The sequence below is a fragment of the Halomonas sp. DP8Y7-1 genome (genome assembly GCF_019801685.1).
In the GTDB taxonomy this organism is placed as follows: Bacteria; Pseudomonadota; Gammaproteobacteria; order Pseudomonadales; family Halomonadaceae; genus Halomonas; species Halomonas litopenaei_A.
Window position 1 is genome coordinate 115,343 of the sequence record NZ_JAHVIN010000003.1, and the last position, 57,671, is coordinate 173,013.

The window sequence follows — 57,671 nt, forward strand, 5'->3', positions numbered from 1 at the left end:
CGCTGCTGCTGGCCCTGCTGCTGTTTATCGGAGTGCGCCGGTGGCGTCACTGGCAGGCCAATGCCTATCGCCGAGACGCACTGCGGGAGCTGGATCTTCGCCTCTCCCAGGAAGGCACCCCCGCCTTGGCGGAGGTGCTCAAGCGAACCGCCTTGAGCGCCTATCCCCGGCAGCGGGTCGCCGGGCTCAGCGGGGCCCGCTGGTGGCAGTTCCTTGACCAGACGCTGCCGACGACGCCCTCGCCCGCCTCTCGGCGTTTTGATGGTCCGCTGGGGCAGGAGCTGTCGGCAGGAACCTATCGCGACAGCGCTGCTTCGCCGTCCGCGGCACTGACTCAGCTTGCCCGTCAATGGATACGCAAGCACCGCACGGATGCCCCGACGCCGCATGACGACCAGGGAGCCGACCAATGATGGAGCTGGCCAATCCCTGGGCCTTCGCACTGCTGCCCCTGCTATGGCTGGTCCGCTGGTTACCCGCCTATCGCCGCCCCTTGGCCGCCCTGCGTCTGCCCTTCTTTGATCAGCTGGTGGAGGCGGCAGGCAGCACGAAGGCGGGAGAACAGCGTCGCTCTCCCTTGAGCCGTCTTCTGCAGCTCACGATCTGGGTGCTGATCGTGGTGGCGCTGGCGCGCCCGGAAAAACTCAGCGAGCCCATTGTCTGGCAGAGTGCCGCCCGCGACCTGATTCTGGCGGTGGATATCTCCGGCAGCATGGACGAACGTGACCTGGTCGACAGTGAAGACCAGCCGCGCCAGCGCCTGGCGGCGGTCAAGGACGTCATCCGCGACTTTGTTGCTGACCGCGAGGGCGAGCGTCTGGCGCTGATCGTGTTCGGCACCCGCGCCTACGTTCAGGCCCCGCTGACCGAGGATCTTGACACCCTCACGGCGCTGCTCGACCAGACCGAGGTGGGCATGGCCGGCCCCCACACCGCATTGGGCGATGCCATGGGTCTGGCGATTCGGCAATTCGAGGCCAGTGAGGTGGAACAGCGACTGTTGGTATTGCTCTCCGATGGTGCCGACACCGGCAGCAGGATGAGCCCGATCAATGCCGCCAATATCGCCGCCCAGCGTGACGTTCGGGTGGTCACCATTGCGATCGGTGACCCTGACGGCAGCGGCGAGAATCGGGTCGATACCGACACCCTCAAGGCCATCGCCGACACCACCGATGGTGCCTTCTTCACCGCCGCGGACCAGCAGGCCCTGGCCGCGGTGTACCAGCGCATCGATGAACTGGCGCCGCGCAAGGTGGCGACCCATAGCTACCGCGAACACCGCTCGCTCAGCCACTGGCCGCTGGCGCTTGCCGGCCTGCTGGCGCTGCTGATGCTGACCCTGGATCGTCGTTCGCACGCGCCTGCTACGACCGCGCAACCCGCGTCGGCAAGACCAGAGGAGGACGCCGCATGAGCGATTGGATGGCGGGTCTCGCTGACTTCCACCTGCTGCGCCCGCTGTGGTGTCTGCTGTTGCCGGTGGTCGCCGCGCTGTGGTGGTGGCGCCGTCGCATACCGGCCGACCAGCTGGGTGGCGGCCATGTTGCACCACACCTGGCCGACGCGCTGCGCACCGACGGTAATCGCCGCAAGCGCCTGTCACCGGTAGATACCCTGGCACTGCTGGCCTGCCTGCTGATCCTGGCGGCCGCGGGTCCTTCCTGGACCCGCCTGCCAAATCCGCTGGTGGCCCATAGCGCTCCCCTGGTGGTGGTGCTGAAGGTGACGTCGAGCATGGAGGCCACCGATGTGCCACCCAGCCGTCTGGAGCGCGCCAAGCACAAGATTCAGGACCTGCTGAAGCGCAGGGATGGTGCCCGCACTGCCCTGGTGGCCTACGCAGGCAGCGTCCATCAGGTCGTGCCCTTGACCGACGACCCCACCTTGATGGCGCCCTACCTGGAAGGGTTATCGACAGATGTCATGCCGAGCGGTGGCGGCGATGCGGGCGCTGATGCATTGGCCCTTGCCAGTGATATCCTCGCCAAGGCACAGCAGGGCGACGGCAGCGTGGCGGGTTCGGTGTTGCTGGTGACCGATGCGCTGCCTGACGCGCCCAGCGCGGACAGGTCCACGCCTTCGCCAGACTCGCTGAACCAGCTGATCACCCTGGCCGTTCAGCCTAGCGGTGCGCCGTCCCTTGGCGACATGGCGCCGGGCCCGCTGTTCGCCGATGTGCAAAGCGTCAACCTGAGCACCGACGACAGCGACCTGGACCAGATCGTGGCCAGCCTGGATGCGACCTACCAGCAGGCGCTCAACAATGACGAGCGACTGTCCTGGGAAGATCGCGGCGTGTGGCTGGCCTGGCCGGCGGCACTGCTGGCCTTGCTCGGGTTCCGGCGTGGCTGGCACCTGACGCTGGCCGGCCTGGTGCTACTGCCGAGCCTGTGGCTGGGTCCCGTCCCGCAGGTCTTCGCCCAGGAGGCCTCCCGCGCGGTGGACCAGCATGTGGCGACGCCGCTGGAGCGCGCGGCGCAATCTGTCGCCAATGCGTTTCTGACGCCGGACCAGCAGGGCCGCTGGTGGGCAGATCGTGGCGACTATGGGCGCGCCGCCGAACACTTCCGGGATCCCGCATGGAAGGGCTATGCGCTCTATCGCGACGGCCAGTACGACGCTGCTGCCGAGTGGCTGGGACGCCAGGACAGCGCCGACGCCGCCTTTACCCAGGGTCTTGCGCTGATCAAGAATCGTCAGTATCGCCCCGCCATCACCGCCTTCGAGACCGTGCTCGAACGAGATCCCGACTACCCAGAGGGTGAGCGCAACCTGGCCCTCGCCCGGGAAATTCTCGAGTACGTCGAAAAGACCCGGGAACAGTCCGACACCGGCGAGGATCAGGGAATCGGCGCTGACGACGTGGTCTTCGACAACAAGGAAGCCCGCGGTGAAGAAACCCAGACGCCCGTCGATGAGCCCAGTGGCCAGATCAGTGCCGAGCAGTGGATCGAGACCCTCGACAGCGACACCAGCGACTACCTGCGCCAGCGCTTCGCTATTGAGGCGTTGCAGGATGGCCAGGCGATGATGTCGAGCGATACTCCCTTTCTGGACCTGGCAAGGACGACGCCATGACTGCCACGCAACGCTCAAGCGTGTCCTCCGCCCTGCTGCTGACGCTACTGCTCACCGCCGGCAGCCTGGCCACGACCGCCCTGGCGGCGCCTGAGCCTTCTGCAGACCCAGCGGCGGCATCAGCAAGCCCTGACGCCGCAGCGGACAGCGCGGACGCCGACCAGACTGCCGCTACGCAGCCCCGCGTTGAGGCGAGCCTGTCCGAGGACAGCCTCGCCCCCGGGGAAAGCAGCGAGCTGCGCATTACCGTGCTGGTGCCCACCTGGATGCCAACACCGGTCGAATTCCCCACCCTCGACCAGCCTGGCCTGCGGGTGACCCTGGGCGAGCGCTCGACCACGCCCGTCAGCCAACAGGTCAACGGCAAGACCTGGTCTGGCGTATCGCGCCGCTATCAGCTGACGCCGCTGAGTGCGGGACGCTTTGAGCTCGGCGGTGGCACGCTGGATGTCAGCGTTGCCACCCCAGGCAGCCAGCAGGCCAAGGTTCAGCAGATGGTCCTGCCGCCTATCAGCCTCACCGCGAGCCTGCCCGAGGCCGCCCGTGGGCTGGAGCCCTACCTGGCGGCGACGCGCATCGACCTGAAGCAATCCCTCGAGATCACCCGTGCCGATGGCGATAGTGAGACGCTGGATGAGATTGACTCGGACACCCCCCTCGAGCTTGCCCCCGGGGACAGCATCCGCCGCACGGTAAGCGCCACCCTGGAAGGGGGCAGCGCCCTGTTGTTGCCCTCTCTGCTGGAGGCACCAGACAGCAATGATTCAGCCAGCTTCGCTAACCTGGGCGTCTATCCCCAGGCGCCGCGCCTGGAAGAAAGCCGAGGCGGCGGTCGCCGCACCGACACCCTGACCTATGTCGCCGAAGCCGGGGGAAAGACAGAGCTGCCGGGCGTCACGCTTCGCTGGTATAACCCGATAGAGCAAGAGCTCGATAGCACCAGCCTGGCATCGGTCCCGGTGAGCGTTTCAGGTTCCGCCGCGATCGGCAGCCAGCTCAAAAACCGTGCCCCCCTCCTGATCGGCCTGAGCCTGCTGGCAGCGGTGCTGCTTGGACTTGCCGTCTGGCTCTATCGCCGTCTGGGACCCCGCGGACGCCTGTTGCTGGAGCAGCGCCGTCGCCGTCAGCAGGCACACAGGGAAGCCAACGGTCATGCCGACCATGAACGACTCAAGCAGGCCATCGCTGGCCGCGACCTGGTCGCCTGCCGGCGCCACTGGCAAGCCCTTGGCAGCAAGTTGCCGGTCGACAGTCGCGCCCACCAGCAGGTGAATGATGCGCTGGATCGCCTGTGCAGACGAAAGCTGGGCCCGGATACCACGGCGTCGTCAGACCCTGACCCAGGCGTGGCTGAGGACTGGCAACGTCTTGAGCAGGCGCTCCCTCCCGTGCGCGAGCTGGCACGGCACACGCAGGGAGCCTCCCCCTTTTCCCCTGCTTCCATGAAGCCCTTGAACCCGATGGCAGAAGTGACTCGACGTAATGCATAGACCCCGTGGCTATTTCTCGACGCGCCAGCCCCTCATTGTCGCTCTGCTCGGCTGGAAACAGCGCTCTATCGGCCTGCTGGTGGGGCTGACGGTACTGGTGGCAATGTCAGGACTGGGATTTCCCCCCACGGCTGCGGCCAGTCAACCCCAGGGGACCTTGCCCACCCTCGCCAGTGCCACCCAGGGCTATGCCCCGGAAGGCAGCTGCGCTTCCTGTCACGAGGCAGAGACCCAGGCGTGGCAGGACTCGGACCACGGTTGGGCCATGCGCGAGGCCACTCCGGCCAATGTGCTTGGCGACTTTGATGATGCGGTATTCGAGGATGGCGAGGTAAAAGCGCGCTTTACACGTGACGGCGAGACCTTTCTGGCGACCCTGGAAGGTCCCGGTGATCCCGCCGAGACCTTCGAGATTCTCTACACCTTTGGCTTCTCCCCACTGCAACAGTACCTGGTGGCTCAACCAGGTGGACGCTTGCAGGGGCTGACCATCGCCTGGGACTCTCGTCCCGAGAGCGAAGGCGGGCAGCGCTGGTTCTCCCTCTACCCTGGCCAGGCCTTCACCCCGGACGACCCATTGCACTGGCGCGGGCGCTATCAGAACTGGAATGCTATGTGCGCCGACTGCCATTCCACCAACCTGGAAAAGCACTACGATCTGGAGAGCGACAGCTTCGCCACGACCTGGCACGAGCAGAGTGTGGGCTGCCAGAGCTGCCATGGGCCCGCCCAGTCACACCTGGATTGGGCCGAGCAGTGGAGCGCGGAGGGCAACGCACTGAATGCACCTCAAGCATCGGCGAATGACGGCGACAAGGGCCTGCCGCGATCACTGAGTGAGATGCCTGGGCCTGAGCTGGTCGAGCAATGCGCACGCTGCCACAGCCGTCGCCAGATGCTCGGCGCCGGGCCGGTTCACGGGGCTCCGCTGACCGATGCCGCTCTGCCCAGCCTGCTGAGCGACGGCATGTACCACGCCGATGGCCAGATCGAGGGAGAGGTCTATGTCTACGGCTCCTTCACCCAAAGCCGTATGTATCAGGAAGGGGTCAGCTGCGTCGACTGCCATGACCCACACACCAACAAGGTCAGGGTCGAGGGCAACGGTCTGTGCATGCAGTGCCACAACCCGTCACCCCCGCCGCGCTTTCCGACGATGAAGGCCGCTCACTACGATACGCCGGAGCATCACCATCACGAACCCGGCAGCCCCGGCGCTCAGTGCGTCAGCTGCCACATGCCGGAAACCACCTACATGGTGGTGGACCCCAGGCGCGATCACAGCTTCCGCGTACCGCGCCCGGACCTGGCCGCCGCCACGGACAGTCCCGATGCCTGTACCCGCTGCCATGAGGACCTTTCGCCGGAACAGGCAGCCGACCAGATTCGCGACTGGTTCGGTGACCAGCGTCGGGCCGCCAGCGACTCCCACTATGGCGTGGCGCTGCAATCGGCCCGCCAGGGGCGACCCGAAGCCCCGGACTACCTCAAGGCACTGATAGATGACAGCGATACCCCTGACATTGTCAGGGCCACCGCCGTCGACGAACTGGCGCCATTTGCCAGCGAAGCGCTGCCCACCCTTGAACAAGCACTCAGCGATGACAGTGCTCAGGTCCGGGCTGCCGCCATCCCGGTCTTCGCCCAGGCGCCAGAACATGCTCGGGTCGAACTGCTGCTACCGCTGGTCGACGACCCCCGCCTGGCGGTTCGCGATGAAGCCGTCAAGGCCCTGGCGGGGACCTCGTTGATGGTCATGCCCGAAGACCGGCGCGACGCCTTCCTCGAGGCGCGACGGGACTATGAGCGACGCCTGCGCGAGAACGCAGACCTGCCCGGCAATCGCCTCAACCTGGCGGTGCTGCTGGCACGTACCGCCCGTGAAGACGAGGCCGAAGCGCAGTATCGGGCGGCGCTGGAGATGGACCCCTACTTCCTGCCGGCCCGTGCCAATCTGGTGACTCAGCTCAGCGCTGAGGGCCGGCGAGAGGACGCCCAGGCGGTGCTGCGCGATGGCATCGATAGGGACGCCATGCCCGCGCCGGACCGCGGTCATCTGGCCTACCTGCTGGCCCTGTCGTTGTCGGAGAGCGGCAATATGGAAGAGGCGGTGGAGTGGCTGGAGAAAGCCGCCGAATGGCGCCCGGGACACGCCAGAACCCACTACAACCGCGGCCTTATGCTGGACCGTCTGGGCAGGAAGGACGAGGCCCGGGCTGCGCTTATGCAAGGGCTTCGCCAGGCTCCTGGCGATGCCGACCTGCTGTACGCGCTGGTCTACGTCAACGCTACCAGCGGCCGAATCCCCGAGGCCTTGGCCGCACTGGCGGAGTTGCGTCGGCTGCGCCCGGACGATCCCCGGCTTGGCCAGCTGGAGCGCCAGCTAAGGGCCAACTGACGGTCAGGCGTCGACAGACCTCATGAGCGAACAAAGCGAGCGAACAGGGTGAGCGAAAAAGGCGAGCGGAGACGACATACTCCGCCGCCTTGGCACGCGCCTCAGGCGCTGCTGGCATCGACCACCAGTCGGTTGCGGCCTTCCCGCTTGGCGGTATAGCTGGCCGCATCGGCTCGCTCGACCAGCGCCGTGACGTCGACATCACCGGGGCGAAACTCGGTGATACCGAGACTGGACGTCACCCGATACTCGTGGCCTTCATGCACCACACAGGTCCCGTGAATGGCAGAGAGGATAGCCTCGCCGATGCGTCTGGCCTGAGCCAGGGAACAGCTTGGCAGAAGCACCGCGAACTCGTCTCCCCCCTGACGGGCGACATGATCACTGCTGCGCACACAGCCCGACACTTCCCTGGCGATACGCTTGAGCATCTCGTCGCCCAGGGGGTGGCCGCCTTCATCGTTGATCGGCTTGAAGCGATCCAGGTCGAACAGGATCAGCGCAGAGGGCGTCGACGTCTTGCGCCAGTCCACCATGGCCTCCTCCAGACGCCGCTCGAAGCCACGCCGATTGAGTAGCCCGGTCAGCGGGTCATGCTCGGCCTCCCATTGACTCATGGCCTCCTGCTGGCGGCGAGCCGTGATGTCCTTGACGGTACCCACGAAACCGAAGATATCGTCGTCAATCGCCACCTGGCTGGCATGCACCTCAAGCCACAGCAGTTCTCCGTCTTCACGCCAGTAGCGATACTGACGCAGGAAGGTCTGACCAGACATCAGGCTGTAGCGCCACAGCTCGATGGCGGACTCGCGATCTTCTGCATGGATGGCCTGAACCCAGGCCGAACGGTCCATGTCATCCGGCGAACGCCCGGTCAGCTGCACCAGGGCATCGTTCACATAGGTGATACGGCCCTGGGTATCCGTCACGAACATGCCGATGGGGGAAGACGCCAATACCCCGTCCAGAAAGGCTTCACGACCGCGCAGGTCGGCCAGCGCCTTTTCGCGTTCCACCTCGACGGCATTGAAGGCCGAGGCCAGCTGGACCAGTTCCTTCATCTGGGTATCCAGCACCACGCGACCGCGGGTGCCCTTGCCCACCTGGGCGATCTGCGACTGCAACTGGTACAGCGGTCGCAGCAGCAGCCAGACCATCCATCCCAGCAACGGCAGCAGTAGCAAGGCAATCCCGATGCCCACCGCTCCCAAGCGCTCGAGTAATCCTCTTAGCGGCGCGAGTACCTGGTTTTCCGGCAGGAAGACTCCCACCACCCAGTTGGCAGGCCACACCTGACGATAGGACTGGAAGGTCATCTCACCACTGAAAGCGGGACCGTAGCGCTCTCCCTGCCAACCATACAAAGCAAGGTCGAGGGCCGGATTATGATTGAGATCACCCTCGCGCCCCAATTCCCCCATTACCTGGCGTTGGTCCGGGTGGTAGAGCACCTGACCGGCGGCGGAGAATACCGCAGCGTAGCCGTCATTGCCGATTCTGACTCGACTCAGGCGGCGAAAGATGCCTCCAGCGTTGACTTCCACCACCCCCGCCAGAGCGCCCTCGAAACGCCCATCGTCGGACACCAGCGGTACCATGAGCAGAACCAGCGGCAGCCCGATGACGCGTCCATAGATGGGCTCACTGACGTAGGGGCGGCGCACCTCGCGCATAAAGCTGAAGTACTCCCGGTCACTGATATCAAGGCCCTGGCGCCCCGGCGTAGGCGGCCAGTCGGCGGCTACCTTGCCGGTTGCGTCCATCACGACCAGAGCATCGAACAGCTCGAGCAGGGCCCCACTATCGCGAAGGGCCTCACTGGAGGCGTCCAGCAGAGCCCGGTTATCACGCAGCGCTGCCAGTCGACCGAGCATATCGAGCCGGGTATCGATTTCCTCGGTCACCTCATCGGCGATCAGTCGGGTTTCGTAACGCAGGTGGGAAAAGTTGACCTCGCGAACCAGATCCTTCCCGGTGTACCAGCCCCAGACCAGCAGAATCGTGATCACTACCAGCCAGGTGGCTGCTAGACCGATCAACATTCTCACTTGTAGTGACAGCGTTGCCACGACACTGAACAGGTTGGCCACGAAGGTTGGTCCTCAGGATATGTCAGCGAGTTATCACATCCGTCGTGAATAACATAAATACTACTCCTAAACACTCATTTCCTATAACCGAAATAGAAAGGAATCATTGTTCCCATGAGACATCAGTCTCTATCTTTAAGACGTAGACCGTGATCAGTGAACAATGGAGACGCCTCATGACCCGCAAGACCATGACCACCAGCGCCGGAGCCCCCATCGGCGACAACCAGAACAGCCTGACGGCCGGTCCGCGCGGGCCCTTGCTGCTTGAGGACTACCAACTGCTGGAGAAGCTCGCCCACCAGAACCGCGAGCGCATCCCCGAGCGTACCGTCCACGCCAAGGGCTGGGGCGCCCACGGCACCCTGACCGTTACCGGTGACATCACTCGCTATTCCAAGGCCAAGGTCTTCACTCCGGGCAGCCAGACGCCGATGCTGGCGCGTTTCTCGACCGTTGCCGGTGAGCAAGGCGCAGCCGATGCCGAACGCGACGTTCGCGGCTTTGCGCTCAAGTTCTACACCGAGGAAGGCAACTGGGACCTGGTCGGCAACAATACGCCGGTCTTCTTTATCCGCGACCCGTACAAGTTCCCGGACTTCATCCACACCCAAAAGCGCCATCCCCGCACCAACATGCGCTCCGCCACGGCAGCCTGGGACTTCTGGTCACTGTCGCCTGAGTCACTTCATCAAGTCACCATGCTGATGTCGGACCGCGGTCTGCCCACCGATGTGCGTCATATCAATGGTTACGGCTCGCACACCTATTCATTGATTAATGCTGACGGCGAGCGCGTGTGGTGCAAGTTCCATTTCCGCACCGCCCAGGGACACCAGCACTTTACCGATGCCGAGGCGGAGGAAGTGGTCGGCAAGAGCCGTGAAACGACTCAGGAAGATCTCTACAACGCACTCGAGAACGGTGATTACCCGCGCTGGAACGTCTTCATTCAGGTGATGACAGAAGACGAGGCCAAGCGCTGCCCCTTCAACCCGTTCGACCTGACCAAGGTATGGCCCCACGGCGACTATCCGCTGATCGAGGTGGGTCACTTCGAGCTCAACCGCAACGCCGATAACTACTTCGCCGAAATCGAGCAGGCCGCCTTCTCACCGTCCAACAAGGTGCCGGGCATCGGCTTCTCACCGGACAAGATGCTGCAGGCCAGGGTCTTCTCCTATGCAGACGCCCACCGCTATCGTCTCGGCACCCACTACGAGGCGCTGCCGGTGAACCAGCCGAAATGCCCGGTCCACCACTACCACAAGGATGGCCCGATGCGCTTCTTCGCCAATGGCGAGGAAAACCCGGACGCCTACTACGAGCCCAACTCTTTCGGAGGCCCGCAGGAAGACCCCAGCGTGGTCGAGCCGCCGCTGCCGCTGGAGGGTGACGCCTGGCGCCACAACCATCGTGACGGCAACGACGACTACAGCCAGCCGCGGGCCCTGTTCGAGCTGATGAGCGACGACCAGAAGCAGCGTCTGTTTGGCAACATCGCCCGTCATATGCAGGGGGTTCCAAGCGAGATCAAGGAGCGCCAGCTGGGCCACTTCGAGAAGTGTCACCCGGAGTACGCTGCTGGCGTACGAGAGGCCATCGCCCGAGTCGGGGATTGATCACCAGTCCTGACGACGCCTTCACCACTAAAAAAACGGGCCCCGCGGGGCCCGTCCTTTTATTACTCTTTGCCACAACCGGCCCATCGGGGCTTAGTTGTCGAGCACAACCTTCAGCTCGTAGTTATTGGGGCCGTCCATCGAACTGCCGAACTTCTGTCCAGTGACGCGGATGTGGTAGGTGCCCGGATCCAGCTGGGTGGACAGGTCCACGTTACCGTTAAAGCCTTCACCAGCGCCTTCGGCAACAATGCGACCGGAGCCATCCGCCACTTCCATGGTCAGACGATAGGTATCTTCGTCCCCCGGCGGGAAGGTGGAGGTCGTGATGCGCACCTGGCTTGGCTCGGCCACGTTGAAGGACAGCACCTCACCACGAGCACGAATCTTGACGTCGGTCTTGACGCTCTGTACCTGGCGCTCGCCCGGGTCATCACTGCGTGCTTCACTGCCACTGACGCTATCGGAGGCCCCGGCAACCGCCGCCGTACCGGCCACCGCGGCACCGCCGGCCGCTGCACTGGTGGCTCCAGCACTGGAGGCAGCCGCACTGGAAGCCGTCGCGCTTGACGATGCAGCCGCCGCACCGCTAGCCGTCGCGGAGGCAGAAGTCGCAGCGGCAGATTCGCCACCCAAGGTCACCACGGCGTCACGGCTGGTGACAAAGGCGCTCTGATTGCCTTCTCGATCAGCCCCGGTGAACTGCAGCCCCATGCCATCATCGACCTCGATCCGGTTGCCCTGGCTATCCAGGCCCACCACGGCAATGCTGTAGCCATCACCGGCGCGGCCGCGACGGCCAAAGCGGGTGCCCTTGACCTGCAGCTCATACTTGCCTGGGGTCAGGCGGCTTTCGAGCTGCAGCCCACCATCCTGGCCGTATCCCTTACCACGAGCGATCACATTCCCGGCATCGTCCATCAGCACCGCGTCAATCTGGTAGGTATCCTCGTAGCCGGCGCTGACGCTGCTTTCGAAACGGTAGACCCCCTCTTCCTCTACCTCAAAGTCGTGTGCCTGCGGGGACCCGAACAGAAAGGTCTGACTGCGCGCGTCGCTTTCCGGCTTGAAGAAGCCGGTCAGGTCGAGCTGGCGATTTTCCTCGCGGAAGCGCTCGGTCACGGCGCTATCGTAGGCCTGGACAGTGGAGCTGGCCAGAGCAACGCCAAGCGCCAACAGCGCCGCGGGTAGGGTGACGTCTTTCATGGATCCTCACATGCTTGCGGTCGAGTGCAGAAAAAAAGCCGATCCCTGAGGATCGGCTTTCGTTTATAGCGTCACAACGCTAAGGGGTCAAACCTGTTGGATTAGAACAGGTAGGTCAGACCCACGGCGTAGCCATCACCTTCGTTGGCTTCGCGATCGTACCAAGCACCTTCAATGTAGGTGTACATGGCGTCGGAGATGTTGTAGGTCACGCCGGCAACGAATTCGTTGTAGCTATCGTCGTTCTCGTCGTCGTCATCAGCAGCGTCGACGTCGAAGCCATCGCCACCCACGTCGATGTACTGGTAGGAACCGTAGACATCACCCATGCCGTCCAGGTAGCCATAGCGGGCACCGATGGCGTAGTAGTCGGCATCTTCGAGGAAGCTGTTGTCAGACTCGAAACGCTCGTACTTGAGGGCAACGCGCAGGCTGTCCCACTGGTACTGCATGGTGACACCGTACTGGTCGCCCAGATCTTCATCGTCAGCGATGTCAAACTTGATGTCGTCGCCCGTGGCGCCTCGCGGATAGGTGCCACGCTCGAGGTCATAGATGCCCAGGTCATCATAGACACCGGCGACAGAGAAGCCGCCGTAGGTGTACTTCAGACCACCAAAGATGGAAGCCTCACCGCCATCTTGCAGCAACTCGGACTCAGCATCACCCTTGTACTGGGTACCCACGGCGAACTGGAAGCCGCCCCAGACCGGAGAGGTGTAGGTGATCTTGTCGCCTTCGGGATCGCCGGCAACAACGTCCTCGTCATTCGCTTCCTGGCCCGGTGCACCCTTGAAGGTGTTGGAGTCAGAGACGTCGAAGTATTCGTTGTTGGAGATCGGATCCTGGATCCAGTCGTCCAGCAGGGAGTCGTAGGAACCGATGCGCGCGTCACCGAAGTTGCCTTTCATACCGATGTAGGCGGTGTCGCCTGCATCACGGCCAGCAACCTTCATCTCGTCGGCCTTGAAGTCGTCGATTTCGATCTTGGCGTAACCGATCAGACCGTTGTAGATGACGTGCTCAGCGGCGAAACCGAAGGTAGAGCCGTTGTCGGCGATTTCGTCGCGACGCTCACCTTCATCGTCCTTCTGACTGACGTAAACCAGCTGAACGTTACCGTAGATGTCGAGCTTGGTGCCGTCTTGGTTGTAGACGGTAGCAGCCTGGGCGCCAACGGCGGTGAAGGCAGCAGCACCAGCGATGGCAGTCGCTAACAGTGTCTTTTTCATTGCTGAGTTCCTTTTGACTAGCTTGCTGTTTCGATCGTTGCTGCGCTTGGCAGCCTTGGCTTGCCGGTCATTGCCGGCTCGTATTTCTGTCCTGACGGGTTCCTGGCAGGGAACCTGAACAGCGAGCCTGACAGCGGCGAAGCCTTGTTATAGTCCAATGCTCGCAAGGGCAACCATATACCGGGTTTCTCAGGAGCGCAACAAGAAAAAAACACTGTTTTCGTTCCAGCTGCCCATCGCTTCGACACCGATCCCTGCGAAAATGCTACCCGAGCAGAAACTGCAAAAGGCAGTTAACGAACAATGTTCGCCAACTGTTTACCGATTCTGCATAGAAAGCTGCATCGGGCGTAGCGCTAACATCATGCCCCGCTGATGTGACGCTTTCAAGTCAATGAGAGAGCAAACGGGTTGAACAGCCGCTCCTGCTATCAACGGCATTGGGCTACCATCGCAGCGACGCCAGCACCGGCGCGTCACTGCGTTGTGCTGTGTTAGTGCTTCACGGATAGGCTGGTGCTGGGCGGCAGGGGTCAGGCATTGCTCGACGGCTGCCGTCAGCGCTTCTTTAGCGGCTGCTGTTGTGACGCGCCAGCAGTTCATCCAGCTTTCGCTGAAGGCGCGTTTCCTCGCCATCACCCTGAGGGTCCGAGGTGACGGCGGAGGTCACGCTTTCCGTGGGGCGAGCGGGCTTCGCGCTCACACTGCCAGTGTCCCGGTGGCCAGCGTGAGTCAAAGCCTTGGCGGATGCGGAGGTGTCGCTGTTGCCGGTGCCTGAAGGCTTGCCGGAATCGGAACGCTTATCGGAGTCTGAGTGGTTGTCGGAGCCTGAGGGTTTGTCATTGCCGTGCCCCTTGTTGCGCCGACGGCGCGACATTGTGCCGCGCCCACGCTGCTCCGCCTGCAGTCGGTCCAGCTTGCGTTTGGCATGCTCCGCCGCCTGGGCATCGACCTGGCCGACCAGTTCGCCATCCAGGCCAATCCGCTCCGCCCCTTCACGCACGGACTTGAGGTAGCGAGGCAGGTTCACATAGCAGGCCAAGGCGCGGCGGACGAGCTTTTCCGGCCAGGGTTCCCGGGCAGCAAGCTCCTCGTGGATGCCCACCTTAAGCGGCCGGGTGTGGCCCTTGAAGAAGGTCTGGTCATAACGACGATACCAATCCCCCAGCAGCGCCTGGGGAGACGGCGCCTTGTCAAAAGCGAGGTCGCCCTGCACTCCCACCTCTGTATCAGGCTTTTCTGCGACCTGGTCATCGCTGTGACTGGACAGCGCAGCCGTGTCGGCCGTCGCCGTTGGGGGGTTCTCGGTAGCAGTCACCTCGGCAGCAGTCGACTCCTGTGCCCTTTCATCTTTCACCGGCTCGCTGCCATGGCCCAAAGAGGCCGGGCTCTCCTGGCCGGGCTGGGACGCGATCGTCGGCGCGCTGGACGAAGCGCCCTGCTCTCGTTCATCGCGTGCAGGGCTATCGATAACAGGGCTATCGCTGACAGGACGTGGACGATGCTGCATCAGGGCAGCCAACCCCTGGGCTCGGCGCTGGGGGGGACGGAAGGCAGTGATGTCAGGTTCGTGATCCGGGTGCTCGACGCGGTCACGCAGTCGGGCATTGTGCGCCTCAAGCTCGCGATTCTGCTCATCGAGTTCGCGGTTTTCTTCCTTGAGCTCGCTATTTTCCTCGAACAGCGCGGTGCGCTCTTGGATCAACGACGTGCGTTCCTCAATCAGCGACGCGCGTTCCTCGATCAACGACGTGCGCTCCTCAAGCAGCGACTCACGCTGGGACGCCAGGGGACGATGCTCGGTTTCCAGGGTCTGCTGCGCTTGCCGTAGGGCGTCGAGCTGTGCTTCCAGATCACCCAGGCGCTCCCGTGCAGCGTTCAATTCGCTGGCCAGGCGCTGCTTGTCATCCAGCAGCTGGCGCTGGTCGCTGGACAGCTGCCGCTCGCGCAGGCGACCTTCACGCAGTCCGTCCAACAGCGACGCCGTTCGTTGCTCAAGCGCCTCCAACGGGTGTTCTGCGCGTGTCTCGCTCACGTCGACTCCTCCAGGCTCACCAGGTTACTGCGATGACGGGGCCGCTGATGTCAGCGCCCGCTATTGTCGGGATTATCGACACAGTCTGTGCCAGGCCCGGCGATGTGGCAATTGTCGCCTGTCTGCGACGATCGGCACCCACTCTATTTACCGGGCGTTCAGGCTGACATGCCGTCTTGCGAGCGGGACCGCTCGTAGCGCACAAAACGATAGTGGGGCTGGCCTTCGGCGGGCGTACCGGCGTCGCTTGCCTGTTCGGTCCAATCGTCATCGAGGGCCGGGAAGAAGGCATCTCCCTCGATCTCGATATCGACCTCCGTCAGATACAGTCGTGACGCCAGCGGCATGGCCTGGGCATAAATCTGAGCGCCCCCCATCACCATGATTTCCTCGGCGGCTTCGATGGTGGCCTGCTGGTCTGCCAAGGCAATGGCGCTGACCAGATCGTGACATACCCTGACGCCGTCATGGGCGAAGGTCTTGTCCCGCGTCACCACGATGTTGAGGCGATTGGGCAGCGGACGGCCAATGGACTCGAAGGTCTTGCGCCCCATCACCAGGGGCTTGGCCTGAGTCATGCGCTTGAAGAACTTGAGATCCTCCGGCAGGTACCAGGGCAGCTGGTTATCCACACCGATCACTCGGTTGCGCGACATGGCGGCGATCATGGCCACCGGCACAAAGGTGTCGAGCTCCGCGATCCGCTGGGCATCACGGTCAGGATGAGACTGTTCCGTCGTCGGCGCCTGGGTCATACCGCCACCTCTGCCTTGATATGGGGATGTGGTTCATAGTCTTCGATGGCAATGTGTTCGAAGCGGAAATCGAACAGGTTGTCGACGCTCGGGTCCAGCACCAGCCTGGGTGCGGACGTCGGCTGACGACTCAGCTGCAGCTCGGCCTGCTCCAGATGATTGAGGTAAAGGTGGGCATCTCCCAGGGTATGCACAAAGTCGCCGGGCTTGAGCCCAACCACCTGGGCAATCATCTGCGTCAGTAGCGCATAGCTGGCGATATTGAACGGCACGCCCAGAAAGATATCGGCGCTGCGCTGGTAGAGCTGGCACGACAGCTTGCCGTCAGCCACATAGAACTGGAACAGGCAGTGGCAAGGGGGCAGCGCCATCTCATCCACCAGGGCAGGGTTCCAGGCAGAGACAATCAGGCGACGGGATCCGGGATTCGTGGCGATCTGTTCCAACAGCGTTTCGATCTGGTCCACATGGCCGCCCCGCGGGTCGGGCCAGCTGCGCCACTGATAGCCATACACAGGCCCGAGGTCGCCATCCTCATCCGCCCACTCATCCCAGATACGGACACCGTGTTCCTTCAGGTAGGCAATATTGGTATCACCCTTCAGAAACCACAGCAGCTCGTGGATGATCGAGCGCAGGTGAAGTTTCTTGGTCGTCACCAGCGGAAAACCACGGGACAGGTCAAAACGCATCTGGTGACCAAAGATCGAGCGGGTGCCCACGCCGGTGCGGTCTTCCCGCTCGACGCCGTTGTCCAGCACGGCGCGCATCAGATCCAGGTACGGCTGTTCCAAGGCGGGCAGAGAGGCGGTTTCAGGGGCGACGACAGACATGGGCAATCACTCGTTGGAACGTTTCAAGACGAAGCTGGCCGGTCATTCTACTGACCGGCCAGCCGTGATACCAGAAGCGGCAGCACTCGTCCTGAAAGCGATTTGTCAGCGCGGATCGTCGAGCAACAGGCGCGCCCTCATCCGGCGCTCGGGCTAAGCCTGGCATCCACTGGCTGCCGACGGGACCAGGCCACCAGCAGCACACCAAAAACGATCATCGGCAGACTGAGCAGCATGCCCATGGTGACCCAGTCGAAGGCAATGAAGCCTAGCTGAGGGTCGGGTCTGCGCACGAACTCCACCGAGAAGCGGAAGGCGCCGTAGCCCAGCAGGAACAGACCCGATACCAGGCCCCGACGTCTGGGCGTGGCCGACACCCACCACAGCACCACAAACAGCACCACGCCTTCCAACAAGGCTTCGTACAGCGACGATGGATGGCGCGGTTCAGGGCCATAGCCGGGAAACGGCATGCCCCAGGGCAGGTCAGTGACGCGCCCCGGCAGCTCGTGATTGATGAAGTTACCGATACGTCCTGCCCCAAGGCCGATCGGTACCAGCGGCGCTACGAAGTCGGTCAGCGTGAAAAACGCCAGCTGCTTGCGGCGGGCGAACAGCAAGGCTGCCAGCAGCACCCCGATCAGGCCGCCGTGGAAGCTCATGCCGCCATCCCACACCTTGACGATCCACAGTGGATCCGCCAGCCACTGGTCCAGTCCGTAAAACAGCGCGTACCCCAGTCGTCCCCCTGCCACGACACCGATGGCGGCGTAGAACAGCAGGTCGCCCACATCGTCACGGGTCAAACCGATCCGATGCGCTCGGCGACAGCCCAGCCACCATGCCGCGACAAAGCCGACGACATACATCAGTCCATACCAGTGGACCTTGAAGGGACCCAGCGCGATGGCCACCGGGTCGATTTGAGGGTATGACAGCATGCTCGGTTATGTCCCTGATCAGTAAGAGAGTGAAATCGATATGGCGGAAGACTCATGTGACCGCGAAACCCTGCTCGGGTTCGCTACAGCAGGAAGCCGAGTCCGACTACCGTCAGCAGCAGCGCGAATGACAGCTTGAGCACCCGTGCCGGCAGCCGGTGGGCCAGGCGCACACCCAGCCTGGCGCAGGGGACGCTGGTCAGGGCAATGCCGAACAGGGCAGGCAGCATGAGAAAGCCTACCGCCCCCTGGGGTAGCCGAGGATCGCCCCAGCCCACCGCGACAAAGGTCAGAGCCCCGACCAGCGCAATCGGCAGGCCACAGGCAGCCGAGGTGCCCACCGCCTGGGTCATGGTGGCGCCACACCGAATCAGCCAGGGTACGCTCAGAGTGCCCCCGCCGATACCGAACAGTGCAGAAATCCCCCCGATGACGCCGCCAGCGACGATCATGCTGCGCCGCCCCGGAGCGCTGCTGCCGGCCTTGGGTGAGCGCCCCAGTACGAGCTTCAGCGCAACCAGCAGCAGGAACACCCCAAACAGCGTGCCCAGCATGCCGCCGGACAGGGCTCCCGCCACGAAGACTCCGGCGATGGCCCCCAGTACCAGCCCTGGAAGCAGGGCTACCAGCCAGTCGCGGCGAATGCTGCCGCGCCGATAGTGTCCCAGGGCCGAGGAAGAACCGGTGATGACGATACTTGCCAGGGAGGTGCCTACGGCCAGGTGCATGGAAATCTCCGCAGGCACTTGCTGCAGTGCAAACACGGCCATCAGGCTGGGTACGATGATCAGTCCTCCGCCCACGCCATACAAGCCGGCAAGCGCCCCTGCGACCGCCCCGAGCGCCAGATAGGACATGATGGCCATGAGCATCAGGACAGCCTCGCGGATTGAGGCAGCCAGGTGTCGAGCAATTCGAGCAATGCCTGGGGACGATACGGCTTGGCCAGGAAGGCATCCATGCCGACCTCCTTGAAGCGCTGTTGGTCTTCATCGCTGGCATTGGCCGTCAGCGCGATCACTACCGCACGAGGGCGTTCCGGGTGAGCGGCCTCGACAGCGCGCAAGCGACGAGAAGTCTCGATACCGTCGATATCAGGCAGCACGATATCCATCAGCACCAGGTCCACCACATGGGCATCTAGCCACTCCAGGGCCTCTTCGCCGCGGGTTGCGGTAACCACTTCCACCCCACGCCGTTCCAGCACTTCGCGTGCCAGCATCAAATTGACCGGGCCATCGTCGACGATCAGAACTTTCGGTGCCTGGTGTCGCGGGGATGAATCCCGAGCGGCGCTTCTCTCTTCCTCGTCGCCCGCCTCCAGGTTGTCCAGCAGCAGGCGTATATCGCCCAAGCGGCGCAGCAGCTCGCCGGAGGGCCTTGCCACACCATCGACGGTCTCAGTGTCGGCTGCCCGACGGCTGTCCTGCTGACTGCCGGCCTGCGGTGAAGGGCTGCCATCTGCTTGCATCAGTGATTCCAGCTCGACCACCAGCGGCGCCAATGCCTTGCTCAGGTGGCTCAGATAGCTCGACTTCAAGCGCGATTCCTCGCGAGCACGGGATAGTGCAGCTTCCAGCCGGCGGCTTTCCTGCTGCCAATTGCTGACTTGATCGGCATGAATGATCGGCCCCAGGCCAACCATAGGGGGCGGAGCTTCCGCCACGGGAGGAGCGCTGGACTCGAAGGCGTCCAGCAGCGTTTCGACTCGGTCAACGGGAGCGCCGGCAGCATCAGCGGGCTTTCCTGTCCTCGTCTTGAGTACCTGATGCAGGCATGCCTCGACTCTGTCGAGCAGCCCGCCAAGATCCCGCTCCACTTCGGCTAGTCGGTGCTTGAGCAGCACCAGGAACACCATGATATTGAGCGCGGTGCCCACCAGCAGCCCCGTGATCATCCACAGCGTCGTGCTCCAGCTGGATGCCGCCGGCATCAGCCAGTGCAGCGATAGCGCCAGCACCAGGCATAGCGCCAGCAGTACCCCCTGGGCAGCTGCCACTGGCCACAGGATGGGAATGACCAGCCTGCGCCACAAGCGTTCCTTGCCGTCGTCGCCTAGCATCATCCCTACCGTTATGTGAAGGAACCACGAGTTTACGTCGCCAGCTGCCGACTGTCATGGTGGCACAGGCGACGACATAAACGCTGTCCTCGCGGATTCCCATCGGCGACATATGCCGCTACCCTGCATCGATGTGTCTTATCGCCCTGCACCACGCCCCAGCTGACAGCGTCCCCGATAGCCGGCACGCTGTTGTTCTCATCGCCAATCGCGATGAGCTACACGCTCGCCCGACCGCCCCGCTGGCGGCCTGGGACGATGCTCCCGGCCTGGTCGCAGGACGTGATCTCGAGGCCGGAGGCACCTGGCTTGGCGTCCACCGCCGCGGGCGCTTTGCCGCCATCACCAACGTCCGCGACCCCGACTTTATCCCCGAGCCTCCGGTGGCGAGCCGCGGCCTACTGGTGCGACAAGCACTGGAAACCGACGACCTAGAGCACTGGCTGCACCGTCAACAGTGCGACCATGCCCTGGCATATGCCGGTTTCAACCTGCTGGTCGGTGATGGGGAACATCTCTGGCATCTGCGCCGGGATCGTCATGGCGCTACCCTTGACCGGGTCACGCCAGGTACCCACGGGCTGTCCAATGCGTCACTGGATACGCCATGGCCAAAACTCGAGAAAGTGACGCAGGCCCTGACTGACGATGTCATCCACCAACGGGTCGAGACACTTCCTCAGGCCCGTCGAGGGTTCAGTGACCAGCGGCGCCCGGAGGACGAGCGCCTGCCCGACACCGGCGTCGGGCTCGACCTTGAGCGCTTCCTGTCACCTGCCTTTATCGTCGGCGATGACTACGGCACCAGGGCGACCACCAGCGTGGTGCTCGTGCGGGGCGATGTGAACAACGGCGTCGATGAGCACTTTGTCATTCACGAACAACGTTTTGGCCCTGGTGGCAGCTTCCTCGGGGAAACGCGGCTGACATTGCCCATCAGCCGTCGCTAACCCAGCGCAAGCCAGTAGGTACCTGGCACTGCGCCTAAGTATCTCGATCCCGTGGCGGCCTCAATCCCGTGGCGGCAGCAGATGGGCCAGCTGCCAATCTTCCATTCGCTGCGTCAGGTGGGCACGCACCTGGGCCGGGGTATCCAAGGCCAGCGTCTGCGTGACTAGCTCTGCCGCGTCCTGACGGGTCACGCGACGGATGGCAGCACGCACCCTGGGCAGGTTCGGGCCGTTCATGGACAGCACTCTGAAGCCCATTCCCATCAGCAGCAGTGCTCCCGCAGGATCACCGGCCAACTCGCCGCACACCGACGTTGGCACACCCAGCTCGTCACTTTCTGCTGCCAGACGATACAGTGCCGACAGCACCGCCGGATGGCAGGAGTCATAGAGATCCGCCACGCGTGGATTGTTGCGATCCACCGCCAGCAGGTACTGGGTCAGGTCGTTGCTGCCCACCGAGAAGAAGTCGACCCGAGCTGCCAGTGCCTTGAGCTGATACAGGGTCGCCGGCACTTCCAGCATCACCCCCAGGCGCGGACGACGCACATCGACGCCTTCCTCGCCCAGCTCGACGATGGCGCGCTCGATCAACCTCAGGGTGTCGTCCACCTCGTTGACGTTGGTCACCATCGGCAGCAGCAGCTCCAGGTTGTCGAGGCCTTGTGAGGCTCTCAACATGGCCCGCAGCTGCACCATCAACACTTCGGGGTGATCCAGGGTCACGCGGATACCACGCCAACCCAGGAACGGATTGGCCTCCTCGATCGGGAAATAGGGCAGATCCTTGTCGCCACCGATGTCCAGCGTACGCATGACCACGGGCAGAGGGGAAAAGCTCTCCAACTGCTCGCGGTAGAGGCGTGTCTGTTCCTGCTCGCCGGGGAAGCGCTCGGTGATCATGAAAGGCACTTCCGTGCGATACAGCCCCACCCCGCCGATGCGCGTCTTCAATGACGCCACGGTATCGACCGTCAGGCCGGTGTTGACCATCAGGGTCATGGCGTGGGCATCCGGCGTCACGCTGGGCAGGTCCTGCTCGTGCTCGAGCATGGCCGCCAGGGCCTTCTCCTCATTGATCAGGCTCTGGTAATGGGCCACCAGCTCTGGCCCGGGCCGCACGAATACACGCCCGCGGTGGCCGTCCATGACCAAGGGGGCACCGTCCAGGCGAGGCAGCGGCAGGTCGACCATCCCCGACACCAGCGGAATACCCATTGCTCGGGCAATGATGGCCACATGGGAGTTGCTGGAACCCCGCACCGAAATCAACCCACCGAGGCGCTCCCGCGGGACCTCGCCCAGCAGGGCAACGCTGATCTCGTCACCGATAAGAATGGCGCCCTTGGGATAGTGCTCCGGCAGGCGTGGGGATTCCTCCTGGAGGTGCGCCAGCACGCGCCGCCCCAGGTCACGCACGTCCGCCGCGCGCTCCCGCAGGTAGTCGTCATCCACGCGCTCCAGGTACTGCACGTGACGGCGGACCACGTCGGCCAGCGCCCCGGGCGCCCATTGCCCTTCGCGGATGCGCTTTTCGACTTCCTGGGATAGCGCCGCCTCTCCCAGCATCTGCTGGTACACATCGAACAGCGCCAGCTCCTGGGTAGAGATACGATTGGCGAGGCGCTCGCCTGCCGCGCGAATCTCGTCACGCACCCGCGCGATGGCCTCCTTGAGGCGAGCGATCTCGTACTCCACATCGGTGGGAATCAGGTCAGGCACGCTATCCAGATCCGCCGGGGGTGACAGCACCACCGCTTCACCGATGGCCATTCCCGGGGATGCCGCCACCCCGACAAAGGTTGCCTGGACACCGGGAAAGGCCGGACAGGTCAGACCACCGGTGGCCAGCGCATGGGCCAGCACACCCGCCAGCTGAGCGCCCATGGTGACCAGAAAGGCCTCATCGGATTCGTCATAGCGTCGTCGTTCGGTCTGCTGCACCACCAGTACGCCGAGCATGCGCCGCTGGTGAATGATGGGAACGCCAAGGAAACTGGAATAGCGCTCTTCGCCGGTGGCCTCGAAATAGCGGAAGCTGGGATGCGCCTGGGCATCTTCCAGGTTGAGAGGCTCTTCCCTGCGTGCAACGGTACCTACCAGCCCCTCGCCCACCGGAAGCGCCACCTGGCCCACGGCCTGGGTACGCAGGCCGATGGTCTCCATCAGGACCAGGGCTTCACGTTCGCTGTCGTAGAGATAGAACGAGCAGACGTCGGTCTGCATCGCCTTGCGCGTGCGCCGAACGAGGGTCGCCAGCGCAGCGTCCAGGCTGCGCGCGCTGTTGACCTCTTGAATGATGCGTTGAAGGACCTTGAGCATGAAAGGCCTCACCCCTGTTCTTGTACTGGTCCGGTCAAGGGGCGACCGAACAATGATTGGGGACCATCTTGCCAGGTCAGCGGGCTCGCCGGACAAGATCGCCACACGCGCCGGATCATCCTTTCTCCAGCACCAGGCTCTGGGCACGGGGTAACAGTTCCCGTAACGCCCTGCGGTAGACCTCCCTCTTGAACGGCACTACCTGTCCTAGCGGATACCAGTAGCTGACCCAACGCCAGCCGTCGAACTCCGGCTTGGCGGTGCCATCTACACAGATGCGGTTTTCCTGACAGCGGATACGCAACAGGAACCACTTCTGCTTCTGTCCAATGCACACTGGGCGCGAGTGTGTGCGAACCATGCGTCGCGGCAGGCGGTAGCGCAGCCACCCCCTGGTGCAGGCCAGAATCTCCACGTCCTCGGCGGTCAGGCCGATCTCTTCATGAAGCTCTCTGAACAAGGCCTGCTGTGGCGTCTCATCAGACTTGATGCCTCCCTGGGGAAATTGCCACGCGTTCTGCCCTACCCGACGCGCCCAAAGCAGCTGCCCCAGGTCGTTGACGATGATGATGCCAACGTTGGGGCGAAAGCCGTCTGCGTCGATCACGGGCTTCACCTTTTTAATCGGTATTGACTGCATTCTTCCACAATGGCTTGAAGCGCATCAATACGACATCTCGAACCCCTGGCGACCTTCTGACATAATCGCCCCTTTTGCGGCCTCCCCGAACCACACGGCCATGGGTCCCTTGAGCGCTATCGTCGCGGGCGGATCCACCCACAATGCCGGGGCAGGAGGCCATGTCACGCATGCGCTGGGAGACACCGAGTGAGTCTGGCGATCTTCGATTTGGATAATACCCTGCTGTCGATCGACAGCGATCATGCCTGGGGCGAGTTTCTGCTCGAACAGGGCGCCGTGGACCCGGTGGCTTACCGCGAGGCAAATGATCGCTTCAAGGCGGACTACGATGCCGGACGCCTGGACATGATGGCGTTTCTCGAGGTGGCCCTGAAGCCACTGGCGGACAATTCCATGGAGCAGCTGGCCGCCTGGCATCAGCAGTTCATGGTCAGCAAGATCGAGCCCAACATCCTGCCCCTGGCGGAAGAGCTGATCGCCCGTCATCGCACCCGCGGTGACACTCTGTTGATCATCACCGCCACCAATCGCTTCATTACGGCTCCCATCGCCGAGCGCCTTGGCATCGACGAGCTGATCGCCGTCGAACCGGAAATCCAGGATGGCCGCTACACCGGTCGGGTCAGCGGCACGCCCAGCTTTCAGCAAGGCAAGGTCACCCGGTTGCAGCAGTGGCTCGATACCCGCGACGACACCCTGGACGGTGCCTGGTTCTACAGCGACTCCCACAATGACCTGCCGCTGCTGGAAATGATCGACCATCCTGTGGCGGTGGACCCGGACCCGGCCCTGCGCGAAGTCGCCGAGGCCCGCGGCTGGAAGATCATCAGCCTGAGAGACTGAGCCGACCGGGCCTTTATCTCAGGGGGTCTGTCTCAGGGGGTCTGTCTCAGGGGGTCTGTCTCAGGGGGTCTGTCTCAGGGGGTCTGTCTCAGGGGGGCTGTCTCAGGGGCCCTGTCTCCGCCCCCTGCCGCTCTGGTTTCTGGTTTCCGCCGACAGGCACGCCCTACAGGCAAAAAAAGCCCCATCGCGATGCGATGGGGCTTTTGCGTATCAGACAGTGCATCCAAGACAGTGCATGGCTGACGGGCACCGCCTAGGGCTGATCAGCCCAGCAGGTGCTCGACGGCAGCACGCTCTTCGCGCAGCTCGTCTTCGGTAGCCTTCATCTTGCCACGGCTGAACTCGTCGACTTCCAGACCCTGGACGATCTCGTACTTGCCGTCCTTGCACACCACCGGGTAGGAATACATGATGCCCGGCTCGACGCCGTAGCTGCCGTCAGCGGGGATACCCATGCTGACGATGCCGTCGCTGCCCAGCGCCCAGTCGCGCATGTGGTCGATGGCGGCAGAAGCTGCAGAGGCAGCAGAAGACGCGCCACGGGCCTTGATGATGGCCGCACCGCGCTGCTGTACGGTGGGAATGAAGTCGTTCTCGTACCAGTCACGCTCGACCAGATCGAACGCCGGCTTGCCGTCCACCTTGCAGTGGGACAGGTCGGGATACTGAGTGGCGCTGTGGTTGCCCCACACGATCATGCTGTCGACGTCGGTGACGTGCTTGCCCGCTTTCTGGGCCAGCTGGGTCTTGGCACGGTTGTGGTCAAGACGCATCATCGCGGTGAACTGACCCGGATCGAGGTCCGGTGCGTTGCAGGATGCGATCAGTGCGTTGGTGTTGGCCGGGTTGCCCACCACCAGCACGCGGATGTCACGGCTGGCGCTGTCATTGATGGCCTTGCCCTGGGCCGAGAAGATGGCCGCGTTAGCTTCGAGCAGATCCTTGCGCTCCATGCCCGGTCCGCGCGGACGAGCGCCGACCAGCAGAGCAAAATCAGCGTCCTTGAAGGCCACGTTGGCATCGTCGGTGGCAACGATGTCCTGAACCAGCGGGAAGGCACAGTCATTGAGCTCCATCACGACGCCATTCAGCGCTTCCATGGCCGGAGTGATCTCGAGCAGCTGCAGGATGACCGGCTGATCCGGGCCGAGCATGTCGCCGGCGGCAATACGGAAAGCGAGAGAGTAGCTGATCTGACCGGCGGCGCCGGTGATGGCAATACGGACGGGGTCTTTCATTTTGGCTCCTTGGGATTGTCGCCGTGGAAGGCCCGGGATCGGCAGGGACATCCTCGGCCGTCACCGGCGGCAAAGGCTGCTGACGGTCACTGCGATAGATGCCCTGACTGCCCAGGCGGCGTTCAGGACGCGGAAAATCTTATGCCTGCAGTGCACAAAACTCAATCGACCCGGTACGAATGGACCACAAACACCCCGACTTGACCGGCAGCATGACGCCGCCAATGGCAGCGGGGCGTGACCGGCGGCCACGCCATGGCCACGCTTCATGGGGTCAGGAAACACCCTCGGCAGGCGCGTGAGCGTCGTGCAGGCGCGATATCAACTGATCTTCCAGGCCAAAGCGCTCGGACAGGCCCTTCTTCAGGCGCTCGAGCCAGGCCGGCAGGCGCGGCAGGAACCGCTGACAGCGCACCGGGGTAGAGTAATCCTCGTCAAACGACAGCACCAGTTCGGTGGACATTTCGAGCCGTTCCAGCAGACGATCCGCGAGATTGAGGGCAGCGGTGTCATCGAAGGCACGGGCCTCTTCCCGCAACTGCGGATAGACCTCGAAATGCCCCGCGCTGATGTAGTCCATCAACGTCTCGCTGAAACTGTCGATACGCTCCTTGGTGATGGTCTCGAGATCTGCATCACAGGACTGTTCGAGCTCGCTTAGCACCTCCAGCAGATGCTCGCGCTGCTCAAGCCAGCGATCGATCAGCTGATGGACTCCTCCCCAGCGTTCGCTGGCAGACTTGCAATCTTCCAACATGGCGGCCTCCCTAGCGCTGCCTCACCACGAAAATGCGCGGATCAACAGACTCACTCCAGAAGACCGCCCTGTCAACGCATGCATGCCAAGTACCTGATTGGCCGTTGCCGATTCCCCCTGCTCGGCACAACAGCGCCGCTCAACTTGTCCGCTAGGGGACCGGGCGGCGAGCGCTGTCAACCGTTCCAGCGATAGCCGGTAGAGCTTCGGCGAAGGGTCGTCAGCATGGCAATCGGCACCACCAGCAATACGACAAAGCCGATCAGCGTCCAACCGGGCAGCGACAAGCCCAGCAGCCGCCCACCCACTTCAGCGCACTCACCAGAACCGGTCAGGACCATGGACACCACCTGGGAAAGCGGCAGGATATCCACCATGTAATCGAGGCCAGGCCCACAGCTGGGCACCTGGTCAGCGGGCAACGATTGCAGCCACAGATGGCGCATGGCCAGCCCCGCCCCCGCAAGTACCGCGATGGCCGCCACGATGCTGTAGACAGCCCCAGCAAGACGCCCCTCGGGCCCATGCAGCGCAGCAATGGCAAACACGACCCCCGCCGCGATGACCGCCACTCGCTGGAACACACACAGCGGACACGGCTCGAGTCCCACCACGTGCTCCAGCACCAGCGCTACCGCCATCATCATCACGCAGAACCCCAGCCCCACAAGGCTCCACTGCCGCAGACTCCATTCGCTCATTTAAGACGTTCTCCAGTCGGTGGCGTCATGTCCATCGGGGTCAGGGCACGGGTTTCTCGTGCCCGTGCAAAGTAATCTTCCAGAAAATCGGCAAAGGCCGTGCTGTCGTCCGCCTCGATGTCACGCTGCTGCTGATGCGAGGTCTCGACCAGCTCGTCCAGCATTCCCTGGCGCGAGCGATTGAGCGGTGTGCTCGCCAGCGTCTCGGCCTGCTCTCGAGCGATCGCCAGCATGGCATCGACGAACTCCTCGCCGGTCTCTTCCAGACGCGCCAGCAGACGCGCTGACGGCGTCAGCGAAGGGTCGTCAATGCGCGGCGCGAGGGCATCGACGGCATCCAGGTGAGGACTGCCCTCCTCCAGCTGGTCGAGCAGCCTGGCGACCTCACGCATGTCGGCGATGATCCCATGGCTCCACTCGGCCATTTCTCGGACCTGCCCTCGGTCATTGAGTTCAAGTCCCGGCTTGCGCCCCTGCTCCACCACCAGACGACGATTGTCGTCCAGATGATCGCACTCCTCATCTGAAATCCACGGGCTGTCCGACAGCAGGCACCAGACCAGGAAGGTATCGAGGAAGCGCGTCTGTTGTGCATCGATTCCCAGGGTCGCGAAGGGATCGATATCCAGGCAGCGCACCTCGATGTACTCGACGCCCCTGGCCTCGAGCGCCTGGCTCGGGGTTTCGTCGTGGCGCGTCACCCGCTTGGGCCGAATATCGCTGTAATACTCGTTTTCGATCTGCAGGATATTGGCGTTCAGCTGGTTCCAGCGTTCCCCGTCACGGACACCAAGGGCGGCGTAGTCTGGCCAGGCGGTGGAGATCGCGTGGCGCAGCGTGTTGACGTAGTTCGACAGCGAGTTGAAGCAGATCTTCAGCTGATCCTGGACCTTGTTCTGATAGCCCAGATCCGACATCCGCAGGCTGGTGGCATAGCGCGATACCAGGGTGTTCTCACCCAGTCGCTCCAGACCTTTCGGCACGCTGCCATCGGGCAGGAAACTGGTATCGAGCGCCGGCGAGGCCCCAAACAGGTACAGCAGCAACCAGCTATGGCGGCGGAAGTTACGAATCAGACCGAAATAGCGCGCCGAACGGTACTCGCCCATCGACATGGCTTCCTGCTCGTCCAGCGTCTTGAGCAGAGTCCACAGGTCATCCGGCAGGGACACATTGTAGTGAATCCCGGCGATCGACTGCATGATGCGTCCATAGCGGGCGTCCAAGCCACGCCGGTAGACGTGCTTCATGGTGCCGACATTGGACGTGCCGTAGTCAGCGATCGGCACGCTGTCATTGCCTTCCAGCCGGGACGGCATGCTGGCAGGCCAGATCCATTCCCCATCGAGCTGGCGATAGGTATAGCGATGGAGGTCGGCCAGAAACTCCAGGGCCTCATCCGGACGGCTATAGACCGGCGTGATGTACTCCAGCAGCGATTCGGAGTAATCCGTGGTGATATGCGGATGGGTCAGTTTCGAACCCAGCGCCCGTGGGTGAAAGGTCGCCGCGATACGACCGCGGTCATCGACCCTTAGCCCCTCTTTTTCGATGCCTCGGCGCAGACGGCCGAAGCGTCGCGCAGCCGCGGGGCCGCGCAGTCGTTCGAGGAGCGAGGAAAGCTGAGTGGACAAGGTGAACACCCCGTGTCATGGAAGGGCCCGGGGGCCTGCTTCGTGTGGCGGCGACGGCAGCGGGCGCTACTGCGCCCGCCCTTGTGGTCGCCAGATTATGGCGATCCGTCGACAGGATTCAAGAACGCCCCTGCTTGGCCTTGAGCAAGGCGGCCCCCAGTGCGCCCATCGGCGCAGCGGAAGCGTCCTCCTTGCCGCCACCGTTGCCCCGCTGGCGGCGCCCCTGTCCAGGCTGGCTCTTGCCACCGCCTTCGCGACGACGAGGTGCCTGCCTGGAGTCGCCTGCCTCGGCGTCCGGGGTGTCATCCAGGCGCATCGACAGTCCAATGCGAGCGCGCGGCAGGTCGACGTTCATCACCTTGACCTTGACGATATCCCCGGCCTTGACCACGCTGCGGGGATCTTCGACGAAGCGGTCGGACAGTGCCGAAATGTGCACAAGGCCGTCCTGGTGGACGCCGATGTCGACAAAGGCCCCGAAGTGGGTGACGTTGGTCACGGTGCCTTCCAGCACCATGCCTGGCTCCAGATCCTTCAGCGTTTCGACGCCTTCACGGAACTGCGCCGCACGAAACTCCGGACGCGGGTCGCGACCCGGCTTGTCGAGTTCCGAGATGATGTCGCTGACGGTGGGCACACCGAAGCGCTCATCGGCGTAGTCGGCGGGTTTCAGCGACTTCAGCGTCGCGCTGTCACCGATCAGTCCAGCCACCTCTCGACCACTGCCAGCGGCAATGCGTTCGACCAGCGGATAGGCTTCCGGGTGAACCGCGCTGGCATCCAGCGGGTTGCTGCCGTTCATGATGCGCAGAAAGCCGGCACACTGCTCGAAGGTCTTGGGCCCCAGCCGGGACACGTCCAGCAGGTCGCGACGATCGCGGAAGACACCCTTGGCATTTCGCTGCAGCACGATGTTCTCGGCCAGCCCCGGATTGAGGCCGGCCACCCGTGACAGCAGCGCCGACGACGCGGTATTGAGGTCCACCCCGACCGCGTTGACACAGTCTTCAATAACCGCTTCCAGACTGCGGGACAGCTGCACCTGGGACACGTCATGCTGGTACTGGCCGACACCGATGGATTTCGGTTCAATCTTGACCAGTTCCGCCAGCGGATCCTGCAGACGACGGGCAATCGACACCGCACCACGAATGGTCACATCGAGATCCGGCAGCTCTCGGGCGGCATATTCAGACGCGGAATAGACCGAAGCCCCGGCCTCGGACACCATCACCTTGGACAGGCCAGGATCCTTCATCGACTTCAGCAGGTCGCCGGCCAGGCGGTCGGTCTCCCGGCTGGCGGTGCCATTGCCTACCGCAATCAACGCCACATCGTGCTTCTTGACCAGCTTTGCCAGTTCGGCCAGAGAGGCGTCCCACTGATTGCGCGGTGCATGGGGGAAGATGGTGGCCTGCTCGAGGAACTGCCCCGTCGCATCGACCACCGCCACCTTGCAGCCGGTACGCAGACCCGGGTCGATGGCCAGGGTCGACTTGGGCCCCGCCGGCGCGGCCAGCAGCAGGTCCTTCAGGTTGGCGGCAAAGACATCGATGGCCTCGCCTTCGGCACGTTCGCGCAGGCGCCCCATCAGCTCTGTCTCGAGGTGGGTATACAGCTTCACTCGCCACGTCCAGCGCACGACTTCGGCAAGCCAGCGATCCGCCTTGCGGCCCTCATCGGTGATGCTGACATGCTTGGCGATGGCCACCTGCGCAGGATGCACCGGTGCCTCGTCCTCTCCCGGCAGGCGCAAGGACAGCGCCAGCACGCCCTCGTTGCGGCCGCGGAACATGGCCAGGGCCCGGTGAGAAGGCACCTTGGCCAGAGCTTCATCATGCTCGAAGTAATCGGAGAACTTCGCGCCTTCCTGCTCCTTGCCGGCAATCACCCTGCTGGACAGCTCGCCTTCGCTCCACAGGCGCTCACGCAGGCGACCCACCAGTTCCGGGTCCTCGGCAAAGCGCTCCATCAGGATCTGCTTGGCGCCATCCAGGGCTGCCTTGGCATCCTCGATGGCGGGCGTCTCGCCTTCCGCCGGACGCAGGTAGGCTTGAGCCTCGTGCTCGGGGTCCAGGGTCGGATCCGCCAGCAGGGCGTCAGCCAGTGGCTCAAGGCCAGCCTCACGGGCAATCTGGGCCTTGGTCCGACGCTTCTTGCGATAGGGAAGGTACAAATCTTCCAGGCGCTGCTTGGTGTCGGCCGAGCGAATGCTGGCGGCCAGCGCGTCGGTCAGCTTGCCCTGCTCGTCGATGGCGGCGAGCACCGCTTCCCGGCGCTCCTCGAGCTCACGCAGGTAACCTAGCCGTTCTTCCAGCGTGCGCAGCTGAGTGTCGTCCAGTCCGCCGGTGACTTCCTTGCGGTAACGTGCGATGAAAGGCACCGTCGCGCCGCCATCCAGCAGCTCGACGGTAGCAGAGATCTGAGATGCCTTGACCGCGAGCTCTTCGGCCAGGCGGGCAATGATCTTGGCGTTAGCGTCCATGAAATCCTTGGCAATACGACGTCAATGATCCCGCCAAGGTATCACAAAGCGACTGTCGACGCCGCCGCTACCCACTGCCGAGGATCAAGGACAGAAACCCTGATGAAACGGGCGCCGGGGCATGCCGCCAATGGCTATCCGGTACACCCCGGCAGCCTCCCTGGCATGCGCCCAGTCGCCTCGATGGGAGGTCAGGCGGGCACGAACTTCAGCGCGACGCCATTGTTGCACCAGCGCAGACCGGTGGGATCCGGGCCGTCCTCAAAGACGTGACCATGATGACTACCACAGCGGGCACAGTGATATTCGGTGCGCGGCCAGAGAATCTTGTAGTCCACGCTGGTCAGCAAATGCCCCGGCACATGGTCAAAGAAGCTTGGCCAGCCGGTACCGGAGTCATACTTCATCGCACTGGTGAACAGCAGCAGGTCGCAGCCGGCACAGCGGAATTCTCCCTCACGCTTCTCATTGTCCAGAGGGCTTGAGCCTGCAGGTTCAGTGCCCTCCTCGCGCATCACGTCATATTGTGCCGGCGTCAGGCGCTCGCGCCATTCGTCCTCGCTCAGCTCCAGCGGCTCGATATCCGGGCTACGCGTCAAATCCAGCTCAGGGCGAGCGTTAGCCACGGCTGGCACCATACTGGCCAGGCCGCCAAGCCCGATAAGCGCCAAGAAGTTGCGTCGTTTCATTGTGCTGTCTCCTGCGTCAGGGTCGCTGCTCAGTCGCACCGATATCACTCGACCTTACAGCCGCACGGCCATGCCGTTGTCATTATCGACTAACAAAAAAAGGAGAAGGCTTTCGCCTTCTCCTCTCTCGACCGCGCCGCTTACCCAAGGTTCCTCTCTGGCAAGGTTCCCGCTGGCAGCGCCGGTGCGGCGTCTAGACCAGGCTCGGCCCGGCCTTGACGATGGCGTCGCTGACGCCGTCGAACTTCTTGAAGTTCTCGACAAACTTGGCCGCCAGCTCGTCGCGCTTGCGGTCGTAGGCCGCGAGGTCTTCCCAGGTCTGACGGGGATCCAGCAGACGCGACTCGACGCCGGGCACCGCCGTGGGTACGGACAGGTTGAGGCCGTCGATCTGGCGAGTTTCGACGTCGCGCAGTACGCCGGATTGAATGGCGTGGATGATGGCGCGTGTCGTGGGAATGGAGAAACGTGAACCGCCTTCACCATAGGCACCACCGGTCCAGCCGGTGTTGACCAGGTAGACCTGGGCATCCTTCTCTTCGACGCGCTTGATCAGAAGGTCGGCATACTCGCGCGCAGGGCGCGGGAAGAACGGCGCACCGAAGCAGGTGGAGAACGTTGCTTCAAGGCCGCTGGAAGAGCCCATTTCGGTCGAACCCACCTTGGCGGTATAGCCGGACAGAAAGTGATAGGCAGCAGCTTCCTTGGACAGCACGGACACCGGCGGCAGGACGCCGCTCATGTCGCAGGTCAGGAAGACGATGGCGCTTGGCTCGCCGGCACGGTTTTCCGCCACACGCTTTTCCACGTGCTCCAGCGGATACGCCGCCCGGGAATTCTGGGTCAGGCTGTCGTCGGCGTAGTTGGGCTCACGACGGTCGTTGAGCACCACGTTTTCCAGCACGGTGCCGAACTTGATGGCATTCCAGATGACCGGCTCATTCTTCTCGGACAGGTCGATGCACTTGGCGTAGCACCCGCCTTCAAAGTTGAACACGGTACCTACGCCCCAACCATGCTCGTCGTCACCAATCAGGAAACGACCTGGATCCGCCGACAGGGTGGTCTTGCCGGTGCCGGACAGACCGAAGAACAACGTGGTCTCACCGTCCTCGCCAACGTTGGCGCTGCAGTGCATCGGCAGCACGTCGAGCTCGGGCAGCAGGAAGTTCTGCACCGAGAACATGGCCTTCTTCATTTCACCGGCGTAACGCATGCCGGCGATCAACACCCGGCGCTTGGCGAAGTTGATGATCACGCAGCCGTCGGAATTGGTGCCGTCACGGCTCGGGTCACACACAAAGTGAGGTGCGTTGAGAATGGCCCACTCGTCCTTGCGCGAAGGGTTATAGGCCTCGGGACGCACGAACATGGTACGGCCGAACAGGTTGTGCCATGCCGTTTCCGTGGTCACCCGAACCGGCAGGTAGTGAGTCGGGTCGCTGCCCACGTGCAGCTCGCTGACGTAGCTGTCCTGCTCACCCAGATAGCCTTCCACTCGCGTCCACAGGGCATCGAAGCGCTCGGCGTCGAAGGGACGGTTGACGTTGCCCCAGTCGATCTTGGCGCTGGTGGACGGCTCATCGACGATAAAGCGGTCCTTGGGCGAGCGACCAGTGCGTTCGCCGGTCTTGACCACGAGGGCTCCGTGGGAGGCCAGACGGCCCTCGCCATTGGCCACCGCGCGCTCGATGAGCTCGGCAGTACTGAGGTTGACGTGAACGACGGGAGACTGCTGGGTGGTGGTCATAGGATTCCTGGGCCTTCGGCTTCTCTCTCGTGGACTGGCACCGCCTGGTCAAAGGAGCGATGCGTTGGATCCGGCGCGTCGGCTACGCGGTTAAACCGTCTTCTGCGATGACGTGGCATCGTCCGAGCAACGACACGGGCAGGATCGGCGGCGATTATGACAAAAAACTTCAGCGCAGGAAATGCCCATTTTTCAAGACGTTATTGTAGTTTAACTACAACATGATGAAGGTTTTCGGGCATTTCCTGTCATTTGACTACACGCCCTATTCCGCTACGAGCAGCCGTGCCCGGTGCCACCCCCCAAGGCCACAGCCTCAGTGCACCGTGGCGGTATCCGCGTCGGGGTTCTCCAGCAGCGACTCCACATCGGCGGCAGTGAACACGTAGCGGGTGTGACAGAAGTGACATTGGGTCTCGATGTCGCCCTGCTCCGCGACGACGTGTCGCAACTCGTCTTCCCCTAGGGACAGCAGCCCCCCGGCAATACGTGCCCTTGAGCAGGTACAGCCGAAGCGCAACGCCTTGGCGTCGAAGACGCGCAGAGATTCCTCATGGAACAGCCGTGTCAGCAGCGTCGATGCCTCCAGGGACAGCAGTTCCTCGTCCTTGAGCGTTTCGCCCAGATGGCAGGCGCGATCCCAGGCGTCATCATCCTGATTCAATGATTCATCGGGCAACCGCTGCAGCAGCATACCGCCGGCGTTGACCCCGTCCGCTGCCAGCCACAGACGGGTAGGCAGCTGTTCCGACTGGGTGAAGTAGGCTTCCAGGCATCCCGCCAGGCTGGCGTGCTCAATGCCGACGATGCCCTGATAGCGGCGTCCCTCACGGGGGTCCAGGGTGATCACGATCTGGCCGTCGCCTACCAGCGAACGAAAGCCCTCCTGGTCTCCAGGCAGGGCCGCCCCCTCTGCCAGGCGAGCGATGGCCCGAAGCTCACCACCGGGGTTGGACTCGGCCATGAGCAGGGAAACGTCACCGCTGCCACGCACTTCGATGGTCATGGTGCCGTCGAGCTTGACGGTGTCGGTCAGCAGCGCGACGGCAGCCAGCAGCTCGCCGAGCTGACGATTGATGGCAGCGGGATACTCGTGCCGTGTCAGTACATCGGCGTAAGCCTGTTCCAGGCGAGTCACCTCGCCGCGCACATTGGTGTTATCGATGATGAATCGCTGAATCTGATCAATCATGTAAAGCGTCTCGGTAGGCGCGCCTCACAGGACGCGCTTAGAAAAAGAAGGATGGACCGTGCGTTCGGACATTTCGAGCTGACGCTCGACGGGGCAGGCTCAGGACCCGCCTTCGCGCTGAAAGCGCTTGATGTCTCTGCGGGCGCGTTTGTCCGGCCGCTTGTGGGGATGCTGAAAGACCTCGTTGGCCTGGCGGCGCTGCTCGGCCTCGCGCTCTCTGCGCTCACGGCTCTGCTCGGTCTCCTGATACAACAGCCTGGCCTCGGGGGCACCACGACGCTGCTCACTGACCTGAACCACCTCGACCTCCCAGACATCCCAGCCCTGGGGCGCACGAATGCGCATCCCGGGGCTCACCAGCTTGCTGGTCTTGGCCTTGGCCCCATCGACTTCCACCTTGCCGCCCTCGATGGCCTTCTTGGCCAGCGCGCGGGTCTTGAAGAAGCGTGCCGCCCACAGCCATTTGTCGAGTCGAACGCTATCCACGAGCAACGCCTCCCGGGACCTCAGGCATGATTTCGGCAAAACGACCAAGCGCCACGAAATCCTTGAGCGTCTTCTCGGGCCGGCGGCTGTCCGGCTGACGAATCCCCAGCAGATGACGGATGCCGTACTCACGTGCACTTTCCAACACGTGAGCGTTGTCGTCGATGAACAGCGTGCGTTGACGGTCGAAGGGTTCGATCTCGTTCAGCGCATGCCAGAAGGCTTGCTCTTCCTTGGGTTCGCCAATATCGGCCGACGACACGATGGCATCAAGATACTCGTCGAGGCCAGTCAGCGGCAGCTTGAGCGCCAGACTCTCGCGGTCTGCATTGGTGGCCAGCACCACCCGCGGGTGAGCACTCTTGAGCCAGCCAAGAAAATCCAGCGCATCGCCACGCAGGCCGATAAGATGCTGTACCTCTCGCTTGAGCGCGACGATATCCACATCAAGCTCGCGACTCCAGTAAGACAGGCTGTACCAGTTGAGCGTGCCCTGCTCGCGGATAATGCGCTTGCGCACGACGTCCTGAGTCGCTTCGTCCAGCTTGTGCAGTTCCACATAACGACGCGGCAGGTGCTCGAGCCAGAAATGGCTGTCGAAATGCAGGTCCAGCAGGGTGCCGTCCATATCCAGCAATACGGTATCGATGGTGTCCCAATCGATCATTACGTCTCTCCAGCTCGTGTGCCGCCCGGTTGCCGTGACCCGGCCGCTACCGCCAGGCAAACGGCTTCCCGGAAGACCGTCAGCGTAACGTGTTAGTGTACCTCAAAGGCATTCGGGCTCGCATGCGCTCCGGCGCTGGCCGGACCCTGTGGCCAAGGCCAGGACGATCGACTCGGCCAGCACGAGAGCCCCCGCCTTCCCATTGACGCCAGGAGAAGCCATGGAAGACCGTACCCGGGAGAAACCCCACATTCTGTCGCGCAAGACCGTCGCCGAAAGCCGCCTGTTTCGCGTGGAGGAGCTCGACCTGCGCTTTTCCAATGGCGCCGAACGACGCTTCGAACGACTGCTGGGTAATGGACAGGGGATTGGCGCGGTGATGATCGTGGCCATGCCCGACCCTGAACATGTCCTGCTGATTCGCGAGTACGCCGCAGGGTTCGAGGACTACGTGCTGACCCTGCCCAAGGGCGTCGTCGATCCAGGTGAGGACATCGTCACCGCGGCCAATCGGGAGCTGATGGAGGAGTGCGGCGTCGGCGCGAGACGCATCGAACCGCTGATCGAACTGTCACTGTCACCCAACTACATGCGACAGCGCATCCAGGTCATGCTGGCCAGCGACCTCTACCCCCAGCGCCTCGAGGGAGACGAACCGGAGCCGCTGGTTGTCGAAACCCATGCCCTGGACAGTCTTCCCGCCCTGCTGGCCCGGGAAGACTTTCATGAGGCGCGTGCCATCGCCGCACTCTACATTGCACGGGACCGGCTGCGCGGCGACCAGCCTGACAACCGGCTCTGGTGAACGCTACTGGAGGCAACCTCAGCGCCTGGCGTGCAGACGCCTCAAGTTGCTGTTGCCCTCTTTCAGACGTACCCAGCGTCCTTGACGATAGCTGTCGAGCCCCGCCTCAAGCAGCGTCATGACATCCACCGCCTGCTCTCCGGTGACGGGGGGCGGGTCGCCATGAAGCAGGGTCTGAGCAATGCCAGCGTAGAAAGCAGGATAGTTGCCGGGCACCGACGGACAGGATTCGCTGATCAACTCAGGCTCCTCGGCGCTGCCGCGGTTCAGCGTCAGCTGACCCGGAGAGTCATCGACACCCCAGTTGTCGCTTGGCGCCATCCCCTGCTTCAGCCAGCCCTCCTGGGGATCCAGCCCGTAGACCGAATAGCTGCCCTCGGTGCCGTGCACCACGAAGCGCGGGCTCGCCTCGGCCACCAGGGAGCTGGCCTGCAGCGTCACCCTCAAGCGGTCGTACTCGAGCAGCGCAAGAAAGTCATCATCGACCTCTGCTCCCTCTCGCGCCGTCGCCAGCTCCAGCAGGATCGCACGAGGCATTCCGAACAGCTCCCTGGCCTGGTCCAGCAGGTGGGGGCCAAGGTCGTACCAGATGCCGCCTCCCGGCTTGTGATGATCGCGCCAGCGGTTGGACACCGCCGGGCGATAGCGATCAAAGCGGGACGTGAACGACGTCACCCGCCCAAGCCGTCCTTCCTCCAGCAACTGACGCACCGTCAGAAAGTCACAGTCCCAGCGACGATTGTGAAAAACACTGAGCAGAAGTTCCGACCGGTCGGCCTGGGCCCGCAGCTGACGCGCTTCAGAAGCTGACACGGTTACAGGCTTGTCCACTACCACGTGCTTGCCAGCCGCCAGCGCCGCCTTGGCCATGGCGTAATGCTGTTCATTGGGCGTCGCAATCACCACCAGGTCCACGTGGCGCACATCGAGCAACTCGCTGAGCTTGCCATGCACCGTGACATCCGGCAGGTCGTTCAACACCTTGGACGCATCGGAGCTCACCACCGCCGTCAACTCAAGTCCAGGCGCAGCCTGGATCAAGGGCGCATGGAACGTCCGTGACGCCATCCCGTACCCCACCAGCCCCACGTTAAGCGTCTGTGTCTTCATGTTCGGCCCCTGTGCCCGCGTTGCGCCCGTCTTGTCGAGGGCTTTATTGATCCGTCGATATCTATTGCTCCCAGCATGACCAAATCCTCGGAATTAATCGAGTTCCGGCACTCACGCTAGCCCCGGGCGAACGCAAGACGCCGGTCGCCACCCTCCAAGGCAGCCCACTGGGGTAGAAGGCTCAGTAACGTTGAAGGCCGGCATCAGCCGGCCTTCGATCACCTCGAATACTTGCCAGCGGCCTGGATCAGGCGTCCAGCTTCTCGAGGTCGCGAACCGCGCCCTTGTCGGCCGACGTCGCCAGCAGCGCGTAGGCCTTGAGTGCCGGTGTCACCTTGCGCAGTCGCGTGATACGAGGCGTCCAGGCCTCCTTGCCACGCTCATCCTGACGCTGGCGGCGGGCTGCAAGCTCCGCATCATCCAGCAGCACGTTGATGGTACGGCTGGGAATGTCGATGCGGATCAAATCGCCATTTTCGACCAGACCGATCGCGCCACCTGCCGCCGCTTCTGGCGATACGTGGCCGATCGACAGTCCCGAAGTGCCCCCTGAGAAGCGGCCGTCCGTCAGCAAGGCACAGGCCTTGCCCAACCCCTTGGACTTCAGGTACGAGGTCGGATACAGCATTTCCTGCATGCCGGGACCGCCCTTGGGTCCTTCGTAGCGGATGACCACGACGTCGCCTTCCTTCACTTCACCGCCAAGGATGTGCTCGACCGCCTGATCCTGGGACTCCACGACGTGGGCCGGCCCTTCAAAGACCAGAATGCTGTCGTCGACACCGGCAGTCTTCACCACACAGCCGCTTTCGGCGATGTTTCCGTGCAGCACGGCCAGACCGCCTTCCTTGGAGAAGGCATGGGCGTAGTCACGAATACAGCCAGTAGCGCGGTCGCCATCGAGACTCGGCCAGCGCGCGCTCTGGGAGAATGCCGTCTGGGTCGGGATGCCGCCGGGCCCGGCCTTGAAGAAGTTGACCACTTCCGCCGAGGGATTGCGCATGATGTCCCACTCGTCCAGTGCCTCGAGCAGGCTGTCGCCATACACGGTGGGCACGGACGTATCGAGCACGCCAGCCCGGTCAAGCTCGCCGAGAATCGCCATGATACCGCCGGCACGATGGACGTCTTCGATGTGGTACTTCTGGGTGTTGGGCGCCACCTTGCACAACTGGGGCACTTCACGGCTCAGACGATCGATATCCGGCATGTTGAAGTCGACGCCTGCTTCCTGGGCCGCGGCCAGCAGGTGCAGAATGGTGTTGGTCGAGCCGCCCATGGCGATGTCCAGGGTCATGGCATTCTTGAACGCCGCCTTGGAGCCGATGGCGCGGGGCAGCAGGTGCGCCTCGTCACCTTCGTAATAGCGCTTGGCCAATTCCACGATGCGCTCGCCGGCGGTCTCGAACAGACGACGGCGATCCGCGTGGGTTGCCAGCACCGTACCGTTGCCGGGCAGCGCAAGACCCAGCGCTTCTGTCAGGCAATTCATGGAGTTGGCGGTGAACATGCCGGAGCAGCTGCCACAGGTGGGGCAGGCGCTGCGCTCGACCTCGTTCAGGGTTTCCTCGTCCACCGAGTCGTCGGCGGCCATGACCATGGCATCGACCAGGTCGAGACCGTGATCCAGCAGCTTGGTCTTGCCGGCTTCCATCGGACCGCCGGAAACAAAGATCACCGGGATGTTGAGCCGCATGGCGGCCATCAGCATTCCCGGGGTGATCTTGTCGCAGTTGGAGATGCACACCAGCGCATCGGCGCAGTGGGCATTGACCATATACTCGACACTGTCCGCGATCAGGTCACGGCTGGGCAGTGAATACAGCATGCCGTCGTGGCCCATGGCGATGCCATCATCCACGGCGATGGTGTTGAATTCCTTGGCCACGCCGCCGGCTTTCTCGATCTCGCGGGCGACCAGCTGCCCCATGTCCTTGAGGTGCACGTGGCCCGGGACGAACTGGGTGAACGAATTGGCCACAGCGATGATCGGCTTGTGAAAGTCGTCATCCTTCATGCCGGTGGCGCGCCACAGGGCGCGGGCGCCGGCCATGTTGCGACCGGCGGTAGTGGTTCGGGAGCGATACTCTGGCATGGAATCCTCGTCATTTTTTGTCCACCTGTGGGGCCCTTGGCCGCCAGGCGGTGTCTCGTGTCCAGACCATCGATTCTGTCACGCCGGGGCAGCACTGGAAAGCCTTGCGCGGATACAACGCGTCGCCCCCGGCAAGACACCGGGGGCGAGCAGACATGCTGGAAGCAGCAAAGTGATTGACGTGCCGTTGATCGTCCTCGGCACCGGACAAGCGCTGGCGACGCAGGCGCTGGGGCCTGTCAAACAGGGCCCCAGCGTCCTCGCTCAGTCCATCAACCGAACACGACCTTGGCCACGTCCTGATAGCGGCCGGCAAAGTGTACGGTCATGCCGTCCTTCAGATAGTCGGGCAGCTCGTCATAATCACGCCGATTGGCCTCGGGCAGAATGACTTCGAAGATCTCGCTGCGTCGAGCGGCGATGACCTTCTCCCGAATACCCCCCACCGGTAGCACCTGCCCCGTCAGGGTCAGTTCACCGGTCATCGCCAGATTGCGGTCAATCGGCTGCTGGCGGGCCAGCGACAGCAGCGCAGTGGTCATGGTCACCCCAGCCGAGGGACCATCCTTCGGGGTCGCCCCCTCGGGCACGTGCATGTGCACGAAGCTGGCGTCAAAGAATCCGGCATCGGCACCATATTCGCTCAGGTGCCCCTGCACGTAGCTGTAGGCAATGTTGGCGGACTCCTTCATTACGTCCCCCAGCTGACCGGTCAGCTTGAAGCCACGATCCAGCCCATGCACCTTGCCCGCTTCGATGGATAGAGTGGCGCCGCCCATGGACGTCCAGGCCAGTCCCGTCACGACGCCCTGCCCCTTCATCACCTTTTCCTTACGGAATAGCGGCGCACCGAGAAATTCCTCCAGGTTCTTGAGCGATACCTTGACGGTTTCCTGGTCATTCTCGAGCAGCTTTACCGCAGCCTTGCGCACAATGCGGTGAAGCTGCTTCTCCAGCTGGCGTACTCCCGCTTCACGGGCATAGCCCTCGACCACCTGGCGCAGCGCCGCCGCCGTCAGGTTGATGCGCTTCTTCGGGATATTGTCCCGCTTCAGCAGCTTGGGCCACAGATGATGGCGGGCAATCGCCTGCTTTTCCTCAGCGATATAGCCAGACAGCCGAATCTGCTCCATCCGGTCCAGCAGCGCCGGCGGGATCGAATCCAGCGTATTCGCGGTGCACACGAACAGCACCTTGGACAGGTCGAGGCGCACGTCCAGATAGTGATCGAGGAAGTCGACGTTCTGCTCGGGGTCCAGCACCTCCAGCAGTGCCGAGGCAGGGTCACCCTGGAACGACTGACCCATCTTGTCGATCTCGTCGAGCATGATCACCGGGTTCTCGACCTCGACCTCCTTGAGTGCCTGTACCAGCTTGCCCGGCATGGCCCCCACGTAGGTCCGGCGATGGCCCTTGATCTCGGCCTCGTCACGCATCCCGCCGACCGAGAAGCGGTAGAACTCGCGACCGAGTGCCTCGGCGATGGAGCGGCCGATAGAGGTCTTGCCGACCCCGGGTGGGCCGACCAGCAGCACGATAGAGCCCCCGACGTCGCCCTTGAACGTACCTTCGGCAAGAAACTCCACGATCCGCTCTTTCACGTCGGTCAGTCCGTCATGATCGCGGTCGAGGACCTTGCGGGCATGGGCCAGATCAAGCTGGTCCTGGCTCTGCTGGCCCCAGGGCATGGCGGTCAGCCAGTCCAGATAGTTGCGCGTGGTGCCGTACTCGGGGGAGCCGGTTTCCAGCACCGACAGCTTGCCCAGTTCGTCATCGATACGCTCTTGAACCCGCTCCGGCACCTCGCGCCCTTCCAGGCGAGCCCGGAAGGTATCCACATCGTTCTCGCGATCGTCCTTGGAGATGCCCAGCTCGCGCTGGATCACCTTCAACTGCTCACGCAGGAAGAACTCACGCTGACGCTCCTGCATCTGGGCGTTGACCTGCTCACTGATCTCGCTTTGCAGCTGCGCGACTTCGATCTCCTTGCGCAACAGCGGCAGCACTTTTTGCATGCGTGGAACCACTGGCAGCGTCGCCAGCACGTCCTGCAGCTCCCCCCCCTGCGCCGAGGTGATGGCCGCCGCAAAGTCCGTCAGCGGACCAGGCTCGTGGGGGCTGAAGCGATTGAGATAGTGCTTGAGCTCTTCGCCGTAGAGGGGATTGATCGGCAGCAGCTCCTTGATGCCATTGATCAATGCCATGGCGTAGGCACGGGTCTCGTCGTCCTCGGTATCCACCGGCTCGCGGGGATACGACACCTCGACCAGAAATGGCGGCTTGCGGGACAGCCAGCGCTCGATCTTGAAGCGCCGGACGCCCTGGGCGATGAACTGGATCTGCTGGTCCTCACCCTGCAGCTTGTGCGCTTTCACCGCCGTGCCGATGGTAGGGAAGTCTTCGTAGGACAGCTCTTCCACGCCCGCTTCCCCGACAAACGCAAGGCCTACGGTGTCGTGGGGGGTATTGGCCACCCTCTCGATGGTCTCGGACCAGCGCTCGCGGTTGATCACCAACGGCTGAACCTGGGCCGGAAAGAAGGGACGATTATGGATCGGCAGCAGGTACAACCGCTCCGGCAGACTCGCACTGGCAGGAATCACCGCATGGCTTTCAAGCTGGGACTGACTGTCATCGTCATCGTTCTGACCGTCGTCAGCAGCACCGCCAAGGGGAATCCAGTCCAGCTCATCAGACCGGGAATCACGATCATCGCTCATGGTCACCTCATCCTGAAGTTGGGGCCTTGCCCATATGCTACTCAGGAATGTGGGCGATCGACGCCAAGTTCAAGGCGTGGGGTGACAACCAAGCGCGTTAGTGCGTGCCGGTGCGACAACGCGGGGAGCCATCATCTGGCGTCAGCGGCCCAGCAGCGGCGGCAGCGGGCGTCCATTGATGCGCAGCTGGCCCTTGACCACGTCGATGCCCAGCATCGACGTATCCAGCGGCAATCTCAGCCACAGCGCCACTACGGCAGGAGGTTCACGCCACTCGAAATCGCCGTCCAGGCGTTCCCGAAACTTGGCGCGCATCGAGGGATCATCCAGCGCCAGGGGACTCAACTGATCCAGCTCACGCGGATCAAACACGACAACGCCATCCCCATGCAGGCTCAGCCCGAGCATGGGGCTATCCAGGTTGACGTCGACCAGGTCCAGTCGCGGGGAGTCCTTGAGCAGCTGAGCCAGCGCCCGATCCATGGCCGAATCCGCCGCGGCGTCGTCCAACGATACCGTGCCCAATGCCGTCTTGTGGCGCGCCAGCTCAACGACAGAGCGCAGCGCGTCGGCATTGATTCGGGACAGCTCGATGCTCAGCTCGCCATCCACCAGCATGTCGTTGCCGGAGCGAATTTCGCCAAGCGTCAGATTGCTCTTCAGCCTGAGTTCACTGTCATCCAACTGGGTGTCGGTCTGCAGCACGATCGAGGTGCCGTCCAGATTGACCTGCGGATGACGCAGGCTCAGCGCCTCGATGGTCAGACTGTCCTGCTGATTGAAGTGAAGCGCCCCCGGGGTGTAGGCATAGCGGCTCTGATACTGAAGCGGACCGACCTCGAGTCGGGCCTCACCATCACGCAACTGTACGGAATCAACGGTCATGCGGGTTCGCCAGTCACCGTAGATGCCATCGAAGGCGATCCGCGCACCCGAGAAATGCAGCGAGCGGGGGCCGCTGCGAGGGGGCGACTGGCTGACAATGAAGGGCGCCAGCGCGAGCTCACCCTGGAGGGTACCGCCCAGGGTGCGATAGTGGGCTTCCCAGCGCGGCGGGGCAGCGGGAATGGCATCGCCAAACAGCCGCTCGTCGGCCTCGCCAACATGCAGCTCCACAGTACCGATGACACTGGTATCGAGGACGCCGTGGCGCGCATCGTAGGGCAGCGACAGGTGCCAGGCTCGGCCGATGAGGGGGGCGATATGCAGTACGCCGGATGAGCTCAGCCAGCCTTGCCGGACATCGCTGCGCGAGATGCGCAGGTCGCCCCTGGCTTCCAGGTCGGCCAGCGCACGCGCAAGCTCACGCTCGAACAGCAGGCTGGCGAGGTACTGAGCCACGGCCCAGGCCACCGCCAGCACCACCACTACGGGTACGATCCATCGTTCCTTGCGCATGTTCCTTCCTCTCAGCCAGCGAACGTCTTCCTCTGACGCACCGCTCGCTCAGTGCAACCAGAACCACAGGTGCATGGTGCACCAGGAGTAGACCCCCGCCAAGACGTCATCGACCATGATGCCAAAGCCGCCGGCAACACGCCGATCCGCCCAGCGAATCGGCCAGGGCTTGATGACGTCGAAGACCCGGAAGACAACAAAGCCCCACAGTGCCGCCTCCCATGAGAAGGGCACCGCCGCCATGGTCAACCAGTAGCCGACGAACTCATCCCAGACGATGCCGGAGTGGTCGTGGACACCCAGATCGCGGGAGGTCTTGTCGCATAACCAGACGCCCCACACGAAGGTGATGGCGATCATCACCAGGTACCAACCGAGGGTCAGTTCTGACAATAGCCAGTAGAACGGAATGGCCGCCAGGGTGCCGAAGGTACCTGGAGCAAAGGGCGCCGCCCCACTGCCAAGCCCGAAGGCAAGAAAGTGGGTCGGCCGGTGCCAGACGCTAGCCGGTGCTTTGTTCACGATGTCCCTCCGTGGAAATGTTGCCAGCCAGCCCTGGATGGGATCTTCACGCCCTGTATGCCCGGCGTCTCGGTCAAATGACCGATCGGCGTCAGCTCGATGCCCAGAGCCAGCAGCGAAGCCTTCGCCTGGGCGACCCGTGACGGGGGCAAGGAGACCAGCAACTCATAGTCATCCCCGCCGCATAGCGCCGCCTCAATGGCGGCATCCTGGCCCAGCCTCGCGGCCAGACCGTCGGCCAGAGGCAGCGACGCGCTGTCCAGGACAGCACCGACGCCTGAGGCGCTGAGCACGTGATCCAGGTCAGCCAGCAAGCCATCGGACACGTCGATGGCCGCATTCGCCAACCCGCGCAGGACTTCACCGGCCTGCCAGCGCGCTTCGGGCAGCAGGTAACGCTTCAGCAGAGGCTGCTCCATATCTCGCGCTCCGCCTTGCCATGCGGCAAGACCGCCGGCGCCTCCGCCGAGGGCTCCGGTCACCGCCAGCACGTCACCGGCCTTGGCCCCATCACGGCGCAGTGCCTGCCCGGTCGGCACCTCGCCCATGACGGTGACACTGATGGCGCGCTGACCGCGGGTCACATCTCCGCCGACCAGCACCATACCGGCGCTATCGCACACAGCATGGAAGCCACGAGCGAATTCTGCCACCCAGTCGTCGTTGGCGTCAGGCAGGGTCAATGCCATCAGACACCAGCGTGGTCTGGCGCCCATGGCCGCCAGATCACTGAGACTGACAGCCACGGCTCGATGCCCCAGCGCAGCGGCGGGCGCACCTGGCGGAAAGTGCTGCCCCTCGACCGACGTGTCGACGCTGACCACCAGCTCATGGCCCGGGGTGGGCTGCATCAGGCTGGCATCGTCACCGACGCCCAGGCTTACGCCGGACGCGTCAGCAGACCCGCGTCTCGCCGGTGCCAGCCAGCGCTGGATGAGTTCGAATTCTCCGTACATCAGCAGCGACCTTCAGCGGCGACGGGCACTGACCTCGGCACTTCTCAGCTTGATCGCCAGCTTGTCGAGAATGCTGTTGATGTACTTGTGCCCATCCGTCGCACCGAACGACTTGGCCAGCTCGACCCCTTCGTTGATGACCGCACGGTACGGCACTTCGAGGCGCCGCGACAGCTCGTAGGCACCGAGGCGCAAGATGGCCAGCTCGATCGGATCGATGTCCTCGAGACGACGGTCGAGCAAGGGAGCGATGTCCGCGTCGAGCTCCTTGCGATAGCGAGCGACGTTGTGCAGCAGCTCATGGAACAGCGCCAGGTCGGCGATTTCCATCACCTTGAGCCAGTTCTCATGGGTTTCCAGGTCATCATCCGGCACCTGGCTGCGGAACTCGGCTTCCACCGCGCTGATCGATTTCTCGGTCATCTGCCACTGGTAGAGTCCCTGCACCGCCAGCTCGCGGGCGGCACGACGGGATTGCTGAGCCTTGGTCGGCGCACGCTGTTCACGGCTCATGCGGAGGTCTCCTCGCCATCGTCACCAAAGTGGCGCAACAGGGAGACCATTTCCATGGCGGCCATGGCCGCTTCGGTTCCCTTGTTGCCTGCCTTGGTACCGGCACGCTCGATCGCCTGCTCGATGGAGTTCACGGTCAGCACGCCATTCGCCACCGGCGTGTCAAAGTCGAGCTGAAGACGCGACAGGGCCGAGTTGCACTCGCCGGCCACGTGCTCGAAGTGAGGCGTGCCACCGCGGATGACGGCGCCCAGGGCGATCACCGCGTCGGGCTTGGCCACCTGCAACACCCGCTTGACGGCCAGAGGCAGTTCCCAGGCGCCAGGAACATGAACGATATCGATCATCTCCATGTCCACGCCATGGCGCACCAGGCTGTCCACAGCGCCTTCCACCAGAGAGTCCACCACATGGTGGTTGAAGCGGCCCACGACGATCACGTAGCGGCCCTGAACCTCGACAAAGCTGCCTTCGACTTGGGAGATAGGTTGCATCTTGAAATTTCCTGAATTCGCCGGCACCTGGCCGGCAGTCGGGGATAATCCCCTAATGGATAGCCGAATCCCCAGGTGATGCCTTGGGGCATCGCCTGGGAATCATCATGCGTCTAGATCAGTGGGCGACACGATGTCCACCACTTCCAGGTCAAAGCCTGACAGCGCCGAAAACTTCCAGGGGGAGCTAAGCAGGCGCATCTTGCCTACTCCAAGCTCGCGCAGGACCTGGGAGCCGGTGCCGATGGTCAGGTAGTTGCCCGACCCGTCCGACTCACTGCCGCGGGCAGTGCGGCGGCGCTCGAGAAAGACCTGTAGCAGGTCGTTGAGGTCCTGGCGGGAGCGCATGTCATCGAGTAGCACAAACACGCCGTGCTCGGCTCGCGCCACCTCTTCCAGCGCCTGATGCGCACGCCAGGATGCTTCTTCACCCTTGACCAGGCACATCAGGTCACGCATCTCGTTGGCCAGATGGACGCGCACCGTGGTTACGCCATCCGGTGTCGGGTGTCCCTTGACCAGCGCCAGATGGTGCACCTTGTGGATACGGTCGGCAAAGACGTGGGCCGTCAGCTCGCCAAAGGCAGTGCTGACCGGCAACCGCTCTACCTCTTCCACCGTCTGCTCGTTATGGATGCGGTAGTGGATCAGGTCGGCGATGGTGCCCATCTTGATGCCATGGGTCTCGGCGAAGCGCTCGAGCTCCGGCCGGCGGGCCATGGTGCCATCTTCGTTCATGATTTCACAGATCACACCGCTGGGGTCACACCCGGCAAGCGCCGCCAGATCACAGGCCGCCTCGGTGTGGCCGGCACGCCGCAGCACCCCACCCGGCTCCGCCATCAGCGGAAAGATGTGGCCCGGCTGAACGATGTCCTCGGGGCGCGCATTGCGAGCGCTGGCCGCCTGCACGGTGCGTGCGCGATCCGCTGCAGAGATGCCGGTGCTGACGCCCTCGGCGGCCTCGATGGACAGGGTGAACTTGGTGCCGTAACCAGAACCGTTATCCTGCACCATCAGCGGAAGCTTGAGCTGCTCGCAACGCTCGCGGGTCATCGGCATGCAAATCAGGCCGCGGGCGTGAACCGCCATGAAATTGATATGGCTGGCCTCTACCTTCTCGGCCGCCATGATGATGTCACCTTCGTTTTCCCGGTCCTCATCATCCATCAAGATGACCATGCGGCCTTGACGGATATCCTCGACGAGTTCGGCAATAGGGGCCAGGCCCCCGCTGGAAGACTGCGACATGTGTGCTCCCTGGATCTGAAGTGGCCACACGGCGACGGCGGCCAGAAACGGCCGTCAGGGTACCGTGGGACGCGCCTGGGCGCCAGTGGCGGCGAATGAGAGGGTATGCGGATAACCACGTATCCACGCGGGCACCTGCACCCGCCCCGTATCGGGGCGCTAGAATAATCAGGGCACTAGGTCATCAGGGCTCTAGGTTATCAGGGCTCTGTCATTTTCAGGGCGTTAGCTCAGCGCCCTGTGCAGGCAGGCAGCGCGGGGCGAGCCAAAATTCGCCAGTCCTGGCCCAAGGCGCGAATATCGATGATCTCGAGCGGTCGCTGATGAGCCATCTGGTCAATCCCGCTCAATGACATCAGTCCACGGGCCTCGGGTCCAAGCAGCGTCGGCGCCATGTAGAGGCGCAGCTCATCCACCAGACAGGCATCCATCATGGCACCGGCAAGGGTCGCACCGGTTTCGACCAGCAGCTCGTTGCATCCTTCTTCACGCCCCAGCCAGTCGAGCAGCGTCGGCAGATCTACGCGACCGTCCTCGCCGGCCGGCATTTCCAGTACTCGGGCCCCGCTGCGCTCCAGCGCTTCCCGGCGAGGAGACTCGACGCCTTCGACGCAGACCACCAGGGTCTGACCGGGCTCGCTCAGACAGGCAGCCGCCAACGGCATGCGCAGACGCGAATCGACCACCACGCGCAGCGGCTGGCGACGGGCAATGGTGTCAGCCTGATCGAGCCCCAGTTGCTCGGCTCGCACCGTCAGTCGCGAGTTATCGAAGATGATGGAGTCGACGCCAGTCAGAATCGCGCAGCTCTGGGCGCGCAGGCGCTGCACATCGCGGCGTGCCGCAGGGCCGGTGATCCACTGGGACTCGCCGGAGGCCATGGCGGTACGCCCATCGAGGCTCATGGCCAGCTTCAGGCGCACCCGCGGGCGCCCCTTGGTCATGCGCGATACGAAGCCCGCATTCAAGGTCAGCGCATCGTCCTCAAGACAACCGACCAGCACCTCGATACCTGCCTCACGCAGCCTCTGGATGCCACGCCCTGCGACCTGAGGGTTGGGGTCCTGCATGGCCACCACGACCCGGGCGACGCCCGCCTGGATCAAGGCATCGCAGCAGGGGCCGGTGCGACCATGATGAGAGCATGGCTCCAGCGTCACATAGGCGGTTGCACCACGGGAGCGCTCACCGGCGCCGTTCAGCGCATGGATTTCCGCATGGGGCTCACCGGCACGCTCATGAAAGCCCTCGGCCAGCCACTCGCCGTCCTTGACCAGCACGCAACCGACACGCGGATTCGGCATGCTGGTGTAGCGGCCATGCTCAGCCAGGCGAAGCGCTCTCGCCATCCAGTGGGCATCATGGCCAGGGGCTGACGCCGGAGGTGCATCGTCGCGGCTCATGACGGCTCCTCATTGTCGGGGGTGAAGTTCGGCTCCTGAGCCAACCGGTCAATCTCGGCACGAAACTCGTCGATGTCCTGAAATCTGCGGTACACCGAGGCGAAGCGAATGTAAGCCACCTGGTCCAGGCGCTTGAGCGCGTTCATCACTTCCTCACCCACGACCCGCGCCTGGACCTCACGCTCCCCTCGGGCCCTCAGGTTCTGGCGTATGCGCTCCACCGCCGCTTCGATGGATTCCGCACTGACCGGGCGTTTTTCCAGAGCCCTCAGCATGCCCGCTCGCAGCTTGCTCTCGTCAAACACCTCACGGGAGCCATCGGCCTTGACGATCCGCGGCATCACCAGTTCGGCGGTCTCATAGGTAGTGAAGCGCTCCCCGCATCCCGCGCACTGCCGACGTCGACGCACCTGGTCGCCTTCGGCAACCAGCCGGGAATCGGTCACACGAGTCTCTTGAGCGCCACAGAAAGGGCAATGCATAGCGGGCAGTCCGGCAGGAGAAAATGTCGCCATAGTGTAACGGTTGCGGCCTTTTTCGCCCAGCGCAACCGTCCGCCAAGCCCTTTGCGCGATGCCAGTTGGCACGCCCTGTGCTTGATGTTGTGCATTATCCTGCCAATAAGACGTCGGGCACAGGCGCAACCTCCCGCCTCGCCCGCCCAAGGAGGACGCCATGGCCCCACCACTCACAGCGATGGACGCAGACCGCTTCCAGCAGCATGCCAAAGCCTTGCTGACACCTCTTTATGGAGAACGTAGCGAGGAAGTGCTGCGCCGCCTGCTGCGCCTGATCGAAGCGCAGGGCGCCCGTCTTTCGCACCGTCATGGTGCAAGAACCGAACTGTGGAGTGAAAAGGATCAATGGCTGATTCTGTACGGTGATTCGCTGATCGATGAGCACGAATCTCGCTCGGACAGCGGTCAGGAGACGTCGCCCAAACCTCCCCTGGCCGTGCTCGATGACTTTCTTCACAGCCGACTGGCTGGCGTGTTCAGCGGGGTGCACGTGCTGCCCTTCTTTCCCTGGAGCAGCGACGATGGCTTCTCGGTCATTCACTACCGCGAGGTCGACCCGGCCCTGGGCGAGTGGCGAGACATCAGGCGGCTGGCCAGCCGCCACGACCTGATGGTGGATCTGGTCTTGAATCATGTCTCAAGGGAGTCGCTGTGGTTTGCCGACTACCTGGGCGGCAACCTGCCCGGTCGTGACTACTTCATCGAGATGGACCCGGAAACGGATCTCAGCGACGTCGTCCGGCCACGCAGTTCTCCACTGTTGGTGCCGGTCAGTACCCGTCGGGGGGTACGCCATCTGTGGGCCACCTTCTCGGAGGACCAGATCGACCTGAACTTTGCCAACCCCGACGTGCTGATCGAATTCATCGGCATACTGCTGTTCTATCTTCAGCAGGGCGCGCGGATCGTGCGCCTGGACGCCGTCGCCTTCCTGTGGAAACGGCCCGGCACCCGTTGCATTCACCTTCCCGAAACCCACGCTGTGGTGCGTCTGCTTCGCGCCATCGTCGATCATGTGGCTCCCGGCACCTTGATCATCACCGAGACCAACGTGCCTCACGCCGAGAACATCAGCTACTTTGGCCTGGAGCGTGAGCACACACCACCGGATGAAGCCCATCTGGTCTATCAGTTCCCGCTGCCCCCACTGCTGCTGCATACCCTGACCAGCGGTGAGGCCGGCACCATCGCCCGCTGGCTGAACACGCTGCCCGAGCTTCCAGAGGGCTGCAGCTATCTCAACTTCACGGCCAGCCACGACGGCATCGGGGTACGACCGCTGGAAGGCTGGCTCGAGCAACACGAAATCGATGCTCTGGTTGGCTTGATGCAGCGCTTCGGCGGCTTTGTCAGCATGCGCCGCCAGAGCGACGGCAGTGACAGTCCCTACGAACTGAACATCACCTGGTTCGATGCCATGAGCGGCACCCGCCGAGGCCCCGACCCCTGGCAGGTCGAGCGCTTCTTGTTGAGTCAGCACCTGATGCTGGTCCTGAAGGGCATACCCGGGGTCTACATTCACTGTCTGACGGCTACCCAGAATGACCATGATGGCGTCGAGCGCAGCGGGCGCCTGCGCTCCATCAACCGTAAACGCTGGCAGCGCCAGGAACTGGGGATGCTGCTAGACAGCCGGCACACGCCGACCCGTGAGGTATTCGTCGCCCTCACGCGTCGCCTTGAACTGCGTCGTCGAGAGCCTTGCTTCCACCCCGACGCCGCTCAGACGGTGGTGCCAACCGCGCCACAATTGCTGGCCATTCAGCGTGGGCCGATTGCCAGCGGCCGTCGCCTGCTGGCGATCCATAATGTTACCGACCGCCCGCAACCTCTGGTCATGGCGGAACTCGAACGTCCTGGCTGGGAGGACCTGCTGGAGGGCGGCGAATGGCGCCATTGCGATACCCTGGCGCCCTATCGCTCACTATGGCTGGTGCGTCATGATTGAGCGTTCAGGAAACACTGCATCACTGCCTGCACCAACGATTCGCTGCGTTGCGCGCCCCTCGAACGCCTCACCTGTAGCGCAAAGGCTCCGGCGTCTGCGCTGCAGGCGCCTGGCGCTGCTCGGCTGATGACTGCAGCGTTTCCTTTATCTGTAACCCCACCAACCGGGCCGGCCACCGAACTGACCTCTCATCCTGTTGTCCCAGCTGTTGTCACAGCACTGGCCGCCCTACCACCGGGATGATCAGGTCACCTCTGCGCGCCCCTCCGACAACGACATGCGAGCCCGAACACCGATGAGTCAGGACACCCCCCGCCGCCCCGATGCCCCATCGCGCCCGCGTTACCCGCGATCCTTCATGACCCTTGCTGCGGTGGCCTTCGGTCTGCTGCCGCTATCCAGCGTCGAAGCCAAGGATTACCCCGCGCCTATCGAGGCCCTCGAGAAAGAAGGCCTGGAAGTGCATGGAGAATTTGATGCCCCTGGAGGCCTGGAGGGCTACGCTGCCAGCCACCGAGGCCAGCCCATGACAATCTTCGTGACTGCCGATGGCGAGCACGCCATTGTCGGCAACCTGATTGACGGTGAGGCCAACAACCTGTCAGAAGAGCCGCTGGAGCGACTGGTGCAAGGACCTCAGGATGAAGCGGTGTGGCAGGACCTGGCTGACAGCGCCTGGATCGCTGATGGCGACCCGGACGCGCCGCGCACGGTGTACGTCTTCACCGATCCCAACTGCCCATACTGCACCCGCCTGTGGCAGATGACCCGCCCCTTCGTGGAGAGCGGAGAGGTCCAGCTACGCCACGTCATGGTGGGCATACTGGATCCAGCGAGCCCACGCCAGGCGGTCACCATGCTGGCCGCGGACGACCCCTCTGCCGCCCTGGCCGCTCACGAAGGGGGTGATCCGATTACGCCGATGCGCCAGCTACCCCGCGACCTGGAACAGCGTCTACAGAGCAATCATGAGCTGTTCCGAGGCTTCGGCATGGTGGCCACCCCAGGCATGGTCTATCGCCATGATGGCAAGGTCGAAATGACTCAGGGACTGCCGGGACAGGCCCTGTTCGAGACCATCATGGGAAGCGCCAGCCCCTGAGGGGCTGGCACCAGAGCGGACCAGCTCTGTCATCACAGGGGCCTTGCCATGGCGAGGCCCCGTGACAGGCACTCTCCCTCCTAGACATCTCCGGCGTTGTCGGCTTCCACCGCCTGATAAAGGCGCTGTGGAAGATCCGGCAGCGCCGCTCTTACCCTGTTCCAACTGGGAATGAAGGGCTTCTCCCGGGGGTTGTCGAGGAAAGCATTTCCCGCCTCGATCAGATTCGCCGCAAACAGCTCTACGGCCTGCTCTTCGGCGTGGCGATCGAGGCTCAGGCCATTCATGGTGGCATCGTGGTCGTAGGACTCGATCAAATCCAGAGCGAGTCGATAGTAGGTCGCCTTCAGCGTGCGAAAACCCTCGGAGGAGAATCCCACCCCCTGCGTTGCCAGCTTGCGATACAGCGCCTTGGCAATATCCAGGCTCATGCGGTTGAGCCCCGCACTGGCATCATCGGCAGAGACCGGCTGATGCTTGTGATCGTAGACATCGGCAATGTCGACCTGACACAGACGGTTGGTCGAATGGTCACGGTGCACCTCGGACAGCACCCCGATCTCCAGTCCCCAGTCGGCGGGTATGCGCAGGTTGTCGAGCACCTCCGTGCGCATGGAAAACTCGCCTGACAGCGGGTAGCGATAGCTATCGAGATAGTCCAGATAAGGCAGCGGCCCGTGCATGATCTTCAGCGCCCGCAGCAGCGGCGTGACCAGTAGCCGGGACACCCGTCCGTTCAGCTTGCCTTCGGCGATGCGCGAGTAGTAGCCCTTGCAGAACGCGTAGTTGAAGCGTGGATGCGCCACGGGGTACATCAGTCTGGCCAGCAGCGAGCGGTCGTAGGTCAGAATATCGCAATCGTGCAGTCCCACCGCTGCTGTGCGCCCCGATGCCTGGACATAGCCCGCACAAAACCAGACGTTGCGCCCCTTGCCCGGCTGCTGTGGGGCAAGCCCCTCGGCAGACAGGTCGGCGTCGAGCTCGCGCAGGCGAGGTCCATCATTCCACAGGATGCGGTGGTGCTGGGGCAGGCGGGAGAAGAATTCCCGAGCACGCAGAAACTGATCGCGGTCGGCACGATCCAGGCCGATGACAATCTCGGACAAGTAGTCTGCACTCGACAAGGTCTCGACGATCGCATCCAGTGCCGGCCCTTCCAGTTCAGAATAGAGCGACGGCAGGATCAGCCCCAGCGGACGCTGTCTGGCGAACTGCTCAAGGTCCGCCTCAAGCTCTTCGGCAGAACGACGCGTCAGGTTGTGAAAATCGGTAATGATGCCGTTCTGATGGAAATCGCTCATGCGTCGTCCTCTTTTCCGCCAAGATGGTGATGCTGATCGTCTGTCTGCGCGCCCTGGTCTCCCCTGGCCGCTGCCTCGAGGGCCTGAGGGTTCGCTCCCCAGCAATGGGCTACCCCTTCGGCCCAGCCCCGTGGCCCCATCGCTTCACTGCGGTAGAGGTTTGGCTGATCCGGCCGGACATCCAGACCATGCTGGCCGCGAATGACCACCGCGGCGTCGGTTGCCTCCAGCATGGCCACGTCATTGGGGCCGTCGCCCAGGGACAGGGTGGTCGGTCGCTTGCCCTTCAACGCTTCGTAGCGCGCACACAGCCAACGCACCGCCTGGCCCTTGTCTGTGTCCCCCAGCACATGCCAGAAGCGTCCGCCACGGGTCATGCGCAGGCCATCGCCTGCCAGACCTTCGCGAAAGCGTTGCAACAGCGCATCGTCGTCCTCCCACAGCAGCGGCTCGCTGCCTTCGCGCAGGCGCGCCAGGCGTGCCTCCTGTTCATCCAGGCCGGTGAACGCCACGACGTCCTCCAGTGCCATTTCACTCATGGTCAGAAAGCGCGCCGACAGACGCTCCCGCCAGATCGCCACGCGCCGACGAATCAGTCCGATATCGACACCCAGGGTGCGAATGACCAGGCCATCGGGGCCCACTGGACCCTCGCGCCTGGCATGGCACCAGCTGTCGGGCAGGGCGATGACCGCTCCGTTCTCAGCAATAAAGGGCTGATCAGCAAGTCCCAGCGCCTGGCGCAAGCCAAGCAGCTCACTGCGCGTCTTGCTGGTCACCGGAATCACCCCGACACCGGCCTTGCGCAGCGTCTCGAGCCACGGCTGGGCAGGCGCCCAGTCGTAGTCATGGTGGTCAAGTAGAGAGCCATCCAGGTCGGTAAACAGAAGGCGGGGTTCAGCGCTGTCGCCCAGGCAGGGCGTGGCAGTGGCGTGCATGGCAGGGCCTTCGCATCAAAAGAGTTCACCTTGACTCATAGCAAGGGGCACGCCACCGCGTTAAGGAAGATAAATAAAACAGTCACATGCAAAAACATGTGCACAACGAAGCATCCACCGAGGTCAGGACAGGTGCACACCCAGGCACCAACATGGTGCAGTAGCCGGCAGGCTTAGCCGGCCCCCAGGATGAGCCTGCCGCCAGCATAAAAATGCCCCCACGAGCAGGACTCATGGGGGCATTCCGTCGTGCAGGCTACGTCATCAGGCTACGGTTCCTGATGGTGCTTACCCTGCCGCTTTCAGGCGTAGACCGGAAGACGAGCGCAGACTGCCTCGACCTTGGCTTTCACGTCCGCTTCAACGGCCTCGCTGGACTCACCGCTGGCCATGACGTCGAGAATGTCGCAGATCCAGCCGGCCAGGTCGCCGCACTCGGCCTCGCCAAAGCCGCGAGTGGTCACCGCCGGGGTGCCGATACGCAGGCCAGAGGTCACGAACGGGCTCTGGGGATCGCCAGGCACGGCGTTCTTGTTGACCGTGATATGAGCGCGGCCCAGAGCGGCATCCGCATCCTTGCCGGTCAAACCTTGCTTGATCAGGGAGAGCAGGAACAGGTGATCTTCGGTGCCACCGGACACCACATCGTAGCCGCGCTCGATAAACACCTTGGCCATCACCTGGGCGTTCTTGACCACCTGCTGCTGGTAGGTCTTGAACTCGGGCGCCATGGCTTCCTTGAAGCAGATCGCCTTGGCCGCGATCACGTGCTCGAGCGGCCCACCCTGTCCACCAGGGAAGACGGCGGACTGCAGCTTCTTCTCGATGTCGGCATCGTTCTCGGCGGACAGGATCAGGCCACCGCGGGGTCCGCGCAGCGTCTTGTGGGTGGTCGTGGTGACCACATGGGCGTGGGGCAGCGGAGTCGGGTAGACACCCGCCGCCACCAGACCCGCCACGTGGGCCATGTCGACCAGCAGGTAGGCGCCCACTTCGTCAGCGATCTTGCGGAACTGAGCCCAGTCGATGATCTGGGAGTAGGCAGAGAAACCTGCAATGATCATCTTCGGCTGGTGCTCGCGGGCCAGACGTGCCACTTCTTCGTAGTCGATACGTCCGGACTCGTCGATGCCGTACTGGACGGCATTGTAATGCTTGCCGGAGAAGTTGGGACGTGCGCCGTGGGTCAGGTGGCCCCCAGCGTCCAGGCTCATGCCGAGGACGGTATCACCCGGCTTGACCAGCGCCTGGAAGACCGCGCCGTTGGCCTGGGAGCCGGAGTGCGGCTGAACGTTGGCGTAGCTGGCACCAAACAGCTCCTTGGCGTAGTCGATGGCCAGCTGCTCGACAATGTCGACGTACTCGCAGCCACCGTAGTAGCGCTTGCCGGGATAGCCTTCCGCGTACTTGTTGGTCAGCTGGCTACCCTGAGCCTCCATCACGCGGGGGCTGGCATAGTTCTCGGAGGCGATCAGTTCGATGTGGGCTTCCTGACGAGCCACTTCCTTTTGCATGGCATCGAACAGGGCATCATCGAAACCGGCAATCTGCATATCACGGCTGAACATCGGCGGCATAACCTCGCGGCAGGGGAAAGACGACAGAGAATCGTATAAATCGGGCCGCCATAATAGCGCAGCCCATGACCGCTTTCACATGAAAGACCGTCATGAGCTGTTCCATGATTTCTCATCTTGGGGTTAGTTTTACTGAACCACGCCTGAACAGGCCGGTTATTTGGACGCCGACGACGTGGCCGCCGTCGGCGCAGCGACTCATCCTTCCCTTGCGATGCGCCGCTTTACCGCGATTACTCCACCGTGACCTGCATCGACAGCGCGTCCGGCAGACCCATCGGGTCTTCCTTGGCCAGTTTCTGAATATGCTGGCTGGGCGGAAGCTCGGTGGTGATCTGCATGCTGCTGGCTTCGCCCGCCATCATCTTGACGATACCGCTGAGCACCGCCCCGATCTGGGGCCCCATCATGATGCCGAAGCCTTCCGCCTGGGTCCGGAACTGCTCAAGCAGCGCGTCCTCCGAGACTCCCTGGGTCGCCGCGATCACCGGGGCAATCCGTCCGAAGACGCCGAGATCGCCGATATCGAGCGACACATCGCCGCCCTGCAGATCCAGCTCGGTCCAGTCGTTCAGGCCCGCGAAATAGGTCGCGGGGTCCTGGCCCTTGGGAAGATTGACGGGCAGGTCGCTATCGAAACCGATACGCAGGGCGTCACGGGCCGTCATGGTAAAGCGACTGGCCACCTGGCCATTGGATCCCTGTGCTTCCCAGGTACCGTCCATGTCGGCATCCAGGGTCAACTGCCCGGTGCCTCCGGTCAGCACATTGGCGACCATGCGCAGCTGGGTGCGCTCATCCGCCGGTGCCAGCTCGATCATCTTCGCCAGGTCCAGGGCCAGTCCTTCCATGCGACCGCTGTAGGCCCCATCCGTCATGTCGCCATCCGCCACCAGGCTGGCCAAGGAGGCCACCACA

Annotated in this window: 47 protein-coding genes (2 of these 47 running past the window's edge); 11 read left to right on the top strand and 36 right to left on the bottom strand. The window is 63.3% G+C overall.

Features of this window, described 5'->3' with window-relative positions:
* The 5 genes in view from KUV41_RS02360 to KUV41_RS02380 are tightly spaced (each overlapping or abutting the next) and all read left to right on the top strand, a layout consistent with a single transcriptional unit that may run on beyond the window.
* Positions 1-413, top strand: the 3' portion of a protein-coding gene (locus KUV41_RS02360; protein WP_222484001.1) for a DUF4381 domain-containing protein. Its footprint begins 127 nt before the window's first position; only the last 413 of its 540 coding nucleotides appear in the window; its start codon lies beyond the left edge, outside the window; the stop codon is at positions 411-413.
* Positions 410-1,417, top strand: coding sequence for a vWA domain-containing protein (locus tag KUV41_RS02365; RefSeq protein ID WP_222484002.1), 1,008 nt, complete (start codon positions 410-412; stop codon positions 1,415-1,417). The genes KUV41_RS02360 and KUV41_RS02365 overlap by 4 nt, the downstream gene beginning before the upstream one ends.
* The gene (locus KUV41_RS02370) at positions 1,414-3,081 is read left to right on the top strand and encodes a VWA domain-containing protein (protein WP_222484003.1); all 1,668 of its coding nucleotides are present in this window, start codon (positions 1,414-1,416) and stop codon (positions 3,079-3,081) included. The genes KUV41_RS02365 and KUV41_RS02370 overlap by 4 nt, the downstream gene beginning before the upstream one ends.
* On the top strand, positions 3,078-4,571 hold the full coding sequence (locus tag KUV41_RS02375; RefSeq protein ID WP_222484004.1) for a BatD family protein: 1,494 nt from the start codon (positions 3,078-3,080) through the stop codon (positions 4,569-4,571). Before KUV41_RS02370 ends, KUV41_RS02375 begins: the two co-directional genes overlap by 4 nt.
* Positions 4,564-6,969, top strand: a complete 2,406-nt coding sequence (locus KUV41_RS02380; protein ID WP_222484005.1) for a tetratricopeptide repeat protein — start codon at positions 4,564-4,566, stop codon at positions 6,967-6,969. The genes KUV41_RS02375 and KUV41_RS02380 overlap by 8 nt, the downstream gene beginning before the upstream one ends.
* Positions 6,970-7,070: 101 nt before the next feature.
* Here KUV41_RS02380 and KUV41_RS02385 read toward each other — a convergent pair whose 3' ends face one another.
* Positions 7,071-9,059 (bottom strand): diguanylate cyclase domain-containing protein, encoded by a 1,989-nt coding sequence (locus KUV41_RS02385; protein WP_315900531.1) that lies wholly within the window; start codon positions 9,057-9,059, stop codon positions 7,071-7,073.
* A 176-nt stretch (positions 9,060-9,235) separates the two neighbouring features.
* On the opposite strand from KUV41_RS02385, the gene KUV41_RS02390 reads away from it, so the two are divergent.
* Complete coding sequence (locus KUV41_RS02390; RefSeq protein ID WP_222484007.1) at positions 9,236-10,681, top strand: catalase; 1,446 nt, start codon at positions 9,236-9,238, stop codon at positions 10,679-10,681.
* A gap of 93 nt (positions 10,682-10,774) precedes the next feature.
* Here KUV41_RS02390 and KUV41_RS02395 read toward each other — a convergent pair whose 3' ends face one another.
* The 8 genes from KUV41_RS02395 to KUV41_RS02430 form a co-directional block, all read right to left on the bottom strand.
* Positions 10,775-11,887, bottom strand: coding sequence for a hypothetical protein (locus tag KUV41_RS02395; RefSeq protein ID WP_222484010.1), 1,113 nt, complete (start codon positions 11,885-11,887; stop codon positions 10,775-10,777).
* 101 nt (positions 11,888-11,988) lie between these two features.
* Positions 11,989-13,119, bottom strand: coding sequence for a porin (locus tag KUV41_RS02400; RefSeq protein ID WP_222484012.1), 1,131 nt, complete (start codon positions 13,117-13,119; stop codon positions 11,989-11,991).
* Positions 13,120-13,687: 568 nt separating this feature from the next.
* A complete protein-coding gene (locus KUV41_RS19620; protein WP_315900532.1) occupies positions 13,688-15,154 on the bottom strand; it encodes a ProQ/FINO family protein in 1,467 nt (488 codons plus the stop codon).
* 158 nt (positions 15,155-15,312) lie between these two features.
* Positions 15,313-15,822 (bottom strand): dihydrofolate reductase, encoded by a 510-nt coding sequence (locus KUV41_RS02410; RefSeq protein ID WP_261395903.1) that lies wholly within the window; start codon positions 15,820-15,822, stop codon positions 15,313-15,315.
* An 83-nt stretch (positions 15,823-15,905) separates the two neighbouring features.
* Positions 15,906-16,742: a thymidylate synthase gene (locus tag KUV41_RS02415; protein ID WP_206941097.1), complete on the bottom strand. Its 837-nt coding sequence runs from the start codon at positions 16,740-16,742 to the stop codon at positions 15,906-15,908.
* A 137-nt stretch (positions 16,743-16,879) separates the two neighbouring features.
* A complete protein-coding gene (lgt, locus tag KUV41_RS02420) occupies positions 16,880-17,683 on the bottom strand; it encodes a prolipoprotein diacylglyceryl transferase (protein WP_206941099.1) in 804 nt (267 codons plus the stop codon).
* A gap of 83 nt (positions 17,684-17,766) precedes the next feature.
* Complete coding sequence (locus KUV41_RS02425) at positions 17,767-18,555, bottom strand: sulfite exporter TauE/SafE family protein (RefSeq protein WP_222484014.1); 789 nt, start codon at positions 18,553-18,555, stop codon at positions 17,767-17,769.
* Positions 18,555-19,745 carry a response regulator gene (locus KUV41_RS02430; protein WP_222484015.1) on the bottom strand — a complete coding sequence of 397 codons (1,191 nt, stop codon included), beginning with the start codon at positions 19,743-19,745 and terminating at the stop codon, positions 18,555-18,557. Before KUV41_RS02430 ends, KUV41_RS02425 begins: the two co-directional genes overlap by 1 nt.
* 131 nt (positions 19,746-19,876) lie before the next feature.
* On the opposite strand from KUV41_RS02430, the gene KUV41_RS02435 reads away from it, so the two are divergent.
* Positions 19,877-20,695 (top strand): NRDE family protein, encoded by an 819-nt coding sequence (locus KUV41_RS02435; RefSeq protein ID WP_222484016.1) that lies wholly within the window; start codon positions 19,877-19,879, stop codon positions 20,693-20,695.
* A gap of 60 nt (positions 20,696-20,755) precedes the next feature.
* Here KUV41_RS02435 and ptsP read toward each other — a convergent pair whose 3' ends face one another.
* Together ptsP and KUV41_RS02445 are read right to left on the bottom strand one after the other, a co-directional pair.
* Positions 20,756-23,017 carry a phosphoenolpyruvate--protein phosphotransferase gene (ptsP, locus tag KUV41_RS02440; protein ID WP_206941114.1) on the bottom strand — a complete coding sequence of 754 codons (2,262 nt, stop codon included), beginning with the start codon at positions 23,015-23,017 and terminating at the stop codon, positions 20,756-20,758.
* Between the two features lie 115 nt (positions 23,018-23,132).
* Positions 23,133-23,624, bottom strand: a complete 492-nt coding sequence (locus tag KUV41_RS02445; protein WP_206941116.1) for an RNA pyrophosphohydrolase — start codon at positions 23,622-23,624, stop codon at positions 23,133-23,135.
* 222 nt (positions 23,625-23,846) lie between these two features.
* Between KUV41_RS02445 and KUV41_RS02450 the strand changes: the two genes are divergently transcribed.
* The gene (locus KUV41_RS02450) at positions 23,847-24,503 is read left to right on the top strand and encodes an HAD family hydrolase (protein WP_206941118.1); all 657 of its coding nucleotides are present in this window, start codon (positions 23,847-23,849) and stop codon (positions 24,501-24,503) included.
* A gap of 263 nt (positions 24,504-24,766) precedes the next feature.
* On the opposite strand, the gene KUV41_RS02455 is transcribed toward KUV41_RS02450, so the two are convergent.
* The 10 genes from KUV41_RS02455 to yrfG form a co-directional block, all read right to left on the bottom strand.
* Positions 24,767-25,741: a malate dehydrogenase gene (locus KUV41_RS02455; RefSeq protein ID WP_206941120.1), complete on the bottom strand. Its 975-nt coding sequence runs from the start codon at positions 25,739-25,741 to the stop codon at positions 24,767-24,769.
* 274 nt (positions 25,742-26,015) lie between these two features.
* Positions 26,016-26,498: a sigma D regulator gene (gene rsd / locus KUV41_RS02460; RefSeq protein WP_206941122.1), complete on the bottom strand. Its 483-nt coding sequence runs from the start codon at positions 26,496-26,498 to the stop codon at positions 26,016-26,018.
* Between the two features lie 176 nt (positions 26,499-26,674).
* Positions 26,675-27,199 carry a disulfide bond formation protein B gene (locus tag KUV41_RS02465; protein ID WP_222484017.1) on the bottom strand — a complete coding sequence of 175 codons (525 nt, stop codon included), beginning with the start codon at positions 27,197-27,199 and terminating at the stop codon, positions 26,675-26,677.
* On the bottom strand, positions 27,196-28,842 hold the full coding sequence (gene gshA / locus KUV41_RS02470; protein ID WP_409995779.1) for a glutamate--cysteine ligase: 1,647 nt from the start codon (positions 28,840-28,842) through the stop codon (positions 27,196-27,198). Before gshA ends, KUV41_RS02465 begins: the two co-directional genes overlap by 4 nt.
* 109 nt (positions 28,843-28,951) lie before the next feature.
* A complete protein-coding gene (locus KUV41_RS02475; protein WP_222484019.1) occupies positions 28,952-31,318 on the bottom strand; it encodes a Tex family protein in 2,367 nt (788 codons plus the stop codon).
* Between the two features lie 191 nt (positions 31,319-31,509).
* Entirely contained in the window at positions 31,510-32,007 is a 498-nt protein-coding gene (gene msrB / locus KUV41_RS02480; protein WP_222484020.1) for a peptide-methionine (R)-S-oxide reductase MsrB, read from the bottom strand.
* Between the two features lie 193 nt (positions 32,008-32,200).
* A complete protein-coding gene (locus KUV41_RS02485) occupies positions 32,201-33,757 on the bottom strand; it encodes a phosphoenolpyruvate carboxykinase (protein WP_206941133.1) in 1,557 nt (518 codons plus the stop codon).
* Between the two features lie 316 nt (positions 33,758-34,073).
* Positions 34,074-34,949 carry an Hsp33 family molecular chaperone HslO gene (gene hslO / locus KUV41_RS02490; protein ID WP_222484021.1) on the bottom strand — a complete coding sequence of 292 codons (876 nt, stop codon included), beginning with the start codon at positions 34,947-34,949 and terminating at the stop codon, positions 34,074-34,076.
* A 99-nt stretch (positions 34,950-35,048) separates the two neighbouring features.
* Positions 35,049-35,435: an RNA-binding S4 domain-containing protein gene (locus tag KUV41_RS02495; RefSeq protein ID WP_206941138.1), complete on the bottom strand. Its 387-nt coding sequence runs from the start codon at positions 35,433-35,435 to the stop codon at positions 35,049-35,051.
* A complete protein-coding gene (gene yrfG, locus KUV41_RS02500; RefSeq protein WP_222484025.1) occupies positions 35,428-36,102 on the bottom strand; it encodes a GMP/IMP nucleotidase in 675 nt (224 codons plus the stop codon). Before yrfG ends, KUV41_RS02495 begins: the two co-directional genes overlap by 8 nt.
* 220 nt (positions 36,103-36,322) lie before the next feature.
* On the opposite strand from yrfG, the gene nudE reads away from it, so the two are divergent.
* Positions 36,323-36,907 carry an ADP compounds hydrolase NudE gene (nudE, locus tag KUV41_RS02505; RefSeq protein WP_222237558.1) on the top strand — a complete coding sequence of 195 codons (585 nt, stop codon included), beginning with the start codon at positions 36,323-36,325 and terminating at the stop codon, positions 36,905-36,907.
* Between the two features lie 18 nt (positions 36,908-36,925).
* Here the strand turns inward: nudE and KUV41_RS02510 are convergent, their stop codons facing one another.
* From KUV41_RS02510 to nrdR, 11 genes are all read right to left on the bottom strand, one after another.
* A complete protein-coding gene (locus KUV41_RS02510; protein WP_206941144.1) occupies positions 36,926-38,017 on the bottom strand; it encodes an oxidoreductase in 1,092 nt (363 codons plus the stop codon).
* Positions 38,018-38,264: 247 nt separating this feature from the next.
* A complete protein-coding gene (gene ilvD, locus KUV41_RS02515; RefSeq protein ID WP_206941146.1) occupies positions 38,265-40,112 on the bottom strand; it encodes a dihydroxy-acid dehydratase in 1,848 nt (615 codons plus the stop codon).
* Positions 40,113-40,384: 272 nt separating this feature from the next.
* Complete coding sequence (gene lon, locus KUV41_RS02520) at positions 40,385-42,832, bottom strand: endopeptidase La (protein WP_222484028.1); 2,448 nt, start codon at positions 42,830-42,832, stop codon at positions 40,385-40,387.
* Positions 42,833-42,973: 141 nt separating this feature from the next.
* Positions 42,974-44,230 carry a DUF945 family protein gene (locus KUV41_RS02525; RefSeq protein WP_222484030.1) on the bottom strand — a complete coding sequence of 419 codons (1,257 nt, stop codon included), beginning with the start codon at positions 44,228-44,230 and terminating at the stop codon, positions 42,974-42,976.
* A gap of 48 nt (positions 44,231-44,278) precedes the next feature.
* A complete protein-coding gene (locus tag KUV41_RS02530) occupies positions 44,279-44,752 on the bottom strand; it encodes a phosphatidylglycerophosphatase A (RefSeq protein WP_206941153.1) in 474 nt (157 codons plus the stop codon).
* The gene (gene thiL, locus KUV41_RS02535) at positions 44,749-45,708 is read right to left on the bottom strand and encodes a thiamine-phosphate kinase (protein ID WP_222484033.1); all 960 of its coding nucleotides are present in this window, start codon (positions 45,706-45,708) and stop codon (positions 44,749-44,751) included. The genes KUV41_RS02530 and thiL overlap by 4 nt, the downstream gene beginning before the upstream one ends.
* A gap of 12 nt (positions 45,709-45,720) precedes the next feature.
* Positions 45,721-46,221 (bottom strand): transcription antitermination factor NusB, encoded by a 501-nt coding sequence (gene nusB, locus KUV41_RS02540; protein ID WP_206941158.1) that lies wholly within the window; start codon positions 46,219-46,221, stop codon positions 45,721-45,723.
* Positions 46,218-46,715 carry a 6,7-dimethyl-8-ribityllumazine synthase gene (ribE, locus tag KUV41_RS02545; protein WP_206941160.1) on the bottom strand — a complete coding sequence of 166 codons (498 nt, stop codon included), beginning with the start codon at positions 46,713-46,715 and terminating at the stop codon, positions 46,218-46,220. Before ribE ends, nusB begins: the two co-directional genes overlap by 4 nt.
* Positions 46,716-46,820: 105 nt before the next feature.
* Entirely contained in the window at positions 46,821-47,966 is a 1,146-nt protein-coding gene (ribBA, locus tag KUV41_RS02550) for a bifunctional 3,4-dihydroxy-2-butanone-4-phosphate synthase/GTP cyclohydrolase II (RefSeq protein ID WP_222484034.1), read from the bottom strand.
* A gap of 230 nt (positions 47,967-48,196) precedes the next feature.
* Positions 48,197-49,369: a bifunctional diaminohydroxyphosphoribosylaminopyrimidine deaminase/5-amino-6-(5-phosphoribosylamino)uracil reductase RibD gene (gene ribD, locus KUV41_RS02555; protein WP_206941164.1), complete on the bottom strand. Its 1,173-nt coding sequence runs from the start codon at positions 49,367-49,369 to the stop codon at positions 48,197-48,199.
* Positions 49,366-49,851, bottom strand: a complete 486-nt coding sequence (nrdR, locus tag KUV41_RS02560; protein WP_206941173.1) for a transcriptional regulator NrdR — start codon at positions 49,849-49,851, stop codon at positions 49,366-49,368. The genes ribD and nrdR overlap by 4 nt, the downstream gene beginning before the upstream one ends.
* Positions 49,852-50,044: 193 nt before the next feature.
* Between nrdR and KUV41_RS02565 the strand changes: the two genes are divergently transcribed.
* Both KUV41_RS02565 and dsbG read left to right on the top strand, forming a co-directional pair.
* Positions 50,045-51,835, top strand: coding sequence for a sugar phosphorylase (locus tag KUV41_RS02565; protein ID WP_261395887.1), 1,791 nt, complete (start codon positions 50,045-50,047; stop codon positions 51,833-51,835).
* Between the two features lie 196 nt (positions 51,836-52,031).
* The gene (gene dsbG / locus KUV41_RS02570) at positions 52,032-52,937 is read left to right on the top strand and encodes a thiol:disulfide interchange protein DsbG (protein WP_224908411.1); all 906 of its coding nucleotides are present in this window, start codon (positions 52,032-52,034) and stop codon (positions 52,935-52,937) included.
* A gap of 80 nt (positions 52,938-53,017) precedes the next feature.
* On the opposite strand, the gene KUV41_RS02575 is transcribed toward dsbG, so the two are convergent.
* From KUV41_RS02575 to KUV41_RS02590, 4 genes are all read right to left on the bottom strand, one after another.
* Positions 53,018-54,238: a glycosyl transferase gene (locus KUV41_RS02575; protein ID WP_222162790.1), complete on the bottom strand. Its 1,221-nt coding sequence runs from the start codon at positions 54,236-54,238 to the stop codon at positions 53,018-53,020.
* A complete protein-coding gene (locus KUV41_RS02580; RefSeq protein ID WP_222484036.1) occupies positions 54,235-55,176 on the bottom strand; it encodes an HAD-IIB family hydrolase in 942 nt (313 codons plus the stop codon). Before KUV41_RS02580 ends, KUV41_RS02575 begins: the two co-directional genes overlap by 4 nt.
* A gap of 302 nt (positions 55,177-55,478) precedes the next feature.
* Positions 55,479-56,744 carry a serine hydroxymethyltransferase gene (glyA, locus tag KUV41_RS02585; protein ID WP_206941179.1) on the bottom strand — a complete coding sequence of 422 codons (1,266 nt, stop codon included), beginning with the start codon at positions 56,742-56,744 and terminating at the stop codon, positions 55,479-55,481.
* A gap of 242 nt (positions 56,745-56,986) precedes the next feature.
* Positions 56,987-57,671, bottom strand: partial view of a hypothetical protein gene (locus KUV41_RS02590; protein WP_222484039.1) — the final stretch only. It continues 704 nt past the right edge of the window; only the last 685 of its 1,389 coding nucleotides appear in the window; the start codon falls outside the window, past its right edge; the stop codon is at positions 56,987-56,989.

Coding starts and splice junctions, on each gene's coding strand:
- KUV41_RS02365 (WP_222484002.1), top strand. CDS start 410: ATGATGGAGCTGGCCAATCCCTGGGCCTTCGCACTGCTGCCCCTGCTA.
- KUV41_RS02370 (WP_222484003.1), top strand. CDS start 1,414: ATGAGCGATTGGATGGCGGGTCTCGCTGACTTCCACCTGCTGCGCCCG.
- KUV41_RS02375 (WP_222484004.1), top strand. CDS start 3,078: ATGACTGCCACGCAACGCTCAAGCGTGTCCTCCGCCCTGCTGCTGACG.
- KUV41_RS02380 (WP_222484005.1), top strand. CDS start 4,564: ATGCATAGACCCCGTGGCTATTTCTCGACGCGCCAGCCCCTCATTGTC.
- KUV41_RS02390 (WP_222484007.1), top strand. CDS start 9,236: ATGACCCGCAAGACCATGACCACCAGCGCCGGAGCCCCCATCGGCGAC.
- KUV41_RS02395 (WP_222484010.1), bottom strand. CDS start 11,887: ATGAAAGACGTCACCCTACCCGCGGCGCTGTTGGCGCTTGGCGTTGCT.
- KUV41_RS02400 (WP_222484012.1), bottom strand. CDS start 13,119: ATGAAAAAGACACTGTTAGCGACTGCCATCGCTGGTGCTGCTGCCTTC.
- KUV41_RS02410 (WP_261395903.1), bottom strand. CDS start 15,822: ATGATCGCCGCCATGTCGCGCAACCGAGTGATCGGTGTGGATAACCAG.
- KUV41_RS02415 (WP_206941097.1), bottom strand. CDS start 16,742: ATGTCTGTCGTCGCCCCTGAAACCGCCTCTCTGCCCGCCTTGGAACAG.
- lgt (WP_206941099.1), bottom strand. CDS start 17,683: ATGCTGTCATACCCTCAAATCGACCCGGTGGCCATCGCGCTGGGTCCC.
- KUV41_RS02425 (WP_222484014.1), bottom strand. CDS start 18,555: ATGCTCATGGCCATCATGTCCTATCTGGCGCTCGGGGCGGTCGCAGGG.
- KUV41_RS02430 (WP_222484015.1), bottom strand. CDS start 19,745: ATGCTAGGCGACGACGGCAAGGAACGCTTGTGGCGCAGGCTGGTCATT.
- KUV41_RS02435 (WP_222484016.1), top strand. CDS start 19,877: ATGTGTCTTATCGCCCTGCACCACGCCCCAGCTGACAGCGTCCCCGAT.
- ptsP (WP_206941114.1), bottom strand. CDS start 23,017: ATGCTCAAGGTCCTTCAACGCATCATTCAAGAGGTCAACAGCGCGCGC.
- KUV41_RS02455 (WP_206941120.1), bottom strand. CDS start 25,741: ATGAAAGACCCCGTCCGTATTGCCATCACCGGCGCCGCCGGTCAGATC.
- rsd (WP_206941122.1), bottom strand. CDS start 26,498: ATGTTGGAAGATTGCAAGTCTGCCAGCGAACGCTGGGGAGGAGTCCAT.
- KUV41_RS02465 (WP_222484017.1), bottom strand. CDS start 27,199: ATGAGCGAATGGAGTCTGCGGCAGTGGAGCCTTGTGGGGCTGGGGTTC.
- KUV41_RS02475 (WP_222484019.1), bottom strand. CDS start 31,318: ATGGACGCTAACGCCAAGATCATTGCCCGCCTGGCCGAAGAGCTCGCG.
- msrB (WP_222484020.1), bottom strand. CDS start 32,007: ATGAAACGACGCAACTTCTTGGCGCTTATCGGGCTTGGCGGCCTGGCC.
- KUV41_RS02485 (WP_206941133.1), bottom strand. CDS start 33,757: ATGACCACCACCCAGCAGTCTCCCGTCGTTCACGTCAACCTCAGTACT.
- hslO (WP_222484021.1), bottom strand. CDS start 34,949: ATGATTGATCAGATTCAGCGATTCATCATCGATAACACCAATGTGCGC.
- yrfG (WP_222484025.1), bottom strand. CDS start 36,102: ATGATCGATTGGGACACCATCGATACCGTATTGCTGGATATGGACGGC.
- nudE (WP_222237558.1), top strand. CDS start 36,323: ATGGAAGACCGTACCCGGGAGAAACCCCACATTCTGTCGCGCAAGACC.
- KUV41_RS02510 (WP_206941144.1), bottom strand. CDS start 38,017: ATGAAGACACAGACGCTTAACGTGGGGCTGGTGGGGTACGGGATGGCG.
- ilvD (WP_206941146.1), bottom strand. CDS start 40,112: ATGCCAGAGTATCGCTCCCGAACCACTACCGCCGGTCGCAACATGGCC.
- lon (WP_222484028.1), bottom strand. CDS start 42,832: ATGAGCGATGATCGTGATTCCCGGTCTGATGAGCTGGACTGGATTCCC.
- KUV41_RS02525 (WP_222484030.1), bottom strand. CDS start 44,230: ATGCGCAAGGAACGATGGATCGTACCCGTAGTGGTGGTGCTGGCGGTG.
- thiL (WP_222484033.1), bottom strand. CDS start 45,708: ATGTACGGAGAATTCGAACTCATCCAGCGCTGGCTGGCACCGGCGAGA.
- nusB (WP_206941158.1), bottom strand. CDS start 46,221: ATGAGCCGTGAACAGCGTGCGCCGACCAAGGCTCAGCAATCCCGTCGT.
- ribE (WP_206941160.1), bottom strand. CDS start 46,715: ATGCAACCTATCTCCCAAGTCGAAGGCAGCTTTGTCGAGGTTCAGGGC.
- ribBA (WP_222484034.1), bottom strand. CDS start 47,966: ATGTCGCAGTCTTCCAGCGGGGGCCTGGCCCCTATTGCCGAACTCGTC.
- ribD (WP_206941164.1), bottom strand. CDS start 49,369: ATGAGCCGCGACGATGCACCTCCGGCGTCAGCCCCTGGCCATGATGCC.
- nrdR (WP_206941173.1), bottom strand. CDS start 49,851: ATGCATTGCCCTTTCTGTGGCGCTCAAGAGACTCGTGTGACCGATTCC.
- KUV41_RS02565 (WP_261395887.1), top strand. CDS start 50,045: ATGGCCCCACCACTCACAGCGATGGACGCAGACCGCTTCCAGCAGCAT.
- KUV41_RS02575 (WP_222162790.1), bottom strand. CDS start 54,238: ATGAGCGATTTCCATCAGAACGGCATCATTACCGATTTTCACAACCTG.
- KUV41_RS02580 (WP_222484036.1), bottom strand. CDS start 55,176: ATGCACGCCACTGCCACGCCCTGCCTGGGCGACAGCGCTGAACCCCGC.
- glyA (WP_206941179.1), bottom strand. CDS start 56,744: ATGTTCAGCCGTGATATGCAGATTGCCGGTTTCGATGATGCCCTGTTC.